Below are 54,130 nucleotides of genomic sequence, written 5' to 3' on the forward strand. Positions count from 1 at the left end.
GAGAAAGAGCGTGCGAACGAACGTGATTCGCGAGAGCGGGAGCAAGAACTAGAGGACGAATTAGAGATTGAGAGGGGCCGCTAAGATGGTGCTTGGAACCCTCCTCAATCTGACGGCGGTAGCCGCCATGTTAGCCTACGTAAGCAAAGTTAAAGGATTCTCCCCTGTCGGTCCCTACGATGCATGGCGGGTGATTACGGCCCCGCTACGCGACGTCAATAGAGCACTCACACCCCTAGCAGCCATCATCGGGTGGTTCGTGGCCCTTTGGTTGGCTGACGTAACCGGCGCGATATGGCTTACTGTCGCCCTGTTCTTCGGTATCGGTGGGGCATTGCTCTATGAGACGATTCGAGTTGGAATACCCACGGCTATCGGCGCGACTATCGGCCTTGTATCGGGTCTAACGAGCGACGTTAGGCCCGATCGGGATAACTTCTCACTCCCATTGACTATCTACGAATCGCAGGCTGACGACGTGAGCGAGTGGACAGACGGCGCTATGCACGTTCCACGTCGTTCGTTGCTGACTCTTGGAGCGAGTGGAGCCGGCAAGAGTGAGACACTAAAGCACTTCGTCGATCAGCTCCAGGCCGACCCGAGTGAGCCTGTGGTAGTGTTCGACATGAAGCGAGATTACCAAGCATTCCTCAAGGAACGCGGTGCGTCCATGATCCGCCTCTCATCCCAGGGTTCGAGCACAGAGATAGGGTCACCGATCGCGTGGAACATCTTCGCGGAAATGGAAACTGAGGCTGACGCCGACGAGATTGCAAGGTCACTGTTTCCAAAGGGACGCGACCAGAACAATTTCTTCGATACGGCAGGCCGCCAGCTATTTGCCGCGAACCTGAAGTACCTGAAACGTGAGCTCGACAATCCGACGAACGCCGACCTCGTGCGCTACTGGCAACGCGCCAGTCCTAAGAAAATGCACGAGAACCTTAGCAGAGACGGCCACGAGGACCTAACGGCAGCTGCGAGTGCGATTGACCCGGAGACGGCCAAACAGCCGGGGGAGTGTTCTCAAGCGCCCAGCAACAAGTTCAAGACCTCTTTGTGGGTGACTTCGCGAAGTCCGGCGACTTCTCGATTCGTGAGTACATGGCGAATCCGCAAGGCCGTATTCTCGTACTCGACTACCCGACGCGCCAGAGCGAGACGATCGCGCCCGTGTTCCGCTACCTGATAGATGAATCCATCAAACACGGGATGTCTGACCCGCGTCGGTCGGCGTACTACCTACTCGACGAGATAGAGCATATGGGCGTGTCTATCAGCCGACTCGGAGAGCTGATAAACGTCGGCCGGGGGAACAACTGTCAGGCGATACTCTCCCTACAGAGTGTCGCGCAGCTCCAGGACACGTACGGCCGCGAGAGAGCGAACGCGCTACTCTCGGGGATGGTTACGGTAATCGGCCTTCGGACGGCCGACGAACCGTCAGTGGACTTCCTACGGGAAACGGTCGGTACGGAGTTCAACGAGTACACCGGCCACGTTGAGCGGAAAGAAGCGCCGTTAGGTGGCGGTATGGTTGAGACGTCGCGAGAAATGAAAACTGAGGAAGAACACAAGTTCGCGAAGGGCGACCTTCGGAGCTTCGACGCGGGGGAGGCGGTAATTTGTCGACAGGGTAAAGGCTACGTCCATGGCCGGATTCGTATGCTTGAGGAGTAGCTCGGGATAACAGACAATGCCAACATCTATTATGATGTGGTTCGTAACATCAATATGTCCGGGGACGAGGCCACACTCATACTCAGTGAATCACTCGACTTCCCCGAGACAGGGCGGATCGTTCGGATGAATGTGTGGTCTGTCCCGGCGTCAGACGCCTATCCAGATGGCATCAAATACCGGTTGCACTACGGGACAGGTGAGGGAGAGACGATCCTCCGCTACGATAACTCACACGCCGATACGAAAGGCCACGAACGCCACACGGCCGATGGAGTGGATGGTACCTACGAATACCCAGGCGACTACAAAGCCGTCTTAGAACGGTTCAGAACAGAGGTCGAAAATCATGAACGCACCGACTAACCACAACAGCGCCCCAATGCACCGAACGCTGACCGTTCGTGTCGCCTCGCCGAGCAACGCCTTCGAGAAGGTTGGCGAGCGTTTCGAGGCGCTCGACCGAGGCGAAGATATTGATCCGCTTTACGAGATCACGTTTCAGCGAGAGGAGGATTTACAGCGGCTTCTCTCGGCAAATAACATTCAGATGCTCCGATCAATTGCCCGCGAGTCGCCTGAGAGCATTCGAGCACTTGCCCGTGGAGTTGGGCGTGATATCCGGCAGGTTCACGACAACCTCCAAGAACTCGAAAGTTACGGACTCGTCGAGATCGAGGACGAGGGGCGTTCACGGCGGCCCTCAGTTTGGTATGATGATATCGAGATCAAGGTACCTATCGCTCCGTGATCTGCGGACCCATTTTGGTGCTACTGTGGGGTTGCACGTACAGAAAACCCGATCCCGACTTTTGCACAATATCCGAGTGTCTTGATATGCAAAATCAGACTCTTAGTCTGTTGGTTTTGCGTGTAATCTTGGATGGTAAGATCCGTTGTACGGTCAAGTGCCCATTCAATAACTGGCGTCAATGCTCGATTCAATAGTTGGCTACGAGCGAGAAGAATAATCCCGATAACGCCACCGATAACGTAGATGAGAGTAAGAATGTTTTCGCCCTCGGCGTTGGTGAACGACAGAAGGAGCGACCCAAGCATACTCACAATCCCGATGCTTCCGAGTCGGATGAGCCAGATGACAATGGTTCGTCTGCTTGGGTCTGAGACCGTAAACTCTGCTTCTTCGGTCGTGTACCCCGCTCCCGAAAATGCTGATGCTGCCTGAAATGAGGCCACGTCCGGTGAGATACCAGTCATTCGGAGTGCAATCGCTCCGATCCGGGTCACGAGTAGTACGAGGGCAAAGATGATGAAAACGGACAGGATTTGATTTGTCGCTACCATGAGATGGTGTTCTACAGCGAACTGTAAAAATACGCAGTCCCCATTCAACGGGATCGCTATCTTAGCAGACTCTACTCACCGACCACCGTACTCTGAATTCGTGTTGATACCCTCTCATCACCCATGCTTTGTTGTACAACCAGCTGCCCATCTTCCAACCGGAAACTCAGTAAAATCAGTGACGCGGATCTCAATCGTCGGCAGTATATGCACCACCACGATGTTTGATCCGGGCGACGATCATGTCCGTGTTCGAATGGTCAAAGGTCGTTGACAGCCGAAAACCGCCAACTCTGACCTTCTTATAAGGACTGTTCTGCATCGGCTCTCCATACTCCGGCGGGTCTCGCCATGGCGACTCGCAAATCTCATCGAGCTTCTTGCGGATTTGCTGCTGGTCATCGCGTTCGAGCTTTTCGAAATCGTCGCGCGCCTGTGACGTGAATCGCCACGTCCACTCATCGCTCATTCGAGTCTACTCCTCTTCGGAGCTTTCGGTGGTATCGAGATCGAACTCGTCGATGATCTCCTCACGAGAATAAGTCTCGCCGTCCCGGATCTCGCGTTCGGCGCGGGCGAGTGCGGACAACTCGTCACGGTCGAACGTAGGGTTTTCGACTGAATCACGGAGCACGTGCCGAATGTACTCTGAACGGGAATTGAATCCCCGTCCTTGCCACACATCGTCGATCTGTTCAAGGAACGTCGGGGTGACACGGACGTTGATTTGCGGACGCTCATCACCATCACTGGGTTTAGTTGGCGATGCGTCTGACATACGTGTGTATTACAATGGCGATACAAATAGAGCTGTCGCTGCATGCAAGCCCCACGTCTGACTGACTGGTATGGTTTCAGCCGGTTTCAACAGAATGGGATAGTCGAAGTTGTCTTAACAGTCACAGCACCCCCTCCCCCTTTCACCGACCCGTTCTCACCGCTCAAAGAGATGACAGAGTACTCGCGCAGCGCGGACATCGCCCCAAAGTAGAGTGTGGTTGGATGTGCTCTATTGAAAATGCGGTACAGCAGCGGAGTCAAGAAAATTTTGCGTCGAGAATTCACGAATTTCTACTGGGAAGTGGCGTAATTCCTCTCCATTTTGACGATGAACCACGAACTCATCTCGAAACGAGTATATTCGTGACTAAGGAGTGTGGATATTACCGAACAGCAACCGTTGAAATCGGCAAATCGCCACGCTGTCTTCCATTTTCAATAGAACACTTAATAGGACTTTGCAAGGACAAGCCACACCATCATGCAGACGGCTGTTTAGTACTGATCGTTATGCAAGCACTCCGCTGGCACGACGAGGGCGACGTCCGGGTCGACGACGTCCCGAAGCCGGAGATCAAGGAGCCGACCGACGCGATCGTCGAGATCACGGCGACGGCGATCTGTGGCTCGGACCTCCATCTCTACAACGACTTCATGCCGGGCATGGAGGAGGGCGACATCCTCGGTCACGAGCCGATGGGCGAAGTCGTTGAGGTCGGCGAGGAGGTCGACGACCTCCGGGAGGGCGACCGCGTCGTCATCCCCTTCACGATCAGCTGTGGCGAGTGCTGGTTCTGCGAGAACGATCTGTACTCGCTGTGTGACGAGACGAACCCGAACGCCGAGATGGCCGCCGAGACGATGGGCCACTCGCCAGCCGGTCTGTTCGGCTTCTCGCACACCCTTGGCGGGTACGACGGCGGGCAGGCCGAGTACCTGCGGGTACCCCACGCCGACGTCGGCCCGATCAAGATCGAGTCGGACCTCTCGGACGAGGAGGTACTGTTCCTCTCCGATATCTACCCGACGGGGTATATGGCCGCCGAGAACGCCGAGATCGAGGAGAACGACACGGTCGCCGTCTGGGGCTGCGGCCCGGTCGGCCAGTTCGCCATCCAGAGCGCCTGGATGATGGGCGCCGACCGCGTGATCGCAATCGACCGGATCGAGGAACGCCTTGGGATGGCCGAGGGTCACGCCGACACCGAGGTGATCGACTACTCCGAGGACGACGTCTACGAGTGGCTGATGGACGAGACCGACGGCCGAGGGCCCGACCGGTGTATCGACGCCGTCGGCTCGGAGGCCCATCACACCTGCGTCGATCACGTCCCCGACGAGCCCGACCGTCCCTACGTGCTCCAGGAGGCGATCAAGTCCTGTCGCAAGGGCGGAACCCTCTCGATCCCAGGCGTCTACATCGACGGAGTGGACGACATGCCGATGGGCCCGCTGATGAACAAAGCTCTCACGGTCAACGCGGGCCAGACCCACGTTCAAGCCTACCTGAACCCGCTGCTCGAGACGATCGAGAACGGCGAAATCGATCCCGCGGAAATCATCACCCACCGGGGCTCGCTCGAGGACGGGCCCGAACTCTACGAAACGTTCAACGACAAGGAGGACGACTGCATTAAAGTCGTCCTAGAGCCGTAATCGGCGAACGACTCACCCCGTTAGATCCTGTACGAACGTCACCTGCTTCTCGATACACGCGGTAGCGGTAGGGACCGTGCTTCTCGCCGCCGCTCATGCAGTGACAACTGTCGTATCTCTTCTCGTCCGAATCGAGGGGAACACTAATGCGTCGCTGGTGCTGGAGGAGATTGGTCCCTCCAATGTATCCCTCAAGCGAGAGTCTGCTCGCTCGTAATTAGCCCCTGTACCCGGCAGCGGTGCCGGCGCTTCGGTATCAGGGACTGATCAATAGCGTATCAAACAGTATCGACAGTTGTTTCGGCTTCTAGCAATTCACATCTAAATATTGCAGTTAAGGATTAGTAATGAACATCAGTATGACTCTTGATCGACGGATTTCACGACACACCTCGTTCGCAAGGCCACTTCTCAAGAAGCGGCAGCCGCTAGTCGGACGCATGCGAGACAATCGAGTCCATAAGGACAAAACCAACCTGAGCAATACAGATCAATGGCGGTACGCATGTCGAGTGTGTGGAACACCGTACAGACGGAGCGTCGATACCTGCAACGATTGTGGAAGTGCTGCCATCGTTCCCACTACCCAACTGACCTCCAAGAACTGATCCGACAGATCCCGATCCAGCTTCACACGGCAGAGTTGATAAGCGCGATCGGAGACCCCGTGGAAGACGTCTCTTGGGCAACTACTGGCGGTTGCACGCCCACAGAATCCGATCCCCGATTTTGCACAATATCCGAGCGTCCCGATGTGCAAAAACGCACCCTCAACAGGCGAGATTGATCCAGTTGGAAGTAGATCACGCCGGTCGATCAGCACTTAGAGGAAGATAGTGCCGGGAAGTCGCCGTTGAGTAACCCGCGAGAAACGGCTGTCAGGGACAGATGTGCAAGAAACGGACTCCTGATCACCCTAGTTCCCTGCTTCGTTCCATCGTATTGAGGGATGAAGCAGCTGTTAGGTAGTTCTTCCTAACGAATCAGTAGTGACGTTGAAGAAGAGAAGAGAAGTTAGTCGCTAATGTTCACGCCGGACTGGATCTCATATTCGAGTTCGACCTGCGACATGGACAGCAAGGCCGCGAGTTCCGGTGTCATATCGGGGTGATCCATCGCCCGATCGAGATTCTTCATCATCTCCTCGGTAAACTGTGCGCTCGCATCGATCGCGCCCGACCGCGTAGATTCGTTCAGAAGATCGCCTACGCGGTCGTATAAGTCTGTACGCCACTCGTATTTGTCGGATGTGTTGATTCTCATGGATCTGTCTTTACCTAATGCTTATACGCAATAGGAAATAAAGACATCAATATGCTATTGAGCAATAGGGATTATGTAGGTGGGGCAGGTATCGTCTGATATGGAGCGAAAGCGCGACGATTCGGGGAAATTCGTCCCACAAGTTACCGATGAACGGGTCTTGGACGCACTCGGAGAGGGAACCTTATCGGCTCAGCAGGTAGCCGATAAACTCGGATGCTCGCGACAGGCGGCCGACCGACGGCTACGGAATCTCCTCGAGGACGGGACAGTCGAGAAACACACCTTCGGACCCAGAAGCGTCGCGTGGTCGCTCACCGACGAGCTTCAGGATGTCGTCTGTGAGGGCGAAAGCGATGACGAATAGCGGTGATGGCACTCTCCCGACAGCGAAAGATATCGTAACTGTCCACGATGAGATTGATGAGGAATATGATTTGAAGTACAAGGGTGCCCGCGTTGCATCACCGAGACTTGAACTCCGTCCACATACCCGCAAGGCGGCCGAATATGACGATGTGTACATACGAGCCGCCTTTTTGCTTCGGAAGGTGGTGACGGCCCATGTATTCGAAGATGGAAATAAGCGCACTGCATGGAACGTGGCAACATCGTATTTAGAGCAGGCCGGCGCGCAACGAGCTGATACAGACGTGGCGGAAGCTCGTGTCGTGCGTAGTATCCGGAAATATGAGGTGGAGGAAATCGCCAAGTGGTTGGAAACCGGCGCGATCGACAAATCACGATTGAACCCACCCCGGACGGATAATGAATAAGTAGGTGTGAACACTATGGAAGACAACATGAGCAAGACGCACAACCAGGAATCAAACGACAGCGAGAACGAATCATTCGTCGAGACAGCCCGTCGGATGCGGGATGAGGAACGTGATGTTCTCGACGCGCTTGAGGATTAGCTCCGTTTTTTGAGGTTGCGCCTACGGCCCGCGGAATGAGAAGCGCCTGATTCTCGAGCAGCGGGAGGAAAACACGGAACTCATGAACCACGCTCAGACGGAACACGCCTATCGTGAGGCAAGTTTTTACTGCTCCTTGGATGGCATACCTGTCAACCACCATTTAGCGCGTGTCATAATTCCTGCTTGAGCACGTTGCTTCTGAAGTGATTGCTCGTCTTCTACGACTTTGACTAGTTCATTGGATGCATCTATCTTCTCAGTGGTTGCAATCAGTTTAGATTGAAGCTCATCGATTCGTGCTTCAGCATGATTCAACTCTGATTCAAGCTGCTCCGTCTGTGATTCACACTGAATCGCTCGATCAAAAATACGTCTAATAGCCTCTGCATCACTAATATCGCTATCTGCCTTTGATTGTACTTCATTAATATACTCGATATGTTCTGCTCGGACTTGTGGAGTGATTCGCTTCATGATGCAGTATGAATCGTTAATGGATCATAGAGGTACGTCAGCCAACCGTCAGACATTCATTCGCTATCTGTCACTGACCTTTATAAGCAAGGTGTGTGAGGTCATACGCAAAGCTACGGAACACGAAAAAGGCCGGAAGGGGCCAGACCTAATACATCTCCCCTTTCTGGCTGGCATGGCATAACTGTTTGCCTGTCTCGTTAGCCCGTGGCTCATCAGATGGCCATGACAGCAATTCCCAATGCTGCAGAGAGACACGCGGTCGGTGCGACCTTCTTCAGCATGGATGCTGCACCGGAGGCGCAGCTGATAGAAGACGAGATTACGTTAGATACGCGAGGCTGTGCAGGTAGTTCGATCGAACGGCGCTGGGAGCCCCCTCTTGAGACGGGGTCCAGGCTCCCATCAGCGCCGAAACACGCACAATCGAAGGCTGGCACCTTCGATGCGAGGCCTTGGGCCTCTACCTGGGTATTGGACGTCCGGGTTCATGGGTCTTTCTCGTCGCGGTGCGGTGCCCGGCCCGTCCGGCCGTGATCGGACGACCGGAACGATGACGACTGACAGCATCACCAAACCAGACCACGACTCGGAGTTCGTACGCGCAACTGCCCTCTCGCGATTTGACCCGCGACAGAGCACGCTCACGGAGGCGATCTAATGGCTCAATGCGAGGGCGGCGGCCACGTCACAGCCCTATTCGTCCGAGTGTTCGGGGTATCGGGCGCGATCGCTGGCTGTTTCGAGTGTTCTGACCGCCAGACGGTTCGGAGTGGGTTCGATGAGTGAGTCACGTTTCCTGCTTGAGACGGCTGTGGACGAATTTGGTGGGAACCTGATTTACACCGGAAACGACCTCCTCCCGCACTTCGCACTCGACAAGGCGGTTAAGGACGCCGACGGATCGGCCCGCGCCCGGTTCGACAGGGGCGACGAAACGTGGGTAGCCACACTCTCCTATCAGGAATCGGGGCTTGCACCGCGCGATCACCCGGACTATCGCCTCCAGACGGTTCGCGAGCACCGGATTACCGTCAAACCAGTAGAGGACCAGGCCGGGAAACGTCGGGCGCGCTTCCATGTCGCGCCACGCTGGCCGGATATGCGAACGACAGACGGAGATTCAATCTCGACACCCGATATTGTAGGCGTGAACGTTCGCGCTCAGGGTGCCAAACTCGACTTTGGGGAGTATCCTGAACTCCTCCGAGGGGGGGCCGAAGCCCTAGACATCAATCCGGCGTACTTCACGGGCGAGCACTCCTACTCAAATATCTACGAGGCCGAAACGTACGTTCGGGTCAATCGGTCCAAGTCGGGCCGTGTGTTCGGGCGCGGGTCCGTCATGGAACGAATCTTTGAGTTGGCCGCCGAATCGGGCAAATACCGAAAACTCGTCGAGGACGATACGGGCGGAGACGGGTTCATGCACATGGCGGCGTTCCGGCCTGAGACGGCAGGTGCGCTCATCTCGGGCCACGAATACGGTAAGCGGATCAAACACTACCTGCTCAAGAATCCGCCTGAGGACCCGTCAGACCCGTTGTATCACCCAAAGGTGTGTATGCTGTTCAAGAAGTCGCTCAATACGTCTACGGTCCCGTGGTCGGACAAGGCGGGGCTTCGACGGGAGTTAGACGAGCAGCTGCTAAATCTCTTGAGTTGGGCTGGCCTGCCGACCCGTCCGAACGAATCGAGCGACACCTACGTTCCCGATGGATACTTTGAGGACACGGACACGATTCGGCCGACGATCTCCCTGATAGACGACCCGACACCGGACATCAAGCGAGAGCAAGGGACGGCCGTAATCAAGGCGCTTGCTGGCCTTGGGACAGGAAACCCGGACCTCAACAACTCGGACGCCGAAGCCTTGCAGGTCATGGCCGACGGGGGACAGGTCCAAGACGTCACCTCACTGGCCGAGGCGATCGGCCGTTCGCGCCGGACGGTCTACCGGATCGTCGACCGTCTCTCGGACCTCTTAACGCTCGAGAACGGGGCCGTCGCCTTCGGGTCGGACTATCTGGCCTCGCAGGCCCGCCACGGGCTCAGACACGCCCGTGAGGCCTTCGAGAACGACGGCAAGGGTTCGGGCGAATCGAGCGCATGGTCGGCGTGGTGCGCCGAATACGGGCCTGAGGTTTCTGACCGGTTTCCTGACGCCGACATTACCCGGGTCAAACTCGAGTTTGGTGAGATACCCGACGAGGCCGACATGGAGGAGATGCTGAAAGAAGGGCTAACGGCGTGGATCCGTTCAGGCCGTGATAAAGTCGAGTACGTAGCAGGCCGTGCCTTCTGGCGTCAGAACGGAGAGGGGCTATCCACATCGGACACGCCCGGCAGTCGGGCCGGTGGTATGCCAGATACTGTCCCGTCCCGGTCAACGACGACCGGATCAGATCTCAAATCCGTCAGATAGCGCGGCGTTCCTGAGTGGCAACACTATCCACCGTCCCGTTTTCGGCTTGATTTTCGTCGTCTGAGGCTCCGTTTCGGGTGGAATTTTTCGCGCGTTTCTGCGAAGGTGGCGGTGGTATTTTGATTGAGTGCCCTTAGGCACGCCTCCTAAGAGAATATTGACACCCCCTGTCGAAACCGGACTAACCCCACACTGTGAGGCGGTGCGGTTCATCCTGCTGCGGTGGGGGGGAAGCGGGGCTGGTATCTTATCTCGCACTTCTCCAAACGGAGTAGAAGCATTTCCGATTAGCCGTCATGCGTCTGAGGGCCATCCGCCGATTACCGTTCTTTCTCTGAAGGAGACAGCTTTATGGCGCACGTGGACGTACATGTATGTGTATGGCTACAAAGACACTCACGATCACCGAGGACGCCTATGAGCGCCTGAAAGCGCACAAGCGCGGTGACGAGAGCTTCAGCGATGTAGTAAACCGGCTCTCGAAGTCACGAGACAACCCGAAAAAGGCGCGAGGGCTTTGGGATGACATCGACGCAGGGCAGGACCACAAAGAGAAACACCAGCAACTTGGCGAGGAGATTGACGACCACTACGATGAGATGTTTGGACAATAGCGTCCTAAGCGACTATCTTCGCTCGGACAACCCCCGCCACGAACAGGCGGCCACAGTAATCGAGTCCTATGATGGAGCGTGGTATCTCCCGATGCCAGTGTTGTGGGAGGCTCTGCGATACGGAGCACAGGCCTCCCGAAAACCCGGTGTTACCAAAACTGAGGCAGCGCTAAATTGGGCCGATCCCCTTCCGGTAACGGCAGGTGCGGTCACTGAGGCAGCCATGATCGAGGCTGAACTCCTCGACCAGGGCACGCCGATCAATGCAGTGGACATGCTAATAGCAGGGATTGTCCGTGAAGCAGGCGCGACGATCGTTACCCGCGATAGTGACTTCAACCGTATTGAGGGCCTCCAAGTCACCAATATTGACGAGTAGGCTCTATCGCTGGCTACTCGTCGCCGTCGTCGCTCTCCTCGCTCTCGTCGTCCTCCGATCCAACGGTGATTTTGTGTAGTACTCGTTTTCGTACACCTCGACACAGTTCCGTTGTCTGGCGTCTCGATCGTTCCCGAGTACGCCGAGTTCTTTCAGTCGGCGAGTGACTGTTTACCTTATCCTGCCAGCCCCGACGGCCCCAAAGGGGCCGTGAGGCTCCCGCGGTGGAGGAGGGGAGAAACAAACTAATAGGCAAGTTCAAGTGCTCACCATAAGCAATAGCTCTCAATGTCCGCAAGCGACGACTACGAATACAAGATGATCCAGCCGTCGACTGGTCTATTAGGAATTAAGACAGAAAACACGGAAAAGAAAGTCAACAGACTTGCTAAAGACGGCTGGGAACTTGACGAGGTAATCGAGAACTGGTTTTGGGGAGATAATCTCATCTTCAAACGCCCTCGGTCAAGTGGGAACGCAAACGTAGACTAGCCGTTCGAACCACATGGTGATAAAACCGATTTTGGATATGGGCCAGCAATCGGCTATTGCTACGCTGTTGCTATTTGGGTTCGGTGTCGTATTTCTATTGATTGGCGGGTTTGTCGGTTTTCAACTGGATACGGTCACTGCTGGCTACGGGCGTCAGCGTGTGGCTTTCATGTGTATCTTTCTATGGCATTTGGTCTAGCATTTTCTACGTAGCCTGCGTCAGATAATGACCACCCCCGTCAGTAGTCACTTGCTTACTGACAGAGGGCTCTGACAGAGTTGATTGCAGCAGCGAGGCCTAGAGCACCAGTCACGGCACCCAAACAGATATATCAGCGGTCGTCGTTCAGAGCGCATGAATCCCATCGTATGGGCGAAATCCAAAGGTCCCGCGTATGTCGGATTAGAGATCACAGCAACGATTTGCATTGTTCTCTTAATCTCGTTTACTGTGGTGAAAATCAACAACCCCTCTTACCAACCTACTATTGATTCATCGCTTATTGCCGTTGCCGCGATCTTCTTCGCAATTGTCGGTATGCAATTCGACAAATCCAACCGCGATAGTAGTAGTAGTCTGTAGCCACCTGGTTGCTGACCCGGGGTGTCGCTCCGGTGTAATTAGCATGCTACTGAGCGTGTCATAGAATCGGTCACGTGACCTTTGAAATCCGTAGTGAACGGTAGATATAGACCGTTCACACCCATTAACTGGGTTTATCCCGCTAGAAATCCAAAGACATCATATGTCTGACGAAGAGGACGATCAAATAGATTCGAATAAGATGGGTCTAGGGATTGCGTTCGGACCTCTAATGGGAGTCGTTCTTGGGCTTGTACTGAATGATATCGGGATAGGTATTGCGATTGGGATGAGTCTCGGTACCATTTTCGGTGTAGTGTGGGGCCTAACGTAGTTTACTGCCACGTGCGAACGTGAACAGCTGACCCTGTACTTACAGGTATATGTGCCGGCTGATTCAAGCAGAACAAGTTGAAACCAACGCTCTGAGTGTCTTTCTATGACACGCTCTGCTACTCTCAATAGACCGCTCTTGTTGACAGGGGTATTCTGAATTAAACGGCGTGGGGCTACTAACAGTCTGTCAGTAAGCAAGTGGCTACTTGTATGGAGAGATAGAGATAAGCCACTGGCACGATCAGCAATAACATGGTTTCAAAGCCTACACAACAGACACTAGGCACTGCTTGGATGATAGTCATCCTCGGCATTTCGACATTCCTGATAATACTCGCCTCCAGCGGCGACGGAGCCGTTTGGGGAATGCTTGGAGTGATTGTCGGAACCGCCTGTGCGCTGCTCGGATTATACATTGGGCACACTGAGAGTGGCGATCCAGCCTGTGCGTGTCGAAGTTAGGGAACAACCGCGCCGCCCTGTAACGAAGGGAGTGACTGCTGACAGGGAGTGAGCTATACAGATTCCGTATTCGCGGTGTCGAATTGCTCGCGTTTGCTGTAGAGATACACCGCAACGAACGCGGGTACGACGACTCCCAAAAGTGTTACCGGTTCAGGTGTCTGTACCACCGCGATAAGGCTACTGATCGCTGCACCAGTATAGAGGACGAACCCCCACGTCCATGCCCAAGATCGCCCGATCCACAACCCGGCAGCGACGACGAGCAAGCCGACACCCACAACGAATACGAAGGCAACGACGAGGAGGGATGCAGTAGTCCCATCTGTGAGACTGGGGTTCGTAGCGATTTCAAGAGCGGCGATGGCTAGCACGAATGCGGCGACTCCGAAGATGGCCGCGAGGATTTTGACTCCTATCGAAGGTTTTCTAGAAGACCCGACCGTGTCTGCCCATCGACTTATCATACCCATACCGAATCTAGTGTTCGGTCGTCACATAGTTATTTCGCGGAGTGCTGGAGGAGCGGGAACCCGACCGTCAAATGAGCCATGCACTTCGGCGTTCACCCCCGTATCCCGCCAGCGCGCCGCGGTTTGGCGCGCGTCGGCAGGGGCCGGGTATGGGTCCGGTCCCGGCCGGGTCGGCATGACTTATGATAGAGGCAAGGAAGGATTCGGCCACGTTGACCCACCAAGGCGACGATAGACCGCGGTTAAGCACCCATGTTTAAGTGTCTAGCCGTATATAAAATATATGGAAGCGGCGATGACCACCGACCTGCGCACTCGGTGCGAGCATCGGCGCGATTCGTCGTCAAGTCATAGCTGGGGGGTTCGACACCCCTCTGCGGGTTTCAAATACACAATCATAATCAGACAATCATAATCATGAGTAGCAACACAAGCGAGCGGTTGGCACAGACGGTCGATTTGGTCGGCAAGGACCTCGAGGACCTGACGGTTGCGGAGTTTGCAAAGGCGCTTGAAGCGGCCGGATTCGTCCGAGCGGGCGAGGGCGAGGGAGACGAATCGGTGGAGGCAGCGGCACGCCGGGTCGTCATGCAGGACACCGACGCCGCTCAGGACACACTCGCGAAGTACGGGACTGGCGTGGACGACAACGGCCTCAAAACCACCGGGGAAATGACGGCCGAATCCCGTCGCCGACAGGCCGAGATCGCGGCGACCGAGGCCGAGTCACGGTCTGGCGACCCGCTCGAAGCGTTCGGGACTGGTGTCGATAACAACGGCCTCGAGGAGTTGACGGCCAACGAGATTCCGGCCGAACTCGACGCCGACACCGCGAGCGACGCCCATCCGTATCAGCATGGCCCGGCCGACGCCTCCGAGGACGACCCCAACCCCCTCGTTGAGGAGTACGGCACGGGCGTCCAGGGGGACCACTCGCGGGCTGACGAGGAACGGACCAAACTCGCCAAAGCAATTGCTCGCGAACTGAGCAAGCGGGAGTGAGTTCATGCGCTCACCTCGAGATCTCACGTCTCGCGTCTCGGACCTGGAGGGGGGCACCGGCCCCGAAAACCTCCCGGCGGCGGGGATAATCGTCCTCCTCTCGACGGCGAAGGCGGGCGGCTCACTCCTCTGGGAGGACAAAGAGCGGGGCATCATCCTCGTGGATGGCGAGCCTCACAAGGTCACGGACAACGCAGTCGAGAAGTTGGATCTAGACCCGTCGATAAGCCGCGGATAATCTCACCACTCATGCACGCTATAACCACCGACATTGCCGAGACCGGGCGGGAAGTACGCCAACCCATGGGGGGTTCGGTATGAGCGCGGATTCGCCGCCGACACCAGAGACCGACGGGCCGGACATCCCGGACCGCGCGGAAGTGATTTCCCTCCTCGAGGACGGCATATCAGAGGCCCACCGGAAGGTGACTGCCGGGCGGGTTCGCGACGCCGAGAACGAAAAGGTCCGTCAGGGGTGGATTCGCCAGCTGGCATACGCATGCGGACAGTATCGTCAGTTGAAAAAGGACCAGGACCTCGAGGAACTGGCCGAGCGGGTTGAGCAACTGGAGGAGCGCCAATGACTCGACAGGGGCTCGCGAATCGGATTGAGTCACTGGAGGCCGAGCGTCCGGGTGACGGGACAGTAATCGAACTCCGGGATACGGTGGTCGCGACGCCGTGGGAACCGACGGAAGGCGAGGCCCCGGAACCGGGGGTTACTGAGGAGCGGATCGAACTATGACTCGGCGTTCGCTCGAGGACCGAGTTGACTCGCTCGAATCGGGCCGGTCGGGTGGCTCGCTCGGCATTGAGTTCAACCACGTCTTAGTCATGTCTCGCGAGCGTGCCGAGCGCGAAGGCCGGGAGATACTCGGTGTGGCCGATACGCCCGGCGACGCCGAACATGTCAGGGTCGAGCCATGACCCGCCGTTCTCTCGCGAATCGGGTCGGGGACCTGGAGGACGACCAACCGAGCGAGGGTTTCCAGAAGTTCGTGATCGGTGGGGACGCCGACGAAGCGGATCGGAAGAGCGGCTTTTACGAGTGGAACGCCGAACGGGGCGTCTATGTCAACGAGCAGGGCGTTGAGATCGCTCCGGGCAAGGAACCGGGCAGTGATCTTGAGTACAAGATTGAGTATTCCGGGACGGGGGACGAATGACCCCCGACCTCAGTGAGAGTGATCGGGCGCTGGTCCGGGGAATCGTGTACGAACTCGACGGGCTCGACGGTGATGAGGACCGCCTGTCACTTGTCCACGCCCTGCTGCTCGCGAACGACCTCGAGCCCAACGAGGACGTGGTCTACGTCCGCGGCGAGGACGGCGCTCTGCGACTCGACACCCTCCGTGACGACGCCGACGCTGAGGCGGCCCTCCAGCACGCTCGTGAGATGGTCGCCTACGCTGGCGAGATCCAGGACGACGAGCTGGAGATGGCCCTCAACGGCTCGATTCGCCGGCGGGCGGACCTTCCCCTCTCGGTTCGGCTTCGCGACCGTCTAGTCGGCGCGTGGGATCGATTGACTGGAGGCCTGTCCCGATGACCCACGACTTCGCGACCCGTGGCGAGGGCGTCGCGACGCCCGCTGCTGTGACTGTCAGCAGCATTAACACCAGTCTTCTCTCCGTTCAAGATCGCCCCACTGACCGCGGTGAGAGTCCGCGGAAGGGGCGTCTTCGCGATCTGGATCGGCAGCTGACCAATTGCAATTGCGATTACAATTACGATTACGATCAACCATGAATTCGAACCGCGAACTCGACCAGGAACAAGTTGATTTGCTTTATGACCACCGGCGGATGAAAGACCGCGGCGAGGATCCAGTCCTCGTTAGCGAGCAGTCGGTTGACGCGATTCGCGAGGTTCTCGGGACTTCGCTCGGCCAGCGCGGCGTCGCCGACCCCGACAGTCTCGATCTCGACGCCCTCGCGGGGCAATTTATCGCGATGGACAGAGACGAGGCAAACGAGACCGTGACGGCCCTCTCCCAGCAGCCCGAGACGGGTGGGGCCAGTCCGGAGTTGCTCGAGGACAACGACGAGGGGAGTGTTGAGGACCTCACGGCCGAGGAGCGCAACACCGCCCGCGAGAAGCTTGAAAGCGCGCAGAGGATGGAGACTCGCGCCCCCCAATATGCCGAGGCCCAGCGCCAGGAGGCAGCGGACATCCTCAACACCTCCCACGAGGACATCGACCTCGAGGCGCTCTAGCGCCCCGAATGAGCGCGGATACTCCCGGCCTCTCGGAGCTACTCGTCGACAAAGTGGTTCCGTGTCCTGAGTGCGGTCGCCCCTTCATCCAAGAAAATGCGATGAAGGTCCACCGCTCGAGCACGCACTGAGTCGTTCCCGATGACCCCTGACGGGCGAGGGACTGTGTTCGTCGAGGTAGGACTCCGTCAGGCCCGGCCCGTGGGCCTGGATCAATCACGGGCATCGCTTCCATCGTTGCTAACTCATTAGCCGCCTCTCGGGGGCCACCCTCCCGGCAGGCGGTCCACTCGTGTTAGGCGGTATGACTACTGTCCCGTAGCGGCGCGAGAATCCCCGTCTCGGAGCGGCCGAAGGCCGCGAGAATACGGCGTTTCTTGGAGCGCCGCTAGGGTTCCGGTTACAGCTGGCCTATCATCATGACTGATATGCCAGACATATCAGGACGCCTGCCGACCCTAGTAGGTTGGGTGGAGGGGGTAAGTTTCGACCTTACTGTAAGCTTGCACTCAGACGCCGACGGCTGTAGGGAGAATTGAGGGGGGAAGTTTTCTATCAGCGATATGGTATGCGGGCGGACTTAGACAGGGCCGGGTATGCCATCGTCTGAGGCCGACGGGGCCGAAACTTACTAGGTACTGTACCACATTGGTATCTACTGTGGTAGAATTGGTATGAAACCGACAGATGAGAGGTGAATTGAGAAGAAACCAATGCGAATTTTAGCTTGCCTACCGCTCCGCTCACCAGCAAAACCACCACTTAGCCAGCCCGCATACCCACCCCTCAAAGAACTAACCAACACATGAGCAGAGACACAGTCATCAGCGTCTACGTATCAGAATCAGAGAAGAATCACCTCAAGAGCGAGGCCAACGATGCAGGAGAAACACTCTCCAGCTATGTCTACAAGCTCATGCAGGCCGAGCGCCAACGCCAGAATCTGGATCAATCGGCTACAGAGCTATCCGCCGAGGAACGCATCGAGGCCTTGATCGCTGAAGGGACAGATGCCCTCGAGGAAATCGCCGAAGACATACGAGACATGAACGCTCGTGCCGGGACCTACTCAGTCGCGAACTTCGAGCTGCTGAAACAGAACTACCCGGATGCTCGTCGACGTGAGGTACTTCAGACGGGTGCTCGCCGGCTTCGCTACCCGCTTGAGGAACATACTGATCTCTCGAGTGAGGAGTCGAACAGTGCCGACTCAGACGCTGAAACCGACGATAAAGACGATGATGGACCGACGGAAGTCGATGACCTCCTATGACGACGTTTCTCCAGACGGAGTATCGTGATTCTGGCGCAGGGAAACTCATGGCATACATCGGCAGAGAGGGAGATACACCGGTTCACGACAGAGCCGGCCGCCTCATATCCAACAAGCAGAAAGAGCGATTCGTCGAAAAGAGCGAACGTCACCAATTCGAGAGACACATGATAATCAGCCCAGAGAACGGAAATGACCTCTCAAACGATGAGATCGGCAAAGAGACGCGCCGAACAATGGAACAGTTCACGAAAAACCGACCCACGGTGACCTACGCGTATAGTGTTCATCGGGATACTGAACACCCGCACGCTCACGTTGCCATGACGGGTGAGAAGACGGACCTCTACATGGATCGTGGTGACGTCGAGAATGTCCGAGAGACGGCCAATGAGCGGATGGTCGAACGAGAGAGGTACAAACACCGCCGACAGGAGAAAGAGCGTGCGAACGAACGTGATTCGCGAGAGCGGGAGCAAGAACTAGAGGACGAATTAGAGATTGAGAGGGGCCGCTAAGATGGTGCTTGGAACCCTCCTCAATCTGACGGCGGTAGCCGCCATGTTAGCCTACGTAAGCAAAGTTAAAGGATTCTCCCCTGTCGGTCCCTACGATGCATGGCGGGTGATTACGGCCCCGCTACGCGACGTCAATAGAGCACTCACACCCCTAGCAGCCATCATCGGGTGGTTCGTGGCCCTTTGGTTGGCTGACGTAACCGGCGCGATATGGCTTACTGTCGCCCTGTTCTTCGGTATCGGTGGGGCATTGCTCTATGAGACGATTCGAGTTGGAATACCCACGGCTATCGGCGCGACTATCGGCCTTGTATCGGGTCTAACGAGCGACGTTAGGCCCGATCGGGATAACTTCTCACTCCCATTGACTATCTACGAATCGCAGGCTGACGACGTGAGCGAGTGGACAGACGGCGCTATGCACGTTCCACGTCGTTCGTTGCTGACTCTTGGAGCGAGTGGAGCCGGCAAGAGTGAGACACTAAAGCACTTCGTCGATCAGCTCCAGGCCGACCCGAGTGAGCCTGTGGTAGTGTTCGACATGAAGCGAGATTACCAAGCATTCCTCAAGGAACGCGGTGCGTCCATGATCCGCCTCTCATCCCAGGGTTCGAGCACAGAGATAGGGTCACCGATCGCGTGGAACATCTTCGCGGAAATGGAAACTGAGGCTGACGCCGACGAGATTGCAAGGTCACTGTTTCCAAAGGGACGCGACCAGAACAATTTCTTCGATACGGCAGGCCGCCAGCTATTTGCCGCGAACCTGAAGTACCTGAAACGTGAGCTCGACAATCCGACGAACGCCGACCTCGTGCGCTACTGGCAACGCGCCAGTCCTAAGAAAATGCACGAGAACCTTAGCAGAGACGGCCACGAGGACCTAACGGCAGCTGCGAGTGCGATTGACCCGGAGACGGCCAAACAGCCGGGGGAGTGTTCTCAAGCGCCCAGCAACAAGTTCAAGACCTCTTTGTGGGTGACTTCGCGAAGTCCGGCGACTTCTCGATTCGTGAGTACATGGCGAATCCGCAAGGCCGTATTCTCGTACTCGACTACCCGACGCGCCAGAGCGAGACGATCGCGCCCGTGTTCCGCTACCTGATAGATGAATCCATCAAACACGGGATGTCTGACCCGCGTCGGTCGGCGTACTACCTACTCGACGAGATAGAGCATATGGGCGTGTCTATCAGCCGACTCGGAGAGCTGATAAACGTCGGCCGGGGGAACAACTGTCAGGCGATACTCTCCCTACAGAGTGTCGCGCAGCTCCAGGACACGTACGGCCGCGAGAGAGCGAACGCGCTACTCTCGGGGATGGTTACGGTAATCGGCCTTCGGACGGCCGACGAACCGTCAGTGGACTTCCTACGGGAAACGGTCGGTACGGAGTTCAACGAGTACACCGGCCACGTTGAGCGGAAAGAAGCGCCGTTAGGTGGCGGTATGGTTGAGACGTCGCGAGAAATGAAAACTGAGGAAGAACACAAGTTCGCGAAGGGCGACCTTCGGAGCTTCGACGCGGGGGAGGCGGTAATTTGTCGACAGGGTAAAGGCTACGTCCATGGCCGGATTCGTATGCTTGAGGAGTAGCTCGGGATAACAGACAATGCCAACATCTATTATGATGTGGTTCGTAACATCAATATGTCCGGGGACGAGGCCACACTCATACTCAGTGAATCACTCGACTTCCCCGAGACAGGGCGGATCGTTCGGATGAATGTGTGGTCTGTCCCGGCGTCAGACGCCTATCCAGATGGCATCAAATACCGGTTGCACTACGGGACAGGTGAGGGAGAGACGATCCTCCGCTACGATAACTCACACGCCGATACGAAAGGCCACGAACGCCACACGGCCGATGGAGTGGATGGTACCTACGAATACCCAGGCGACTACAAAGCCGTCTTAGAACGGTTCAGAACAGAGGTCGAAAATCATGAACGCACCGACTAACCACAACAGCGCCCCAATGCACCGAACGCTGACCGTTCGTGTCGCCTCGCCGAGCAACGCCTTCGAGAAGGTTGGCGAGCGTTTCGAGGCGCTCGACCGAGGCGAAGATATTGATCCGCTTTACGAGATCACGTTTCAGCGAGAGGAGGATTTACAGCGGCTTCTCTCGGCAAATAACATTCAGATGCTCCGATCAATTGCCCGCGAGTCGCCTGAGAGCATTCGAGCACTTGCCCGTGGAGTTGGGCGTGATATCCGGCAGGTTCACGACAACCTCCAAGAACTCGAAAGTTACGGACTCGTCGAGATCGAGGACGAGGGGCGTTCACGGCGGCCCTCAGTTTGGTATGATGATATCGAGATCAAGGTACCTATCGCTCCGTGATCTGCGGACCCATTTTGGTGCTACTGTGGGGTTGCACGTACAGAAAACCCGATCCCGACTTTTGCACAATATCCGAGTGTCTTGATATGCAAAATCAGACTCTTAGTCTGTTGGTTTTGCGTGTAATCTTGGATGGTAAGATCCGTTGTACGGTCAAGTGCCCATTCAATAACTGGCGTCAATGCTCGATTCAATAGTTGGCTACGAGCGAGAAGAATAATCCCGATAACGCCACCGATAACGTAGATGAGAGTAAGAATGTTTTCGCCCTCGGCGTTGGTGAACGACAGAAGGAGCGACCCAAGCATACTCACAATCCCGATGCTTCCGAGTCGGATGAGCCAGATGACAATGGTTCGTCTGCTTGGGTCTGAGACCGTAAACTCTGCTTCTTCGGTCGTGTACCCCGCTCCCGAAAATGCTGATGCTGCCTGAAATGAGGCCACGTCCGGTGAGATACCAGTCATTCGGAGTGCAATCGCTCCGATCCGGGTCACGAGTAGTACGAGGGCAAAGATGATGAAAACGGACAGGATTTGATTTGTCGCTACCATGAGATGGTGTTCTACAGCGAACTGTAAAAATACGCAGTCCCCATTCAACGGGATCGCTATCTTAGCAGACTCTACTCACCGACCACCGTACTCTGAATTCGTGTTGATACCCTCTCATCACCCATGCTTTGTTGTACAACCAGCTGCCCATCTTCCAACCGGAAACTCAGTAAAATCAGTGACGCGGATCTCAATCGTCGGCAGTATATGCACCACCACGATGTTTGATCCGGGCGACGATCATGTCCGTGTTCGAATGGTCAAAGGTCGTTGACAGCCGAAAACCGCCAACTCTGACCTTCTTATAAGGACTGTTCTGCATCGGCTCTCCATACTCCGGCGGGTCTCGCCATGGCGACTCGCAAATCTCATCGAGCTTCTTGCGGATTTGCTGCTGGTCATCGCGTTCGAGCTTTTCGAAATCGTCGCGCGCCTGTGACGTGAATCGCCACGTCCACTCATCGCTCATTCGAGTCTACTCCTCTTCGGAGCTTTCGGTGGTATCGAGATCGAACTCGTCGATGATCTCCTCACGAGAATAAGTCTCGCCGTCCCGGATCTCGCGTTCGGCGCGGGCGAGTGCGGACAACTCGTCACGGTCGAACGTAGGGTTTTCGACTGAATCACGGAGCACGTGCCGAATGTACTCTGAACGGGAATTGAATCCCCGTCCTTGCCACACATCGTCGATCTGTTCAAGGAACGTCGGGGTGACACGGACGTTGATTTGCGGACGCTCATCACCATCACTGGGTTTAGTTGGCGATGCGTCTGACATACGTGTGTATTACAATGGCGATACAAATAGAGCTGTCGCTGCATGCAAGCCCCACGTCTGACTGACTGGTATGGTTTCAGCCGGTTTCAACAGAATGGGATAGTCGAAGTTGTCTTAACAGTCACAGCACCCCCTCCCCCTTTCACCGACCCGTTCTCACCGCTCAAAGAGATGACAGAGTACTCGCGCAGCGCGGACATCGCCCCAAAGTAGAGTGTGGTTGGATGTGCTCTATTGAAAATGCGGTACAGCAGCGGAGTCAAGAAAATTTTGCGTCGAGAATTCACGAATTTCTACTGGGAAGTGGCGTAATTCCTCTCCATTTTGACGATGAACCACGAACTCATCTCGAAACGAGTATATTCGTGACTAAGGAGTGTGGATATTACCGAACAGCAACCGTTGAAATCGGCAAATCGCCACGCTGTCTTCCATTTTCAATAGAACACTTAATAGGACTTTGCAAGGACAAGCCACACCATCATGCAGACGGCTGTTTAGTACTGATCGTTATGCAAGCACTCCGCTGGCACGACGAGGGCGACGTCCGGGTCGACGACGTCCCGAAGCCGGAGATCAAGGAGCCGACCGACGCGATCGTCGAGATCACGGCGACGGCGATCTGTGGCTCGGACCTCCATCTCTACAACGACTTCATGCCGGGCATGGAGGAGGGCGACATCCTCGGTCACGAGCCGATGGGCGAAGTCGTTGAGGTCGGCGAGGAGGTCGACGACCTCCGGGAGGGCGACCGCGTCGTCATCCCCTTCACGATCAGCTGTGGCGAGTGCTGGTTCTGCGAGAACGATCTGTACTCGCTGTGTGACGAGACGAACCCGAACGCCGAGATGGCCGCCGAGACGATGGGCCACTCGCCAGCCGGTCTGTTCGGCTTCTCGCACACCCTTGGCGGGTACGACGGCGGGCAGGCCGAGTACCTGCGGGTACCCCACGCCGACGTCGGCCCGATCAAGATCGAGTCGGACCTCTCGGACGAGGAGGTACTGTTCCTCTCCGATATCTACCCGACGGGGTATATGGCCGCCGAGAACGCCGAGATCGAGGAGAACGACACGGTCGCCGTCTGGGGCTGCGGCCCGGTCGGCCAGTTCGCCATCCAGAGCGCCTGGATGATGGGCGCCGACCGCGTGATCGCAATCGACCGGATCGAGGAACGCCTTGGGATGGCCGAGGGTCACGCCGACACCGAGGTGATCGACTACTCCGAGGACGACGTCTACGAGTGGCTGATGGACGAGACCGACGGCCGAGGGCCCGACCGGTGTATCGACGCCGTCGGCTCGGAGGCCCATCACACCTGCGTCGATCACGTCCCCGACGAGCCCGACCGTCCCTACGTGCTCCAGGAGGCGATCAAGTCCTGTCGCAAGGGCGGAACCCTCTCGATCCCAGGCGTCTACATCGACGGAGTGGACGACATGCCGATGGGCCCGCTGATGAACAAAGCTCTCACGGTCAACGCGGGCCAGACCCACGTTCAAGCCTACCTGAACCCGCTGCTCGAGACGATCGAGAACGGCGAAATCGATCCCGCGGAAATCATCACCCACCGGGGCTCGCTCGAGGACGGGCCCGAACTCTACGAAACGTTCAACGACAAGGAGGACGACTGCATTAAAGTCGTCCTAGAGCCGTAATCGGCGAACGACTCACCCCGTTAGATCCTGTACGAACGTCACCTGCTTCTCGATACACGCGGTAGCGGTAGGGACCGTGCTTCTCGCCGCCGCTCATGCAGTGACAACTGTCGTATCTCTTCTCGTCCGAATCGAGGGGAACACTAATGCGTCGCTGGTGCTGGAGGAGATTGGTCCCTCCAATGTATCCCTCAAGCGAGAGTCTGCTCGCTCGTAATTAGCCCCTGTACCCGGCAGCGGTGCCGGCGCTTCGGTATCAGGGACTGATCAATAGCGTATCAAACAGTATCGACAGTTGTTTCGGCTTCTAGCAATTCACATCTAAATATTGCAGTTAAGGATTAGTAATGAACATCAGTATGACTCTTGATCGACGGATTTCACGACACACCTCGTTCGCAAGGCCACTTCTCAAGAAGCGGCAGCCGCTAGTCGGACGCATGCGAGACAATCGAGTCCATAAGGACAAAACCAACCTGAGCAATACAGATCAATGGCGGTACGCATGTCGAGTGTGTGGAACACCGTACAGACGGAGCGTCGATACCTGCAACGATTGTGGAAGTGCTGCCATCGTTCCCACTACCCAACTGACCTCCAAGAACTGATCCGACAGATCCCGATCCAGCTTCACACGGCAGAGTTGATAAGCGCGATCGGAGACCCCGTGGAAGACGTCTCTTGGGCAACTACTGGCGGTTGCACGCCCACAGAATCCGATCCCCGATTTTGCACAATATCCGAGCGTCCCGATGTGCAAAAACGCACCCTCAACAGGCGAGATTGATCCAGTTGGAAGTAGATCACGCCGGTCGATCAGCACTTAGAGGAAGATAGTGCCGGGAAGTCGCCGTTGAGTAACCCGCGAGAAACGGCTGTCAGGGACAGATGTGCAAGAAACGGACTCCTGATCACCCTAGTTCCCTGCTTCGTTCCATCGTATTGAGGGATGAAGCAGCTGTTAGGTAGTTCTTGCGTATGTAACGGCTGTTCCTTGTGGAGAGATGAACAATCCATTTATGTAATTCCGCAATGAGTTCGCAGATATGCCCCGCGACCCCTTGCTCAGTACTGAGTCGAAGATAACGCTGATATTTATGTTTCTTGGCCTCACAGCGTGGTATTTAGCAACAGAGTACGCTAATAGCGATCTGTTAGAACTTGTGGCACTATTTGGTGTTGGTATTATACTTCCAACGTTGCTGAACGAGCTACGGCGGCACTCACGGTCAGAGTAACAGACCCACGGTCTGTATGTAACGGCCCTCCAGATACGAACTCTATACTGAATTCTAAGGCTAAAATAAATACATTTCAAAAATCTGCCCGGATTCGTCTGGATTGTTGGTTTTATTGTCTGAATTCATACTGCTTCTCCCTCTGTTCCGCTCCGCAGCCTTGGTAGAATAGAACACTATTATATACTCGCGTCAGGAGCAATAAAACTAAACAGCACTCTTTTCGATGCGGGGACGGGGTAGTTTCTACTAATTGGTGGTCTCCGTTTCTTGGATTGAACGAGTTCTTTCAGTAGCTGTGTTATCGTCATCGGTCCCTTCACCTGGTTCATCAAGAAGCTGCTCAAGCCGAGTTTCGAATATCTCTTCACTTATATCTCCGTTTACATACTGTTTTCGGAGCCTCTGGATAGAGTTGCTTTCTTTATCACCGGTGGTATCGGTCTTTTGCTTGTTGTTCAATAGTGGCCTTACGAGAAGTACGATAGGTATAAACATCAAAAGAAGCATGCTGAGCCCAGCAATGACGCCTGCGGTAACACTTCCGAGTTCAACACCGGCAGCAACGACCGCAAAAAACAAGCGAAGGATCGTTGATACTACGGTCATTACGACGAGCATGCCAAGGAGTATGCTAAGGAGAACAGCCCATCTGGGGAGACTCTGAATCCAGTTTGGTACCCATTTACTAATCTCCATGCTATGAGTTGATTGTATAGAATAATGAACCTTTTCTCGATCCCTGATTACGCTGTTCCAAGTACCCATCCAAACGAACGCGCTTATGATCTCAGCCAGGAATCCCGAACAAGTTCCAGTAGTACAGCAGCCAGCAGCTGACCGCCGTTGACATGGTAAGAGTACAGTACGTGATCAGAGTCCGAGGACGCCATGAGCCGGCACGCCACGTTACTATTGCTGACCCCACCGAAACAGCCGTTATCAAGGTGGCCAGTGGAGGAAGAACCAGCAGCAGCCGGTACCACAGTGGTGGATTCGAGAACAGCGTCGGATCAACGGCCAAACCCACACCTAAGCCAATAACGAACACAACGCTGAGTCCGGCAGCAGTGCCGATCATTCGGCACGCGGCCTCGGGCGAAGCAAGCCATGCCAGCAGTCGGTTGCTCATGGATCGTTCGCCGGCTTTCGCTAGTGAATCGTCGGTCGATATTATGTCCGCTGAATTAGCCGCCGTATCGCTCTCACCTTCCGTCCGAGAGAACGCTGCGTTGGTAGTACTGTCGGCGCTCATTCCGCCTGCGGGCTTGCTATCGCCCTTGGGCGCTGTCGCATCGACTGAGTTACTGCTGCAGAACTGGCGTACCCTGGCGGCAAGTGGTGGACCGACAGTACCAGCAAGGATCCCTAGAATCGAGCCGGCGCCTAGTGCGCCGTGGAGCGCCAGCGACTCGGACCATGAACGGCGCTCAAACGCTTGATATCCCAGGTACAGTTGGGAAATATCTTCGGAGAATGCGAGTGTTTCGTGGCCATCAACCTTGTCGAATACCAGCGGATCGCGTTCAATCCAGCGCGTTGATCCGCCCCCAGCCTTAGTGATCAACTGATCGCCCTCAACAGCGACATTGATCTCGCCAGCCTGCAGTGTCGTGAACAGCTTTGAGTGGGAGGTTTCCGCGATTCGAAGGCCGCGGTACGTCCCAGTAAGCTCATCAGCATGGTCAGGTCGACCGCTGGGCTTGCGCTCCGGTGGCTCGTTCAGCCCGACACTCTCGTTGAGGAACGCATTGATAAGTTCGCCTGCTGCCTCCGCACCAGTATCAGTATTATATGAAACGAATAGACCGAGATCGGCGTCGGGTACCAAAACAAGGTGACTATAGAACGATCCAGGAATCGCGCCATTATGCCAGAGCGTCTGGACGTTCCCATAGGCCGTTTCTATCCAGCCAAAACCGACGCCGTCAACCGCAGGGTGGTGTGTGAACCACTGCTCTCGCATTCGCGTCACGACATCGAGCGAAAGACCACGCTCGCCGGTTTCTGCATTCGCTAAGTGTGCACGCATAAACCGACTCATGTCTACCGCACTGGCGGTCATCGAGCCAGCCGGCCAGAGCTCTAAAGCGAGCCCCGGTGCCACCGTCGGCGACCCAGCAAGAGCCGTGTACCCCTGTATCGCTGAGGGATCAGCCGGCTGTGCGATCGATGCAGTATCCATCTCCAGGGGTTCGAAGATATGCTCACGGATGTACACACCGAGCTTTTGACCAGTCACCTCGGCAATGACTTGTCCTGCCAGCGCTGACCCGTAGTTTGAGTACGAGAATGTCTCACCGGGAGGACGAACCTGGGCTGGCTGCTCCGCCTTGAGCACGCCGGGTAGCGAACGCCGCTTATCCGGACTACTCACCCATAGTCCTTGGTTTCGTTCCTCGAATCCGGCAGTATGAGTTGCCAGATTAGCCATCGTGATCGGCTCGTTACCTGGAACTGAGACTGAGTCCAGATATGCCTGGATATCCTCTTGTGGATCGATTTTACCGGCTTCAATTAGCTGCATGGCAGCGGTCCAGACTACTGGTTTAGTGATTGAGCCAATCCGGAACGGCATCGTAGCACCCACGGATTCGCCGCCGTTTGCCTCAGTCTGGCCATACCCCTTTGTCAGCACGGTCTCACCACTGTGGACGACGGTGACTGTCGCGCCCACAATGTCGCCGTTATTGACCGCATTGGCCATCTGATCATCGATCAGAGTCTCAACATTAGTGAGTGAAACACTCTGTTCGATGGCGGTATTGGTTGGCTGATTACGAACCGGTGATATCTTACTCCCATCTTGGGCTGTCCTGGTTGCGCTCGTTGATGCAGTCCCAGCCACAAGCGCACCGGTGCCCGCAAGAACGGCTCTGCGAGTCGGTTCGCTTCCACTGAGTTGCTGTCCGAGGGAGGTCGAGGGCTTGGAATTGCTATCGAAGGGTGGTGTATTGTTATTCATTGAACGCTGGGTTGAAAATATCTTCAATTATGCAATCGTAGTGGCGAGCGAGCGTGAATGCTAACTCTAGCGATGGGTCGTAGCGTTGACGTTCAATCGAGTTGATTGTCTGGCGTGTGACGCCAATGGCAGCGGCCAAGTCAGCCTGGCTCTCGCCAGTTTGGCCGCGGCGCTCACGGAGATCGTTTTTCATAGACTCGCGGCGAACCGGTCGTACAGCTGGAAGCCCCCATATACGAGGTAGAATAGTATAATGAACGCGCTGATCGGCACGAGCCACAACGGGAACTCAAGCAATCCTAGTGCATCGAGCACAACAATTGTCGGATACACGAGAGCTGCGAGCCAGCCAAACAACGTAACGGTTCGGCTAGCTGCATGGCGGTGGATCTCATCGTCGCGTTCATCCCACAATGGTCGGTCACTTGTAAGTGCAAGCGTGATAGCCACGCCAAAGCCAAGCACGAGCGCAGCGACTCCCCATATTGGATAGCCGAGGGCTTGTAAGCCAAAGTAGAGTATTAGCCCAAGGGTAATTGAACTACCGTAAACAGTACGTCTGGAACCGAGGATCGTGAACGAGTCGGAATTTCTATTGGATGTCATTGTGAATGATTTCTGACTTCACACATATTGTCGGAGGATGGTGTAGATCACGCCGAAGACAATATAGACTGTGACCAGTACCCACATTGCTCCATGAAACGCGTTTGGAAGGGTGAGAACTCCGCCGTGCTCAAGGATGAGGCCGCTGGGAGCACCGAGAACGAGCACGAATGCGAAGATGCTAAGCGTCCAATCGCTTGCCTTCCGCTCAATGGCGATGTCACGCTCGTCGTATAGTAGCACTGGGCTGAGCTGCCAGACGCTGAGCATGCCGAAGAAGCCAACCCAATAGAGCAGCACTCCGGCAACGAATTGATTGAAGTAGACTCCGATGAGCAGACCGAGAATACCGGCCACGAGCAACCCGTACATGAGGTGTTGATACTGTTGTCTCTGCGAAAGCCGTTGCATCATAGGTGATTCGTGTTCAGTCATGATTGTTGCCAGTTTGTGTAAAGCTCGCTTTCCGTAAAGGAAGCTTTCCAGTAAAACAACCTTTACATTACTACTTATATTTTTCGGCCGTCGGGATGCCAGCATCTGCTATATATTGTATCACACATATAAATATTGAATTATTGTTATATACCTTGATTGACTGTTGGTACGCTTATCGGTGTCGATGGGTTAGTCGGTTGCTCTCTGTCTAAGAGTCGGTGTGTGGACCGAATGAATAAGAAAATACGAATTGGGTCCTAGGGACGACCTCAAAGCATCTCCCAAGAGCCAGCTACCATGATCCTCGCCATCGGTATCCTGAAAGGAGTAGAATCTCCTATTGTCAGTGAAGCGCCCGTCGGTCTTGGGTTTAGTCCGGGAGACGACTCACCGTCACCCTTCAGGAATTTGGTAGATACCGATCGCCCAGTTTGGCCCATCCATCCCCCGAGCACCGCCATCGACAGCGGCACGCCATCCGCCACCCTCGCCGCGATACCACGGGTCATAATGGTGCATCCGTAGGGAGTTCCAAGCTGGATCTTCGTTTTCTTCTTCGGCAGTCCCCTCCAGCAGCGGTGAGGTTGGATCTTGCTCCTGCTCGAAGGTTTCGGGACTGAGGTCAGTGATATGGTAGGCTGAGAGTGACTCTCCGTAAAACTCCACAGTCGCCTGGTAGAACATCATGATCCCCTCGTCGGTCACGATCGGCCGACCGCCGGGTCGTGAAGCATCGGGTCGTCCCTCGATCACCGGGTTGGCATCGTGGGCCGTCCAGTCGCCGTCGAGGGCATCGCTGTAGTACGCATAGGCATCCTCGTTCGCGTCACCGGCAATCGACCACCAGCGGTCCTCCCACCGGAAGAATACGTGGTCAGTCACGCCGTGGCCGAACTCAGCGGGATCGTATGCGGGTCCGACATCTACCCATTCCCTTGGGAACTCTTCGGCCCGGTAGAGGGGGACAATAGCGTCCTCGCGACCTTCCTCGGTCGTCATGTAGTACTCACCGTCCCATTTGAACACGTACGGGAAAGACAGATGCCAGTCGCGCTCAAGGACGACCTCCTCGTACTCCCAGGAAACGCCACCATCCGGGCTACTCGCATGGGAAATCACTCCGCCGACGCCGGCCTCGACGGCCTCAAGGAACATGTGCCACTCACCATCCTCGACGAACAGGAACGGGTCCGCGACGAAGAGTGGCTCGTCAAGATCCGTCACGTTCTCGGCAGTCAACACCGGATTGTTGACCGCCGGATCGGGCTTCGGAGTCAGCGGCCCGACGCCGGTTTCCGGATAGGGGTACGTGGGGATCGTCTCATCCCACGCCGGTGGCGCCTCGGGCTCGCCTCCGCTCCTCTCGCTTCCTCCCGTCGACCCGATCTCGGTCCCCTCAGCCGGGAGGCCAGGTAACCCCTCGTCGCTCTCCTCTGTTTGGTCGGTACAGCCCGCCAGCCCGGTCAGCACAACGCCGAGACTCCCCAGTACCTCCCGCCGTCGATTCATGATTGTCTGATCTTCCTATCGTACACGTCTTCCATTGCATAAATCACGATAATTATCCCACACATTTGTTTAAGAAATAAAATCAGTGATGACCGGTTGCCGTTTCAGACTCATCGGCGTAGATCGATATCGCCTCACGAAGTGTCAGAACTTCGATCTCGCGTTCTTCAATCCACTCAAGCATTTGGCCGATCGACTCTTCAGTCACCTTCTTTTTGACCGTGTGTGCCCCAACCACGCCAAGAAGTGCCTCCTCAGCAATCTCATCTAGATCTTGTTTGACTGCCGTCTCCGTCGTGAATTCAATGAAGTAATCTCGTTTGGTCTCATATGGATCGTACTCTGTGGGGTCATTAATGCGAGATCCATGTCGAGCGTTCGCCACACCATCGTAATACTCTGGGACGAACAAGTCCGAATACCCTGAATATGCATCATACGGTGCCAACAGTGTTGACACGTCATAGCCCATCTCTTCGAGCGTGTCCTTTGAGTCGCCAAGCGCCTCATGCATTGTCTCAGCCGGATGGCGAATTTCTGTGTCCTCTGCGGAGAATGACTCACCAACTGGTTCGGTCAGTGCAATGCGGCGCTCACCGGGTGCTCCGCCAAGTCCAGCGACTTCTCGAGTGACTTTCGTCTCTCCATCACTGATTTCGACTGTACTCCCTTCGTGGTGACCCTGTCGGTACCCTTTCGCCGAAACCTCTGTATCCGTGGGATGGATGTCCGTGACGAGTGAAAATGCTGCAAGTGGACGATGTTCTTTCGTGTGACTAGCGATCTCCCAGCCCGCATCGACTAACTCGTCTAATTCCTCAGTGCCCATGTAATCAGTGCGCCCAACCCACTCGCTCACAATACCAGTAGTCGCAGGCACGTCAAACTCTTCATGAGCTGGGAGTGCCTGCGTATAGTCAGTCATTGGTCCATCATCGTAGACAAAAACAATGGCTCCGTTTTCAGGCTTGGCTGGTTCCGAGTCTTCTTCCTCTTGTTCTTCAGTTTCGTCTTCTAATTCCTCACTTTCCTCGTTGGGTCCGTCAGGTGGCTCTTGGTCAGTACGTTGTGGGTTGCTGTTCGGTTGCGTCGTTTCGTTACTGTCCTGTATCCCGAACAGCTGTTTTATTGTAGAAATTATCCATGAAAGTATCCCCCATCCGAAGACGCTGCGTAGCACTTCTCGCCGTGTCTCTCCCCGTTCTCCCATAATATGCCATTTGACACACGACAGATATATATTGCGAAAATGTTAGAAAGAGCACAATAACAATTAGAATCTAAATACGAATTGGGATTTTATAACGAGAATTATCTTAAGTAGAATGGAGAGAAATCTATAATCAGATTAGAGATCAGAAACAACGACTGATAGTATGCCGAGAGAGAAACGCACAATTGAACGAGACTGCATGGAGTGCGGCGAGGTAATCGAAATCACAACCTACGAGGACGACACGTACAAGGGAAATCACTACTTCGGCGAGTTTACAATTCCGGACGAAGACAGCGAGGAGGAATACGAGAAGACAGGCGAATGGAAAGGACATGACGTGGTGAAATGGACTGGTGGCGAGGAATCATATGAGTATTGGAGTGCGACGACTGCTATTGTTCTCCTGACCAATAGTCTTATAGTATTGGCCAGTGTACCAATGGATGAGGATGGCCTCACTGACGGACGACGACCTTGATGGCATGAGCGAGGGGAGGAAGTTCCCCGACGGGACTGTCGTCCGTGTGTTCTGTATGCGGACAGACCGTGGCGCGTACCCGTCTGGGTGGGCGTATAAGCTCCACTACGGTGCAACGGAACCGGACCCGCCCCGTACGCTTGACGATGGAACGATTCGTCGGTACGACAACTCACACGAGGACACCAAAGGGCACGAACTGCACGTCGCACCGGACCCCGACCCAGACATCATCACGTTCCCCGGGATGGTCGAACTTTGGGAACGGTTCTGGCGCGAGATCCCGAAATCCGAGTTAGAGGTCAAGTGAGGCCCTCACACCACGGTGATACCCATGAACGATACCACACTGCCGCTGCACCCGATGGAACGCGAACAGCTTCGAGCCGAATCAACTCTCGTCGTGACCGTGAAGTCGTCCGGTGAGTTCCACGACAACGTCACCGACGGGATCGAGACGCTCGAACGGGGCGACGCGGTGAATTCCACGCCAACGCTCTCGTTTAGTAGCTACGACGATCTTATGGGGACACTGACGCCGCGCGTCCTCGATCTCATTGAAGCCATCCGCCGGGAAAAGCCAGCCAGCATCAACGAAACCGCACGGGTCGTTAACCGGGACGTGAAGAACGTCCACGAGGAACTCAGCCGACTCGCCCAGCTGGGCATCATCTTCTTCGAGGAAGACGGCCAGAGTAAGCGCCCGGTCGTTTGGTTCGACGAACTCATCATCAATCTCCCGTTCGATCCAGAGACTGGCGACACGGCCACTGCCGCGCCATAAACACGGCGCTTTTCAAACCCGGCTGAAATTGACGAAGTTACGCCTTAGAAAGTCGAGATTACTGCCCGATATTGCGTACTTCTCGGAGGAATGAAAACGGGTCATCGAGCCGTAGATAGTCGAAATATGGCATCTCGTAACAGGATTGTGCGATTTCCCATCCCGTCCCTACGAGTGATGGTGTTTCAACTAATGGAGAGTCTTCACGCACAATACTCAGAACATGCTCAGCCTCGCCATATAGGTAGTGACTCCCAGTACCAACCGTATAGCCAGGCTCAACCAGATCCGAACGACCACCAGCTTGGAGCCAGTACCAGTACGGGAAGTCCGCATTGGCATGAACGGCACACGCTAATGATTGCCACATTCGTGGATTGATCTCTGCGACTTTGAACTCGCCAGTCTCTGCATCCTCCATGAATTCAATACAAGCGATACCGTGCCAGTCAAGTTCGTCGAGCAATCGTCGCCCGACTTCTTCGAGTTCCGGTATATCGACCGTTTCACGGTAGACACCCCCGCTTCCAGTATAAGAATCATCTCGGATCTGTCGATGTTGGAACGTCGCTACCGCCTCACCGGGGTCGAAGTTCCGAAGGTCGCCCTTCGCGAACTGATACTCCTCTTTCTCCTCGCTCTCGCTTGGTGTACGGTCGTCGCCGGACGATCGCGTGTACTGCTCGAAAGAGGTCCCGATTGCCTCACGGAGGAAGTCCACACTTTCCTCGTCGGCCGTTCGAAGTTCGCGATCGAGTAGGCGCCGGCCCGTGCGTTCATGTCCTTTGTGTCCTGGGCGATCTCGGTCAGGTCCTCTTTTGCCTCGGCGATCAGGGCCTCGATGCGTTCCTCGGCGGAGAGGTCGGTGGCGGCCTTCTCGACACCGCGGCGTTTTCGTTCGGCTTGGGCGAGTTTGTAGACGTAACTGGAGAGCGTTTCGCCCTCGTCGTTGGCCTCGCTTTTGAGGTGATTCTTCTCTGATTCTGATACGTAGACGCTGATGACTGTGTCTCTGCTTATGTGTTGGTTAGTTCTTTGCGGGGTGGGTATGCGGGCTGGCTGCGTCGATGTTTTCCCGGTGAGTAGAGCGGTAGGAAGCTAAAATCCGCATTAGCTTGCCCTCGATGGCGTCGCCCTCTCGGGATTCCGCACTAATGTTGCCACATTAGATATCAATGTGTTCTATTAACTAGAAAGTTCCGGGCCTGTCGACCTCAGGCAGTGGGCATACTTGGCCAGTCTAAGAACGAGGGCATACCAATCGTGTCTTCACATCTGATACTTTTGATTCGTCTCACCTTGTGCAACACGTCTCCTCCTCACAAAGGCGATTGTTGCACAAGGAAGGATATCAGGGACCGATTTGACTGACTTGGTTTCACGTCAAACTTCGGCAATCATACTGATACATAGAACGTGCATACTGAACACGGTATTCTGGTCGGAGCTACCTGCAAAGAAGAACACTGATACCCTCTGTAGACCTTTTCCTGGATCATCCAGACGTGATGAGCCCTATTGAAACGAAAATAACGATCATAATAAGCGCGCTCCCCCCAAGCACTTGACCGATTCGCAGGTATCTTTGAGGATTCTGATATATTCTTCCAGTGATAACACCAAAAGAGGTGATAAGAATACCTAGGCAAACTGCAGTCACTAAACTAATCCACAGGACGATCTGTATATCTTGGAGATTAGGATCTAAGAACCAATGAATATACAAGGTGTGAATGGCCCAGACTGCGGCAAATATTCCTGCTGCTACTTCCCATTTCGAGCGAGGATTGAACCAAGTCATACTGAGAACTATTTTTACAAGCCAATATATATTTCGTACAAAACGCTATTGTGCCTCCTTCAAGGGTTCGGGAACCGGAGAACCAACAAGAATCTCCTAATCAAAACACTACAACCTCCGAGCGTCCTCGTCACTACTGGTAACAACTAATACACACTACTCCTCAGTATCATCCTCATTCTCTTCATCCGCAGACTGTATGTAGGGATTGGTGCCGTCTTCAGTTCCCGGTCAGAATAGATGAAACAGCTGTTACGTAGAGGTGCTTAGTTATCATCATCTGTCGGAACGGGATACAAAATACCGTACCAGAATCGGTAACAGAGTCGTCCAATGCTTCCGCCCAGAGAGAAACTTCGCCATTCATCTTCTGAGCGAGGAAACAAGCGTCTGGCAACGAGAATCCAAATTCCGATACCGACAATCCGCTGCCATCGGTTCGTTCGAAGTGCACCGATATCGTTGTCGTATATCCAATTATAGCCAATTTGTATTGCTGTTCCGAAAACCAGCCACTCCGGTACGATTCTGTTCAAGCCATCTGCTGGCTTCTCGCACAACTTGCGGAAGCGATAAGAAACCGAGAGCAGTTCCAAGAGAAATTTCACACGGGCTTGCGTTCGTCGGTTGAACATGATTTTCTGTTCCGATGGAGCAATGATAGCTCTATACCCTGTATCTATCGGTCCTCCAGATACGAACTAACCTCTGATACATGCCACAGCTGACTCCCGGAACCCTCACTCACGAGCAAGAAACGCCGTATTCTCTCTTCTCGTCGGTCGGCTTCGAGATGGGAGAACCTCGGTCCGAAACTATTTATCGAATATATACTAACAGGAGGAAGTACACAGGGAAGAACATCTCGACTGCATTCATAGAATCGATCCACATACATGAAAGTCAACACTATGAACCAATCCACGATTGAGATGATCGTGCTTGCTGTGATGGGTGTCCTCTTTCTCGTAGTCAGTGGCTTTCTTCTTACTCAGACTCCCGCTATTTCGTCTAGTGGTGGAAGAAACCGACTGTTCATTGCAGGAGTCATCGGAGCTGTGATTGGTAGTGTGTTTCTCTATGAGAGTATTACTTGATGGTGGTCCTGCTCTACTAATCCTCAAGCCATAATCGATGGATGGAGACTCTCCTCTGAAATGCACCACAGCTCACAATCAGAATTCTCACTCGAAATAATATACAGACATCTTATATTAGTAACCTATTCTGAAGTACAATACTATTCGGCTGGTTATATCCCCAACTAGAGCACCAACTAGCAGAATCAATACTATTGAGAAAGCTGCGCTATAGAACCAATCTAATATTTGGAATATTATTATGAACCCAAAGATGAAAGACAGCCGAAATGAAAATTTGTTCCACGCCTGTGACACCCACTCACTGCGGCGAAAAAGAAACACAGTACCACTCCCGATGGCTACACCTACAATAATCAATAGTCCATTCTCGATAATAGCTAGTGGAGAACTAACAAGGCCTGTGGCGAACGACGCTATAAGAAGAGCAAGAAATACTCCATTGGTAATAACTCCGTAGAGCAGACCCTTTTGTGAGGTGGGATCGGAATAATCCAAAAAATCATTGCCCATGATGTTATTCGATTATACTCGAGTAAGTTATTTTCTATTTTCTGCAACAGAATATATATGGCCAACCGATTCTGTAGACTTGAGTTACAATCAACGGGCGTAGACTATCCCCTGAAACGTGTCTCAGCTCACAACCGAAACCCTCGCTCGCTCGGGACAGTAGTGATACCGCACGCACGGGATGGCCGCCTACCAAGGGGATACGAGAGACTAGCAACGGGAAGGTCCGGTATTCCGTTCCGATCGGGTCAGAAGCGAATGCGATTCCAGCCACCATGCCAAGGGTGACCGCAAACAACAACAGTAAGCCGTTCGGCCCGCTGCCACCGATAGCGACCGCCGGAAACCCGAACATACCGACGAAGAACAATACGTAGCCACTCATCAACAGTCCACGCGGCACGCGCCGTTCTAGGAGCCATCGTTCCCGGGCGACGGTGTACACGGCACGCGGAATGCGGTCACCGACGAATCGCTCGACTACTTTTTCCATAACGAGAGAGTGTGAGTCGTTCGATCCCGCCGATCCGACCGAACTGGCTGGCTCGGTCTCCCAGATTCGGCGTGCGACGACGGTTGACCCGGCTACGAGGACGGGGACCGTGGGTACGAGGAGTCCGAGCGCACCGACTGCGTGACCGACCGACCGACCCGAAGGCGAACTCCACGCTACCGACGAGCGCCAGATCGACGAACCATGCGAGCGGCAATACGCTGAATACCGCAAGCAATGGGGCGAGCGATATTGACAGTTCTTGAAGGATCATCGCACCAACGAAGAGCGGAATCCAGCCGAATACGACGAGAAGATCTCTGTAGAAGCGAACTCGTGTGAGTCTCAGTGCGACAAGGCGGGCGGCGAGTCTGCTTGTGGTCCCCAGTGCAACGGCGAGCACAACTAGACCCGCAACCGCCACGAGAACCGTGACGGCAACCGTCGGTGACCGGAGTCCGATCGCAATTGCAACCGCGACGCCGAGCGTCGGCAGGATGAGCGTGGTGATTAGTCGAGCGTAGACAAACCCCAGAAGCCCTAGGGCGGCCGTCCTCGCGGAGACAGTCGTCAACAGCAGATCCGGGCTCAGCCGCTCGAATCGAACGTGTGTGTACTGCGAACGCCGCCACGTCATCCAGACGAATACGACGCTCACGAGAAGGCTCAATAGCTCGTATGGAAGAGGTTGTCCCGCGGCGAGGTCACGCCCTAGTGAGTGAGCGAGCCATCCGAGAACGAGGGTGATTGCGGCGAACACGACGAGCAGGACGGGACTTCCTGTCAGAGTTTTTCCAAATTCCCGTCGATGGCGCGTCCATTCGGTCCGTGCGACCTTTGTTCCCTGCCAAAGCGACGGACCCGGATCCACGATGATATCTAGTAACCATCAATCTTCGTATAAAAACTCTCCTTGAGGAGGTGCTATGGCCAGAGGTCGAATCGGCACTCAAAAACGAAACACGGACCGCGGTCGTTTCCGTTGACTCGATCGAACAGCACGGCCCCCATCTCTCGTTGAACATGGGCATACTTGATCGGGCTGAGAACGTAGGAATACCGAACGTGTCTTCGTATCTAATATTTTTAATCCATCCCACCTTGTGCAGCATAACCTCTTTCCTACAAAGGCAGCTGTTGCACAAGGGAGGATAACAGAGATTGGTCTGACTGACTTAGTTTCACATCAAACTTCGACGACCTTACTGATAGGGAGTTCGTGTGAACCTAACGTTTGTATAGAGAAATTTCTGCCTAAAGAGATAATTCGAGAGTCACTAGATTTTTCACACCCACTCAAGAATTTAGAAATATGAATAGGAATCTTCCGCTCGCTGTTTTTTGTGGTCTGTTGATAGGTTTCGGTATATACTGGTTTCTCTCCCCTGACTGGTTCGTTGCGTCGGGGACAGCGGCAGTTTACGCTGGAGCGGCGTACTTCTATTTCAAATTTGATATTTCTCTCCTTGATAGTGCTGTGCAGTTTGACGACCGAATAGACAGATTGGGCTACGCTATTGGTCTATTCGGTCTGTGTGTGAGTCCGATGGCGTTCGCACAGTACTACGGGCAGCAAGGGACTACGACGATTCCATTCGTAATCTTGTTTATGGGTGTAATTGCATTTCTACTGTTGATTTCGAAGGCCCAGCAACAAACCAAACATATCCACTGAGACACACTACTAAGTACGGTCAACAGGCGTCTGAAAACTTCGTAGTATTTCACCTATATGCAGCGCTAGGCAACTCTACCAGTTCATTTGTAGAGGATCTCAACAAAGCCAGAAATTGTACTTCACAGTGAATTCAGTGCCGGGCTTACGCACTAAGCTCCTCTCTCTCAATAGTTCAGACGATACCTAATAGCTAGAAACCAAGCAACACTGAGAGTCCTATGCTGAGGTAGAATCGAGCCACCGACTAGCTGTTCGTTTGACGAGTAAATTAGAAGCAAGTGAACTCACGAAGTACCACACCATCCACATCTGCATCGGCCCGACTAACCGCGCACTCCAGACAATCTGATCGATTACCGGAATCAGTGGCGCAGCTGTGACAATGGCACCAGCGGGGTTCATTACGAACCAGGAGAGCCAGAGAAACACTGGGACTGTGACAAACATCGTCCACACTAATGGCCGAAACGTATTCTTCATAATTCCAAGTTGGTCACGCATCAGGTCTTGCTGATGATTGGTGAGGCGCTCAACAGCAGCATCATCTCCACGCTGTCTTGCCGCACTAAGGCTGTCTTGGGCCTGCTGCAACCGTTCTTTTTGCGCGTCTATTTGCTCTTGATCGAGAAGCCGACGACGGACTCCCGTTGAGACCAGTGCAACCAGTGTTGCAAGAACAATAACTAACAGTGGAAATGGCAGCAGACCGGCAAGTGGACCGAGGACGAGATCCATCGGCCCGACAATCGCCGATTTGATAGCCGGAATCTGATAGCCGGCCACGAGCGTCAGTGAGCCAATACCAGCAACCTTGTCGACTGGGCGCCACGCCGATTCGTCAGTCTCTGCGCTGGTCTGACCGCTGTCGGTAGGGGGCTCAATATTCGCTCCTTCGAGAGCCTCCCGAACGGCTGGCGGATCATCAATGACGAAGACGCTATCGGCAGGGACGAGAGCGCCGGTTTTGAGTAGACGCCCCCATGTTTCCGCTTCGATTACGTCGTTCACTGCAGCGTACGTCACGGTTCCATCGCCATTTTCCGCATATGTAAGGACTCTTGCTAGCGCTTGCCGACTGGCTTCATCTTCGATGAGTGAGTGAAGGGTGGTATCATCCATAACCAATAGTAGTCAATGTAGGGTTAAAAATCCATGTCTGATTTCAGGAATATTGAACGATTCTAGGGCAAAGCGAAGCGGGTACGCTGTCTTCAAGGTCTCGTCCCCACCTAGTTAGAAGTGGTTAGACCGAATGAGGGAAGGGAAATGAGGTGTGTACGATAGTACCTCAAATTCAGTCACTTTCCTACTGGCACAAGCGGCTACGAAGTCCGTTCTAGATAGGGCATTCGTAAACCGTAGAGAATACACAGGAGTCCAGTAATCCGACTGATCTCTCCCAACATCCCATATACGAATGGACCGACAAGCGGAATAAGGTACGGACCTGCGACCAGTAATATCGGCGTCCAGAAAACCAAGAAGAATCCGACTGCAATGAACAGCATTGGTCGCTTTCGGCTTTGCCAGTAGCCACGCAGTGCCAGGTACCCCACTGCAAGTCCGAGGATCGTCGATGTGATTGTGAGTACGAATGCAATCTGGGATTGGAGGCTCGGGCTTAGCTGGAGGAATATCATCGGTTACGTACCTCATCAATAAACTGTGTGAAGCGGGCGGCCATCTGCTCGCGGAGGGAGAGGTCGAGCTCAAATCCCTCAGAAGTCAACTTAATAACAACACTGTCGAGCGTCGCAGTGTATACCTTGTAGTGATGGCCGCCATCGTCTAAATTGACTTCTTCGGCGATCATGTCGTATTCGTTCAAGTCCTCCAGTCGCCGATAGATGGTCTGTGGTGAGACGTCACAAGCGTCGCTCAGTTCGTTTGCAGACATCGGTTCAGTGGTCGTTTCGATGAGAATCTGCTGGGTCGTTTCATCTGCCAGCAGCGCACCAATTTCACGGACGTTCTCATCCACCTGTTTCATACTGTCTTCTCCAGCAGTCAGGATAAGCGAGGTTCCACAGTTCCACGTCTTGGAGTCGTGCAAGTTCTGTTTATAGTACGGGATAGTAGTTGTTGTGTATGATCCCAAAACGCGATACATCAAGTATCGGTACTCTCGTTGGAATTATGATGGTAGCTGTCGCCATTGTTGGTTCCATTTTCTTCGACTGGGAGTGGGGTGCGTTCCCGAGTCAGCCAGTTCCGTTGGTAATCGGAGTATTCGCAGCCATTGTCGCAATCGCTGTTACAGTTCGCACTGTACGCAGCTAAACAGTCACGAAGTCCCGTGCTATCTCTCCATTTATTACTATTATCGATCTTCGTGGGACGAGAATCAAACTGCAGTGGCAGTGCTCGTGATCTACGCGATCTCAGGCGCGATCAACGTTGGTTATGAGAACGTGCTGATTGTCGAACTTTCGATCCATTAGCACCTCGTCGTCATGGACGAACTTCTGGGCTGAATCCAAGAGGTCCTTGACGACTTCTGTGCGTGTCTCACCCTTCCTCACTGGCTGTGCATCCAAGACAATCAGGGCAGCATTACCCACCAGCTGGACTGTCGCCCACTGGCAGGCGTATTCGTCAGTCTTCCCTTTCGTCCTGCTGATCCCGCCTTCGTGGCTAGTTCAGTCGCTCGTGAACGGATCAGCTTCGGTGGTGTCAATGGTGGCAATTCCCGTTCGAAAGAACCCTTCCGTGTCTGCTAGCTCATCTAATAAGCGGCCAACGGCTTGCCGATACATCTCTCTTAAAGATAGCCCTCTAACTGCGGCAGCAGCAATATTATACTATATAGTGAGTGTCAAAATATGAAAGATATTTCGGACCATGTTCCTGCGACTGTAAGGGGACTACTGCCAGCAATTCTTTCCGCACTCATGTTTATAGTGGGGAGAAACTTGCTAAGACAATTCTTCGGGGATATAAATAACCTTTCTGGACCCTTATTTATCTTTTATATTTTCATGATGGGAATGATATTTCTCGGTATGCTTCTCGTAGGAATCTATACCGCAGCGCGACTGGAACGGTCGAAGTTCTCTGAGTTCAGACCCAGTGTTGATCGAGAGTGGCGGCGAACGTTCGTCGCTGGTGTCGTAATCTCTCTGTTGGCTATTTCGATCTCATGGGGGTGGGGTGTGTTCCGAGGGATTCGCTCGCTCAATCTCGCGTCAGTGGGAGTTCGTTCCCCGGAGGGAACGATAGTCACCGCCGTGGTTATACTCGCTGCCACCGGCATGTTTTTTGCCAATATGACTCTGGAAGAAGTCGTCTACCGACGGATCATGCTTGACAATTTCATTAAGGGGTTGGCAGCACGCGGACTCTCGAGAAAGGCCGCCGCCAGCCTTGCAATGGTCGGTAGTCTGGTGGCGTTCGGGCTGTTGCACACCGTATATCGTGGAGGTGGTATCGTCGCGATCGACGCCGCACTGACGGGAACGATGTTCGCGTTCGCGTATCTCCTCACTGGGAAGCTAGCACTCCCAATGGGCATTCACTTCGGTCGTCACATTACGACGATATTAGGAGGTGAATCCTACGGTGTCGTCGACTTGATCGCAGTTGGTAATGTCACAAAAAACACGTTGACCGCGAACCTGGAAGTCGAATTCGTCCAGATTGGGCTGGTCTGTCTACTCGTCTCCATATGGGTGTACCGACAGCGCGGGTCTATCCAAATTCCAGCAATCATCTACCAACCCCCCATACGACACTCTCAGAGCGACTAATAGACTGAGTATTAGTTCTACAACTTATGAGCAATACGTTACTGGTGATGATCTTCTTCTCAGGACAGGTGGTGGCTGGAATTCCCCAGCTTGACATAGCGAGTCATGCCAGTGCCTGCTTACACGTATATTCGGTTGATGAACTTGGGTAGGTTAGCCACCGCTAGATCAAGTTTGGCGACAATTTCATGCATCTCGTGAAGTGCGTCCAGCAGCCGCCGATACATGTGATCTAAGTACTCACAGAGGCCGTGAATTGCCACGTTCACCCAGTCCGCGCAGCCGTTTTCTCCTTTTTGGAACGCTAGATCTTGGTCATCGACGACGGCTTTTGAGCAAGCGATCTAACCCGATCAGTGAAGCGGACGAGTTTGCTGGACACAAACCGTCTTGCGGTCTCACTTCCTAGTATGTTAGACATTTAGCCACTCTTATTAACATCTAACCACGGCCGATCGTACAGAAGAAAGTCAGGGCCGCCGAACAGCTAACGAGTCGGTTGTCACGGTCAGCGGCCGGTGAACGCCTTGAACAGGCCGTAAATGCCACCGAAGATGAATGCGACGCCGAGGGCTGCGAACCAGAGCGGACTTGACGACTCTTCGTTCTCGAGGAAGGCGTCATCGGGCGAGTTGGGGTTAACGTATGCAGTGACTGTTTCGCCCTGTTCGTACTCTTTCATCGCCGACTGTGCCCCCGACTTCGTGTCGTAGTTCTTACTGGCTGACGCTGGATAGAGATTACTACTGCTGTACCGCTCGCCCTCGTAACTGTACTTGAAGCTGACTTCTGGGTTGAACTGCGTGGTGCCGCTCGTCATAATCGAATCGACGTTCGTCCCCGTGACGGTAGCGTCTACCTCGACCGAGTTCTCGATTGCTGCCGACTGTTGAGTATAGTCGTACGCTCCGTATCCGGCGACCGCCAATCCGAGCATGAGGGCCAGCATGCCGCCGGGGAGCATACCGAGTTCTTTGTCGCCGATTTTGATGTAGAAGCTATCGCTCATAGCCGCAGATGCTCGCTGAGATTGGGTAATTGGAACGCGTTCGAAATGTGTGAAATACGGCTGACAATGGTGTCGTTGGGGAAGCCTGTGACCACATCGTTTACGAGATGAATGGTAGTCAAGCGTATTTGTCGTTGCATTGTCGACAGGGTATCAGTTCCCGGTGTAGCCCAGTAGGTACGCTGCCTCACCTATAGTGGAATTTAAATGCCAAAGCCGTGGTTGTTTAACTCCACACATTCCTCATTCCTGTATGCGATATCTCACAGCGTTAGTCAAACCAACTGAAGGAAAGGCATTCCACCCACTCGGGAAAGAACTGACAGACGACCCATCTATCAAGCGAAAGGCCATTCATCATATCGAGCTGCTCGATGATGATACTGTGCTCCTATTTGCCGAGGCGAGCGGCAGTAAGGAGCGATACGAACAAATCATGGAGGAGTCCCCGCATGTCATCGGGTATCTCACCGCTGGAGAAGACCGGTGGATGGCTGTGAGTCAATTTGAGCCGACAGAAGAGGTTCGCAAATCCCTCGAATTGCAACGGGAATCGCTGCTGGTAATCGAGACACCGATTCATTTCACGTCCGAAAATAATCTTAAAGCCACATACATCGGAACCGACGAGACATTCAGAAAGATGTACGAATATGCTGAGGAGATGGACCATCCTACATTTGAAATCCTCAAAGTGGGCGATTATGAGGCTAGTGAATCATCTATTGCCAGAGTAATTACAGATAGACAAGAAGAAGTGCTTGAGGTAGCAGTTGATCTGGGATATTATTGTGAACCTCGCCAAGCGTCGCTTGAAGACATTGGCGAGGTCATTGGAATTTCTCCGGGAACGGTCGGTGAACACCTTCGAAAAGCAGAAAAACGCGTGTTCACCGAACTCGTCGATTGACTCCCGCCACGGACACCGACCGTGCCGACGGAAAATGCCGAATACACCACGAGTTGACGCTCAAGAATTTAAAAGGAACCACATCGATGCGGCAGTCCTCATATCCAGCGCTGCCGCGTAACTCCACTCACGGGAAACACGATGTCAGTTACGACACCACCCGAAACCGGAGATACGGTCATAACCACCGATCAATCGTTGCTCACCGATTACGATGTTGAATCCACCTATCGCGACATCAACGACGTGCAATTACACGTTGTCGCTGCCGGCGAGCCCGATGCGCCACTGGTCGTCCTCCTACACGGGCATCCCGATTTCTGGTACGGCTGGCGCGATCAGATCCGTTCGCTCGCTGAAGCTGGCTTCCGTGTAGTCGTGCCAGATCAGCGGGGCTGTAACCTGAGCGAAGCACCCGATGGGATCGATGCCTATCGACAATCAGAGCTTTCGGCCGACATTTGCGAATTAATCCACAGTGAGAGCCGGGAATCGGCGCATGTCGTTGGGCACGACTTCGGTGGGTTCGTCGCTTGGAACCTCGCACTCCGTCACCCCTCCATGGTCGATCGACTCGGGATATTCAACGTCCCACACCCGACAGTGTATCGAGATACGTTACGGTCCAGTCCCCAGCAGATCGCACGGAGTTGGTACGTCTGGTTTTATCAAGTACCGAAGCTCCCCGAATGGATGCTGACTCGGAACGATATGGCCAATATGGTTGATTCCCTCGAAATAACGTCCCACCCTGGAACGTTCGACGAAGAAACGATTGCCTGCTATAAGGCTGCCTGGCGTCACACCGGAATTACACCAAGAATTAACTGGTATCGTGGGTTTCGGCGTTCGGACAGTCAACCACGCGATACAGTGACCCAGCCAACGCTGATTTGTTGGGGAGGTGACGATATAGCGCTTCTTCCCTCGATGGCGCAAAAAAGCGTCGACTACTGTGAAGACGGTAAACTACAGATGTTCCCTGACGCGTCGCATTGGGTACATCTTGAGCGTGACGAAGTTAGTGAAGTGCTACGCTGTCATCTCTCGTAAACGACAGACCCGAATCAACCGATGGCCAACCGAGAAGATGAAGTGAAAATTCGCTGCCAATCTTCGACATGAGCATCAACCGTTTTGTTGACGAGATAACTTAGGTGCGATAGATTAAATCACTCCGGGAAACCGTATTTATATTCCATCATCAGTGAGGCAGAGTGCCTACTAGATTCCGCTGAGCACTGACGTCTGGAACGGATGCAACAACGACAACGTTCGACTGCCGACCGACTCATAGATAAGGCGGCCACAGCCCTCCCCAGCGAGGCCATCATCGACCGTGAATCACACGAGAACGCCCCTGCAGTCGTAATCCGGGCCGATCAAGTCCGTAGGGTCCTCTCAACGTTTCGTTCGGAGGCGGGGCTTGACCACTGCTCATGTGTGACCGCTCAAGAGTACGAAGACCGCTTCGAGACGGTGTATCACCTCACCAGCTACGACAACCGAACGTGTGAGCTATCAGTTATCGTCCCAACGACGAAGGACAACCCAGTCAGCGAGTCGGCTGTGCCAGTCTACCGAACGGCTGAATGGCACGAACGAGAGGCCTATGATCTGCTAGGCATTGAGTACGAGGACCATCCGGATCTTCGGCGTATCCTCTTACCGGAGACTTGGCAGGGCCACCCGCTCCGGATGGCCTACGACCAGAACCAGCCACAGATCGTAACGCTGCGCGAACACGCTAATCCGATACAAGAAGACCATCGTGAGGCCGAGACAGACACAATGTTTCTCAATATCGGGCCCCACCATCCATCGACCCATGGGGTATTGCACCTGAAGACCACGCTGGACGGTGAGCAAGTGATAGATGTTGAGCCGGACATCGGCTATATTCACCGATGTGAAGAACAGATGTGTCAGCAAGGCACGTATCGCCACCAGATCATGCCATATCCCGATCGCTGGGACTGGGGTGGAGCGGGCCTGCTCAACGAGTGGGCTTACGCCCGTGTCATTGAAGATCTGGCCGACATCACTGTTCCCGAGTATGCCCAGGTTATCCGCACGTTGAGTGCCGAGCTCTCGCGCATCCTTTCGCACTTATTAGCTACTGCTACATACGCGCTGGATGTCAGCGGTGAGTTCACCGCTACTTTCATGTACTGTTTTCGGGATCGGGAACTCGTTCAAGACATCCTCACGGACCTGACTGGCCAGCGTATGATGTTTAACTACTTCCGAGTCGGCGGCGTCGCTTGGGATATCCCCGAGCCCTATGAAGAATTTTTTGAGGACGTGCAGACCTTTATCAACGACTTGCCGCGGAAACTTGACGAGTATCACGACCTGCTGACGAGCAACGAGGTGTTCCAGATCAGAACCGTCGGAACCGGCGAATTACCGCCGAAGATCGCCAAGGCGTACGGCGCAACTGGACCGGTTGTCCGCGGGTCGGGGATCGACTACGACCTCCGGCAAGACGACCCCTACGGCTACTACGACCGGCTTAACTGGGATGTCATCACTGAGGATGGCTGTGATAACTTCTCTCGCGTTCTTGTCCGACTGAGGGAGATTGAGGAATCGGCAGCCATTATTGATCAATGTGTTGACCTCCTTGCGGACTGGCCGAAAGGAGAGCGCACGTGTCAAGCCAACGTACAGCGGACGCTGAAGCCGTCCGGCGAGTGCTATAGAGCTGTTGAAGGCGCCAAGGGTGAACTCGGCATCTATATCCGGGCTGATGGCACTGAGACTCCTGCACGGTTTAAGATCCGCGGACCGTCATTTTCGAATCTTTCAGCGCTTCCGGCAATAGCAAACGGTGAGTTTGTTGCGGATCTTGTTGCGACCCTTGGAAGTCTCGATGCAATTATGGGAGAAGTAGACCGGTGATGATATTGTCTCGATTATCTGTCTGGTGAACTTCTTGGAGCTGCTGACCCCAACGGTTGCAATCGTCCCGTCCCAAGAGGACGGCATCCCGTTTCTCGAGGAGAACACTGCCTGGGAGTTCGTCCGAATCGGGCAGAATCCGGAGTCTGCTGGACTGTATATCACCGGTGATAGTGGGGCCGTCGTGTATGTTGGGCATATCAAAGAAATCATGCCGGCCAGCGACGCGGCGTTGTCACGCCTGCTTGAATTATATACTGGTGATCAGGCCACGTTCGATCAGAACACGCGTGTCGTTGTCTTTGAGCCAGAATCATTGTATGAGCTGTCTGATCCGATTCCGCTGGCAACGCGTGTTCCGTACGGGTTGCGGTATACGGACCTCGAGTCGTTCCGGACAGCCGAGACCACGGACGAGATTCTGTGAGCCGGGCGTTCTTTCGTGTAGCGAGTTGTCTGTTCAGGGTCATACGACGATTTGGAATGGTTGGAACCTCTCAAACACTGATGGTCTCCAGAAGTCGTGTCGAATACAGAGCCCGCCTCTCGCAGAACGGCTCCTCAAGAACATAGTTGGTGTAGCAATAGTTTGATTTAGCGATAATATGAACTACACTTGTGACTCAGAACACCCTTACTCGGCATTTTGACGAACTCCAGTCTCAACTAGAGCGACTTCCAGAGACAGATGAACCGCCTCCGACGACGCTCCAACTCCTTGGGCAGAGTCGACAAGAAGGTGATTGGCAGCGTTTCCTTGCCTATTTCCTCTCGCCGAAGGAACCCCACGGGCTTGACTACGCCGCGGTAGAGCAGTTCCTACAGGGGCTGAGTGACCGAGACGATATCAACTTCGAATTCTCGCGATTCGACCTCGAAGACATCAATGTGGCGACCGAAGTCCCGATTCCAAATGGTCGGCTCGACGTTCTAATCTGGTGTGAAGAAGAGTGGTTCGTCCTCTGTGAGTTGAAGATCGACTCCGCAGAGGGTGACGGACAAACACCGAAATACACCACTACCGAGACGTTCCAGAACATTGACTTAGATCCTGCTGACGTCCCGGAAGATCGTCGGCACTACCTCTATGTCACACCTGACCGATCACTACCTACGTCGCCTGTCTTTGTCGCTATTGGGTGGTCGTGGATCGCCGCACAACTCCGGGCCGTTCAAAAATCGGATTACGGCAGCTATCCAGCGCGTACAACCGGGCAACTAGACGACTTTATTGATACGATCGAAACTGAACTCACGATGACTGATCACGAACGGAATGAGACTGAAAAGGCTAGCCTGTACGTCGACTACTACGACGAAATTGACGAAGTCCAGGGTGCATTCCAGAACGGGTGGAATGACCTCATCAATACCTGGGGGCGCCGACTCGCTACCACTCTTGATGCTGCTCAACTCGTCGAGGGCCCTGAAGGTGTCCCACCGGTACCCGATGAGGACGTACTGCTTCAGCTTCCAGACGGAGAGGGTCGTCGCCGTTACTGGCTGTGTCGCCAAGCGAACGGCAAGTGGTCATGGCTGTTCCCAACCGAGTGGTGGACCCACTTAGACCGTGGTGAACCAGTCTACCGAAACGAAAAGCCCAACGCACGTATCGGATTCCTTCACCGCCCGGAGTTCGACCGAGAGACCGTGCTTGGCGATCACGAGTTGACGTTCTACCTCCGAAATGCACCCTCCGGCAATGACAAATTCTATCCGCGATTCGCGGAACGATTCAATTCGGATGATAGGATCGCTGCTGCCCTCCCAGAGAGATCTGAGCGGCGCAGTCGAAAATCGAACGTCGTCGAGGGTACCTACGAGATCGATATTGACGAACATGACAGCCTGTTCTCTGGCTATATTGCTGCATTAGCCACTGCTGTCGACGACCACATCGTGTCGAATCCTTCCTTGATTGGACGGATCGATGAACTCTATGAGGAAACTCTTGCAGAGGTTCTTGCAAGTGACTCTGCGTGAGTAGTTCATAGCCGAACCAAACCACTGTTTTAGGCGTGTGGGTTGAGCTAAGGAGATCTGCTGCATTCGGTCTCTCTGTGCAGCACGCTATTCTTATCACAGTCTGTAAATTTCAATAGAGTACTGACTGGACCTCTGTGGTTGTTCATAAGAGGCCCTCTTTTGACGTGGTCAGCCTTGTGCAACGAAACCTCCTTGAATGCGAGATGTTGCACAAGGTAGACTCTCTTTGAGGAGTGACTACCCTCTGTTAGTCCTAATCAACGGATACGCTCCTCACCAGCGGCCGACAGCGTACGTCTTTCGATACGGCTGGTAATACGGCTTTTCGACAGTCCGGAGATCGAACTCACCGGAGCGTGATTTCTCGGTTTCGATGCCACTGGCAGAACACTCTGTGGTCGTTTCTCGTGGATCAACGGCGACGAAATGCGTTTTTGCGTTCGCACTTGTATTTGGGCATCCGGAGGAACATTCCCATGACGCTGATGTCCGGTTGCGACTGTTCGACAGAAGTTTCATCAGCTCTTTTGCGTTGAGGGCTTCGACCACCACGATTTACTATGTGTGTTCGAGAATTAGTGGTATGGATCCTAATCTGGATCGATTTTCCTCTCGCCGTTCAACCGTCTACGGAAAGCGCGGTGTTGTTTCGACGAGCCAACCCCTCGCAGCAGAAGCAGGAATCGCAATCATGCGTGACGGTGGCAATGCCTTTGACGCAGCGGTCGCGACCGCTGCAGCACTCAACGTTGTCGAACCAACCTCGACTGGATTAGGTGGCGACGTGTTCGCACTCTACCGAACTGCCGATGGTGATGTCGGTGCGATGCGTGCCTGTGGCGGCGCTCCTGCTGGCGCGACGATCGAGGCCGTTCGCGAGGCAGTCGCCGACGATGATTCCTCGGAGGTTGCGGATCCTGCGAGCGTCGAGATGCCTGAAACGGGTGCGCACGCGGTGACTGTCCCTGGGACTGCCCGTGGTTGGGAGGCCACTGCGGATCGCTTCGGGACTTTCGATCTCGGTCGATTGCTCCAGCCCGCAATCCGGTACGCAACGGACGGGTATCCAGTCTCGGAGGTTGTCTCGGCTCAATGGCAACACGGAGAGGACCTGTTCAAGACTGACCACGCTCGCGAGGCGTTCCTCTTCGATGGTTCCGCCCCGGAAACCGGTCAGCACGTTACGCTCCCGAAACTCGGCGCATCACTGGAGTTGATCGCTGAGGAGGGTGCCGACGTCGTTTATGACGGCGAAATAGCTGAGGCAATTGCGACAGAAGTTCAAAAAGAAGGTGGCTTCTTGACCGTCGACGATCTCGCCGCCTTTGAAGTCGAGTGGCCAGAACCCGTCTCAACGACGTACAACGATGCGGAGGTATTCGAACTCCCGCCGAATAATCAGGGGCTGATCGCCTTAGAAGCGCTCAACATTGCCGAGGAGCTTGGTGCAGGCGAGTACGATCGAAACTCCCCGGAGCGAATCCATGCCCTCGTCGAGGCAATGAAACTCGCATTCCATGACGGACATCACTATATCACGGATCCCGAGTACGCCGACCATCCCCCGCTCGGGTCGAAAGACTGGGCCAGACGTCGCGCTCAGTCCGTCGGTGAGACCACAAACAATGACGTTTCGGTTGGAGTCCCGAATGCCAACGCAGAGGACGCTGATACAGTCCTGCTGACCGTTGCTGACGACGAAGGCAACGTGGTTTCATACATCAACTCGCGGTTCGCCGGCTTCGGGTCGGGGGTCGTCGCCGGCGAGACGGGGATCGCACTACAGAACCGTGGGTCGTCGTTTTCGCTTGATAAGAACCATCCCAATAGCCTCGAACCAGGCAAGCGTCCGTTTCACACGCTTATTCCCGGTCTCGTCCAGTTTGGAGAAGACGACTGGGCCGGTTTTGGTGTGATGGGTGGGTACATGCAGCCACAAGGCCACGTCCAGCTGATCAGCAATATTGTCGATTATGGCATGCCCCTACAACGTGCCTTAGACGAGCCCCGGTGGCGCTACCGAGAGGACGGCCAACTTGCAGTTGAGCCGCATTTCGACACCAGCGTGGTTGCGAAGCTCGTACGGAAAGAGCACGACATCTGTATCCTTTCATCCGGTATGTTCGGCGGCGCCCAGATCGCCCGTAACGAGCAAGGCGTCCTTTCGGGTGCGACCGAGCCGCGCAAGGATGGGAACGCTCAGGGCTACTGATAGCCCGTCCCTGAAGGCATAAGGATTTGCGACTGATTCAACGAAAGACCCGAACAGCTATTAGCGTTTCACCTCACGAGAAACTGTGACACTAGTCGACACAGAACGTTTCGAAAAGACCTACGAGAAGTATTCCGAGATCGGACGAACAGACCGAGATGGTCTCCATCGTCTCACTCTTAGTGAGACTGATGCAGCGGTACGCGATCTATTTGTTGCTGATCTTGAGGACCTTGGACTCGATATTCGAATTGACGAAATTGGGAATATATTCGGCCGCCGAGATGGGACCAAACCTAATGCCGCACCAGTTCTTATCGGATCACATCTAGATTCACAGCCTTACGGGGGGCGCTATGATGGACAGCTTGGCGTTCTTGCTGCACTAGAAACGCTTCGCCTGTTTGAAGATAGAGATATCGACACATCACGACCGGTAGAAATAGTTAATTGGACTAATGAAGAAGGAAGTCGATTCAAACCTGCTCTAATGGGGAGTGGAGTCTTCACTGATAAGTTTGAAACCGAGGAGATTCTCTCTAATACAGATCGAGACGGTATCTCGGTTGAGGCAGCACTGCAGAATATCGGATACGATGGAGAGAGCCCAGCCAAACCGATGGAGGACATTCATGCATATCTTGAGGTGCATATTGAGCAGGGGCCGGTATTAGAGCAAAATGAAACAAATGTCGGAATTGTCGATGGCGTATTTGGAATGTCATGGCTTGAAGCAACGATCTACGGTGAGGCGGACCATGCAGGACCGTCGCCTATTCATAGCCGGAATGATGCGTTAGTTGCGGCAGCCGATGCCGTTACTGCCATTCGGCGATTATCTAATCGCTTTTCAGACGACGTGGTTACAACGGTTGGTGAGTTTTCAGTTTCCCCAGACTCAATCAACGTTGTTCCAGATGAGGTCACCTTCTCAATTGACTTACGGAGCTACGATGATGATACTGTTGCCCGTGGTGTCGAACATATCGAAAAAGAGCTGGAAACCGTCTGTGAACGTGAAGGGACAGAATTTGAGTTGGAGGAACTCTGGCGAATTCCGCACACGGAGTTTTCGCCTACTGTGTGCGATATTGTTACTGAGGCAGCAACGGAATCGGACTGCAGTTATCAGCGGATAATTGGTGGCGCTGGCCACGATGCAAATTATCTAAATGATATTACTGACGCGGCCTTACTATTTGTACCGAGTGTAGACGGTAAAACTCATAACGAAGCGGAATTCACCGAATGGGAGGATATACTTGCAGGTGTTGATGTGTTTGCCCGAGCGACTAACCAACTGGCGGATCAAAACTAGGTTAAAGAGTAAGAGAAAGGTGTCCCTTACGCGGCTTGGACGTTAGTCCAAATTTCGTCGTATCGCTGTTCAACTTCGTCATCAAGCGGTCCATTCCAGTAAAGATTGTCAACATTAATGTCATTCCATTGAATAGCTTCAACAAGCCCATCGTCAATTCGATCGTCATCTGAAAGAAGAGATTCAATGTCCTCGTGGGGGACTTTATAATTCATGATATTAACGAATTCTCGGAATGAGTCCTCACTAATCACGTAATTTAGGAAGTTGAGTGTTGCCCGTGGATGTGGCGCATCAGCCGGAATTACGATTGAATCTGTTCCGAAGAGCGATCCGGCCTCAGGAACAGTCCATGAGACATGATCTGCATCATGCGAAAAATTAGCAATATTTATCCGTCCACTAGTATGTGTCCCAAGAATAACTTCTTCATTGATAAATGACTGCATATGGCTTTCGTGCTCCGAGGCGTAGGTCACGACCAAGTCTTTCTGGTTAATGAGGACTTCTTCAATTTCATCAAAGTCATCCGGATCATTTGGATCTTGGCCAGTATAGAGGGCCCCGAGTTTTCCAGCAGCCGATGCGTAGTGGACCATCAACGCCATCTGGTCAGCAAACTCTTCATCCCAAAGGATGTCCCATGAATCCGGCTCACTATCGAAATATTCGTTGTTGTATACAAGTGCAGGGAACACGTTGATCGAATGGGGCACAGCATATACACCACCGTTCTCACCGCTCAAATTCTCAACAATCGGATCGGTGAAGTTACTATCTAAATGCTCCCAGTTTGGTAACCGGTCAACAGGGATTTCGGCGAGGAATCCTGATTCAGATGCTCGGCCAGCCCATTCGCCGGTTGTCCCAATATGGTCGATATTGTGATTTCCAGACTGGAGTTGGGCGAACCATTGGCTAGGTTGGGAATATCCTTCCACCGTTGGATTGACATCAAACTCCTCGCCAAATGATTCAGAAGCCCACTCAGCCCATTGAACATACCAGTTCCAGACATTGAGTTCTTCCTCGTATTCA

General features: G+C 54.2%; 65 protein-coding genes and 3 pseudogenes (2 of these 68 only partly in view). 42 read left to right on the plus strand and 26 right to left on the minus strand.

The window, feature by feature from the left end; all coding sequences use genetic code 11:
• The 5 genes in view from HACJB3_RS17195 to HACJB3_RS17215 are tightly spaced (at most 54 nt apart) and all read left to right on the plus strand, a layout consistent with a single transcriptional unit that may run on beyond the window.
• Positions 1-84: the 3' portion of a relaxase/mobilization nuclease domain-containing protein gene (locus tag HACJB3_RS17195; RefSeq protein ID WP_013199651.1), read on the plus strand. It extends 438 nt beyond the left edge of the window; only the last 84 of its 522 coding nucleotides appear in the window; its start codon lies beyond the left edge, outside the window; its stop codon occupies positions 82-84.
• Position 85: 1 nt separating this feature from the next.
• Entirely contained in the window at positions 86-1,189 is a 1,104-nt protein-coding gene (locus HACJB3_RS21145; RefSeq protein ID WP_013199652.1) for a type IV secretion system DNA-binding domain-containing protein, read from the plus strand.
• A complete protein-coding gene (locus HACJB3_RS21150; protein ID WP_081461376.1) occupies positions 1,105-1,680 on the plus strand; it encodes a TraM recognition domain-containing protein in 576 nt (191 codons plus the stop codon). Before HACJB3_RS21145 ends, HACJB3_RS21150 begins: the two co-directional genes overlap by 85 nt.
• Positions 1,681-1,734: 54 nt before the next feature.
• Positions 1,735-2,046 carry a toxin-antitoxin system TumE family protein gene (locus HACJB3_RS17210; RefSeq protein WP_013199653.1) on the plus strand — a complete coding sequence of 104 codons (312 nt, stop codon included), beginning with the start codon at positions 1,735-1,737 and terminating at the stop codon, positions 2,044-2,046.
• The gene (locus HACJB3_RS17215; protein ID WP_238532920.1) at positions 2,030-2,431 is read left to right on the plus strand and encodes an HVO_A0114 family putative DNA-binding protein; all 402 of its coding nucleotides are present in this window, start codon (positions 2,030-2,032) and stop codon (positions 2,429-2,431) included. Before HACJB3_RS17210 ends, HACJB3_RS17215 begins: the two co-directional genes overlap by 17 nt.
• 20 nt (positions 2,432-2,451) lie before the next feature.
• Here the strand turns inward: HACJB3_RS17215 and HACJB3_RS17220 are convergent, their stop codons facing one another.
• The 3 genes from HACJB3_RS17220 to HACJB3_RS19830 form a co-directional block, all read right to left on the minus strand.
• A complete protein-coding gene (locus HACJB3_RS17220) occupies positions 2,452-2,985 on the minus strand; it encodes a hypothetical protein (protein WP_008415435.1) in 534 nt (177 codons plus the stop codon).
• 190 nt (positions 2,986-3,175) lie between these two features.
• Positions 3,176-3,454, minus strand: coding sequence for a type II toxin-antitoxin system RelE family toxin (locus HACJB3_RS17225; protein WP_008415434.1), 279 nt, complete (start codon positions 3,452-3,454; stop codon positions 3,176-3,178).
• A gap of 6 nt (positions 3,455-3,460) precedes the next feature.
• Positions 3,461-3,763: a ribbon-helix-helix domain-containing protein gene (locus HACJB3_RS19830; RefSeq protein ID WP_049934735.1), complete on the minus strand. Its 303-nt coding sequence runs from the start codon at positions 3,761-3,763 to the stop codon at positions 3,461-3,463.
• 512 nt (positions 3,764-4,275) lie between these two features.
• Here HACJB3_RS19830 and HACJB3_RS17235 point away from each other — a divergent pair.
• Entirely contained in the window at positions 4,276-5,421 is a 1,146-nt protein-coding gene (locus HACJB3_RS17235) for a zinc-dependent alcohol dehydrogenase (RefSeq protein ID WP_013199655.1), read from the plus strand.
• A 1,014-nt stretch (positions 5,422-6,435) separates the two neighbouring features.
• Here the strand turns inward: HACJB3_RS17235 and HACJB3_RS17240 are convergent.
• Positions 6,436-6,684 (minus strand): DUF7692 domain-containing protein, encoded by a 249-nt coding sequence (locus HACJB3_RS17240; protein ID WP_008415481.1) that lies wholly within the window; start codon positions 6,682-6,684, stop codon positions 6,436-6,438.
• Between the two features lie 100 nt (positions 6,685-6,784).
• Here HACJB3_RS17240 and HACJB3_RS17245 point away from each other — a divergent pair, with 100 nt between their 5' ends.
• Genes HACJB3_RS17245 through HACJB3_RS21155 form a run of 3 tightly spaced genes read left to right on the plus strand, consistent with a single transcriptional unit; the run spans position 6,785 to position 7,601 of the window.
• A complete protein-coding gene (locus tag HACJB3_RS17245) occupies positions 6,785-7,051 on the plus strand; it encodes a winged helix-turn-helix domain-containing protein (protein ID WP_008415473.1) in 267 nt (88 codons plus the stop codon).
• Positions 7,041-7,460 (plus strand): Fic family protein, encoded by a 420-nt coding sequence (locus tag HACJB3_RS17250; RefSeq protein WP_013199642.1) that lies wholly within the window; start codon positions 7,041-7,043, stop codon positions 7,458-7,460. Before HACJB3_RS17245 ends, HACJB3_RS17250 begins: the two co-directional genes overlap by 11 nt.
• Before the next feature lie 15 nt (positions 7,461-7,475).
• On the plus strand, positions 7,476-7,601 hold the full coding sequence (locus HACJB3_RS21155) for a hypothetical protein (protein WP_008415469.1): 126 nt from the start codon (positions 7,476-7,478) through the stop codon (positions 7,599-7,601).
• A 126-nt stretch (positions 7,602-7,727) separates the two neighbouring features.
• Here HACJB3_RS21155 and HACJB3_RS20885 read toward each other — a convergent pair whose 3' ends face one another.
• Positions 7,728-8,078: a hypothetical protein gene (locus HACJB3_RS20885; RefSeq protein ID WP_206537098.1), complete on the minus strand. Its 351-nt coding sequence runs from the start codon at positions 8,076-8,078 to the stop codon at positions 7,728-7,730.
• A gap of 660 nt (positions 8,079-8,738) precedes the next feature.
• On the opposite strand from HACJB3_RS20885, the gene HACJB3_RS21160 reads away from it, so the two are divergent.
• From HACJB3_RS21160 to HACJB3_RS20405, 6 genes are all read left to right on the plus strand, one after another.
• Positions 8,739-8,867, plus strand: a complete 129-nt coding sequence (locus HACJB3_RS21160) for a DUF7563 family protein (RefSeq protein WP_274378069.1) — start codon at positions 8,739-8,741, stop codon at positions 8,865-8,867.
• Positions 8,860-10,503 carry a DUF7845 domain-containing protein gene (locus tag HACJB3_RS17255; RefSeq protein WP_013199643.1) on the plus strand — a complete coding sequence of 548 codons (1,644 nt, stop codon included), beginning with the start codon at positions 8,860-8,862 and terminating at the stop codon, positions 10,501-10,503. The genes HACJB3_RS21160 and HACJB3_RS17255 overlap by 8 nt, the downstream gene beginning before the upstream one ends.
• 380 nt (positions 10,504-10,883) lie before the next feature.
• On the plus strand, positions 10,884-11,117 hold the full coding sequence (locus HACJB3_RS17260; RefSeq protein WP_008415464.1) for an antitoxin VapB family protein: 234 nt from the start codon (positions 10,884-10,886) through the stop codon (positions 11,115-11,117).
• Positions 11,107-11,496 (plus strand): PIN domain-containing protein, encoded by a 390-nt coding sequence (locus HACJB3_RS17265; RefSeq protein WP_008415462.1) that lies wholly within the window; start codon positions 11,107-11,109, stop codon positions 11,494-11,496. The genes HACJB3_RS17260 and HACJB3_RS17265 overlap by 11 nt, the downstream gene beginning before the upstream one ends.
• Before the next feature lie 288 nt (positions 11,497-11,784).
• Complete coding sequence (locus HACJB3_RS19265) at positions 11,785-11,988, plus strand: DUF4177 domain-containing protein (RefSeq protein WP_008415455.1); 204 nt, start codon at positions 11,785-11,787, stop codon at positions 11,986-11,988.
• Between the two features lie 746 nt (positions 11,989-12,734).
• Complete coding sequence (locus HACJB3_RS20405) at positions 12,735-12,905, plus strand: hypothetical protein (protein WP_008415452.1); 171 nt, start codon at positions 12,735-12,737, stop codon at positions 12,903-12,905.
• Positions 12,906-13,422: 517 nt separating this feature from the next.
• Here the strand turns inward: HACJB3_RS20405 and HACJB3_RS17275 are convergent.
• Positions 13,423-13,842, minus strand: a complete 420-nt coding sequence (locus HACJB3_RS17275; protein ID WP_013199647.1) for a hypothetical protein — start codon at positions 13,840-13,842, stop codon at positions 13,423-13,425.
• Positions 13,843-14,259: 417 nt separating this feature from the next.
• On the opposite strand from HACJB3_RS17275, the gene HACJB3_RS17280 reads away from it, so the two are divergent.
• The 14 genes from HACJB3_RS17280 (at position 14,260) to HACJB3_RS17345 (ending at position 21,198) form a co-directional block, all read left to right on the plus strand.
• Positions 14,260-14,844 carry a hypothetical protein gene (locus tag HACJB3_RS17280; RefSeq protein WP_008415449.1) on the plus strand — a complete coding sequence of 195 codons (585 nt, stop codon included), beginning with the start codon at positions 14,260-14,262 and terminating at the stop codon, positions 14,842-14,844.
• Between the two features lie 4 nt (positions 14,845-14,848).
• Entirely contained in the window at positions 14,849-15,082 is a 234-nt protein-coding gene (locus HACJB3_RS17285) for a hypothetical protein (protein ID WP_013199648.1), read from the plus strand.
• A gap of 79 nt (positions 15,083-15,161) precedes the next feature.
• Complete coding sequence (locus HACJB3_RS17290; protein WP_008415447.1) at positions 15,162-15,428, plus strand: hypothetical protein; 267 nt, start codon at positions 15,162-15,164, stop codon at positions 15,426-15,428.
• On the plus strand, positions 15,425-15,589 hold the full coding sequence (locus tag HACJB3_RS20410) for a hypothetical protein (protein ID WP_008415446.1): 165 nt from the start codon (positions 15,425-15,427) through the stop codon (positions 15,587-15,589). The genes HACJB3_RS17290 and HACJB3_RS20410 overlap by 4 nt, the downstream gene beginning before the upstream one ends.
• Positions 15,586-15,771 (plus strand): hypothetical protein, encoded by a 186-nt coding sequence (locus HACJB3_RS17295; RefSeq protein ID WP_013199649.1) that lies wholly within the window; start codon positions 15,586-15,588, stop codon positions 15,769-15,771. Before HACJB3_RS20410 ends, HACJB3_RS17295 begins: the two co-directional genes overlap by 4 nt.
• Positions 15,768-16,010, plus strand: a complete 243-nt coding sequence (locus HACJB3_RS17300) for a hypothetical protein (RefSeq protein WP_008415445.1) — start codon at positions 15,768-15,770, stop codon at positions 16,008-16,010. Before HACJB3_RS17295 ends, HACJB3_RS17300 begins: the two co-directional genes overlap by 4 nt.
• Positions 16,007-16,393 carry a hypothetical protein gene (locus tag HACJB3_RS17305; RefSeq protein WP_008415444.1) on the plus strand — a complete coding sequence of 129 codons (387 nt, stop codon included), beginning with the start codon at positions 16,007-16,009 and terminating at the stop codon, positions 16,391-16,393. The genes HACJB3_RS17300 and HACJB3_RS17305 overlap by 4 nt, the downstream gene beginning before the upstream one ends.
• A 196-nt stretch (positions 16,394-16,589) precedes the next feature.
• Positions 16,590-17,060, plus strand: coding sequence for a hypothetical protein (locus HACJB3_RS17315; RefSeq protein ID WP_013199650.1), 471 nt, complete (start codon positions 16,590-16,592; stop codon positions 17,058-17,060).
• Positions 17,061-17,865: 805 nt separating this feature from the next.
• Complete coding sequence (locus HACJB3_RS17320; protein WP_008415441.1) at positions 17,866-18,333, plus strand: hypothetical protein; 468 nt, start codon at positions 17,866-17,868, stop codon at positions 18,331-18,333.
• Positions 18,330-18,851 carry a relaxase/mobilization nuclease domain-containing protein gene (locus HACJB3_RS17325; RefSeq protein ID WP_013199651.1) on the plus strand — a complete coding sequence of 174 codons (522 nt, stop codon included), beginning with the start codon at positions 18,330-18,332 and terminating at the stop codon, positions 18,849-18,851. The genes HACJB3_RS17320 and HACJB3_RS17325 overlap by 4 nt, the downstream gene beginning before the upstream one ends.
• A gap of 1 nt (position 18,852) precedes the next feature.
• Positions 18,853-19,956: a type IV secretion system DNA-binding domain-containing protein gene (locus HACJB3_RS21165; protein ID WP_013199652.1), complete on the plus strand. Its 1,104-nt coding sequence runs from the start codon at positions 18,853-18,855 to the stop codon at positions 19,954-19,956.
• Entirely contained in the window at positions 19,872-20,447 is a 576-nt protein-coding gene (locus HACJB3_RS21170) for a TraM recognition domain-containing protein (protein ID WP_081461376.1), read from the plus strand. Before HACJB3_RS21165 ends, HACJB3_RS21170 begins: the two co-directional genes overlap by 85 nt.
• A 54-nt stretch (positions 20,448-20,501) precedes the next feature.
• Positions 20,502-20,813 carry a toxin-antitoxin system TumE family protein gene (locus HACJB3_RS17340; RefSeq protein WP_013199653.1) on the plus strand — a complete coding sequence of 104 codons (312 nt, stop codon included), beginning with the start codon at positions 20,502-20,504 and terminating at the stop codon, positions 20,811-20,813.
• Positions 20,797-21,198, plus strand: a complete 402-nt coding sequence (locus HACJB3_RS17345) for an HVO_A0114 family putative DNA-binding protein (RefSeq protein ID WP_238532920.1) — start codon at positions 20,797-20,799, stop codon at positions 21,196-21,198. Before HACJB3_RS17340 ends, HACJB3_RS17345 begins: the two co-directional genes overlap by 17 nt.
• A 20-nt stretch (positions 21,199-21,218) precedes the next feature.
• On the opposite strand, the gene HACJB3_RS17350 is transcribed toward HACJB3_RS17345, so the two are convergent.
• From HACJB3_RS17350 to HACJB3_RS19835, 3 genes are all read right to left on the minus strand, one after another.
• Positions 21,219-21,752, minus strand: a complete 534-nt coding sequence (locus tag HACJB3_RS17350; RefSeq protein ID WP_008415435.1) for a hypothetical protein — start codon at positions 21,750-21,752, stop codon at positions 21,219-21,221.
• Positions 21,753-21,942: 190 nt separating this feature from the next.
• Positions 21,943-22,221, minus strand: coding sequence for a type II toxin-antitoxin system RelE family toxin (locus HACJB3_RS17355; RefSeq protein WP_008415434.1), 279 nt, complete (start codon positions 22,219-22,221; stop codon positions 21,943-21,945).
• A 6-nt stretch (positions 22,222-22,227) separates the two neighbouring features.
• Positions 22,228-22,530 carry a ribbon-helix-helix domain-containing protein gene (locus HACJB3_RS19835; protein ID WP_049934735.1) on the minus strand — a complete coding sequence of 101 codons (303 nt, stop codon included), beginning with the start codon at positions 22,528-22,530 and terminating at the stop codon, positions 22,228-22,230.
• 512 nt (positions 22,531-23,042) lie between these two features.
• Between HACJB3_RS19835 and HACJB3_RS17365 the strand changes: the two genes are divergently transcribed.
• Entirely contained in the window at positions 23,043-24,188 is a 1,146-nt protein-coding gene (locus HACJB3_RS17365) for a zinc-dependent alcohol dehydrogenase (protein WP_013199655.1), read from the plus strand.
• A gap of 1,487 nt (positions 24,189-25,675) precedes the next feature.
• Here the strand turns inward: HACJB3_RS17365 and HACJB3_RS17370 are convergent.
• The 7 genes from HACJB3_RS17370 to HACJB3_RS17400 all read right to left on the minus strand — a co-directional run bounded on the left by HACJB3_RS17370 (position 25,676) and on the right by HACJB3_RS17400 (position 32,154).
• Complete coding sequence (locus HACJB3_RS17370; RefSeq protein WP_008415424.1) at positions 25,676-26,125, minus strand: SHOCT domain-containing protein; 450 nt, start codon at positions 26,123-26,125, stop codon at positions 25,676-25,678.
• A 91-nt stretch (positions 26,126-26,216) separates the two neighbouring features.
• Positions 26,217-28,133: a serine hydrolase domain-containing protein gene (locus HACJB3_RS17375; protein WP_008415422.1), complete on the minus strand. Its 1,917-nt coding sequence runs from the start codon at positions 28,131-28,133 to the stop codon at positions 26,217-26,219.
• 250 nt (positions 28,134-28,383) lie between these two features.
• Positions 28,384-28,584 (minus strand): helix-turn-helix transcriptional regulator, encoded by a 201-nt coding sequence (locus tag HACJB3_RS17380; RefSeq protein WP_008415420.1) that lies wholly within the window; start codon positions 28,582-28,584, stop codon positions 28,384-28,386.
• Positions 28,581-28,997: a DUF2178 domain-containing protein gene (locus tag HACJB3_RS17385; RefSeq protein ID WP_148258280.1), complete on the minus strand. Its 417-nt coding sequence runs from the start codon at positions 28,995-28,997 to the stop codon at positions 28,581-28,583. Before HACJB3_RS17385 ends, HACJB3_RS17380 begins: the two co-directional genes overlap by 4 nt.
• Positions 28,998-29,015: 18 nt before the next feature.
• A complete protein-coding gene (locus HACJB3_RS17390; RefSeq protein ID WP_241430840.1) occupies positions 29,016-29,369 on the minus strand; it encodes a DUF2178 domain-containing protein in 354 nt (117 codons plus the stop codon).
• A gap of 459 nt (positions 29,370-29,828) precedes the next feature.
• Positions 29,829-30,944, minus strand: coding sequence for a glucosamine inositolphosphorylceramide transferase family protein (locus tag HACJB3_RS17395; protein ID WP_008415417.1), 1,116 nt, complete (start codon positions 30,942-30,944; stop codon positions 29,829-29,831).
• Between the two features lie 82 nt (positions 30,945-31,026).
• Positions 31,027-32,154 carry a polysaccharide deacetylase family protein gene (locus HACJB3_RS17400; protein WP_049934740.1) on the minus strand — a complete coding sequence of 376 codons (1,128 nt, stop codon included), beginning with the start codon at positions 32,152-32,154 and terminating at the stop codon, positions 31,027-31,029.
• Between the two features lie 202 nt (positions 32,155-32,356).
• On the opposite strand from HACJB3_RS17400, the gene HACJB3_RS17405 reads away from it, so the two are divergent.
• The 3 genes from HACJB3_RS17405 to HACJB3_RS17415 are packed head-to-tail and all read left to right on the plus strand — an operon-like array spanning position 32,357 to position 33,422.
• On the plus strand, positions 32,357-32,638 hold the full coding sequence (locus HACJB3_RS17405) for a hypothetical protein (RefSeq protein ID WP_008415414.1): 282 nt from the start codon (positions 32,357-32,359) through the stop codon (positions 32,636-32,638).
• On the plus strand, positions 32,610-32,948 hold the full coding sequence (locus HACJB3_RS17410; RefSeq protein WP_174264873.1) for a toxin-antitoxin system TumE family protein: 339 nt from the start codon (positions 32,610-32,612) through the stop codon (positions 32,946-32,948). The genes HACJB3_RS17405 and HACJB3_RS17410 overlap by 29 nt, the downstream gene beginning before the upstream one ends.
• Before the next feature lie 24 nt (positions 32,949-32,972).
• A complete protein-coding gene (locus tag HACJB3_RS17415; RefSeq protein ID WP_174264874.1) occupies positions 32,973-33,422 on the plus strand; it encodes an HVO_A0114 family putative DNA-binding protein in 450 nt (149 codons plus the stop codon).
• 58 nt (positions 33,423-33,480) lie between these two features.
• Here the strand turns inward: HACJB3_RS17415 and HACJB3_RS20505 are convergent, their stop codons facing one another.
• The 3 genes from HACJB3_RS20505 to HACJB3_RS17430 all read right to left on the minus strand — a co-directional run bounded on the left by HACJB3_RS20505 (position 33,481) and on the right by HACJB3_RS17430 (position 37,987).
• Positions 33,481-34,143: a hypothetical protein gene (locus HACJB3_RS20505; RefSeq protein WP_174264875.1), complete on the minus strand. Its 663-nt coding sequence runs from the start codon at positions 34,141-34,143 to the stop codon at positions 33,481-33,483.
• A 774-nt stretch (positions 34,144-34,917) separates the two neighbouring features.
• Positions 34,918-35,223, minus strand: a complete 306-nt coding sequence (locus tag HACJB3_RS19280) for a hypothetical protein (RefSeq protein WP_081461377.1) — start codon at positions 35,221-35,223, stop codon at positions 34,918-34,920.
• Between the two features lie 2,074 nt (positions 35,224-37,297).
• Positions 37,298-37,987, minus strand: coding sequence for a hypothetical protein (locus HACJB3_RS17430; RefSeq protein ID WP_238532921.1), 690 nt, complete (start codon positions 37,985-37,987; stop codon positions 37,298-37,300).
• A 230-nt stretch (positions 37,988-38,217) separates the two neighbouring features.
• Between HACJB3_RS17430 and HACJB3_RS20895 the strand changes: the two are divergent.
• Positions 38,218-38,376, plus strand: a pseudogene (locus tag HACJB3_RS20895) (creatininase family protein); the annotation flags it as partial.
• A gap of 847 nt (positions 38,377-39,223) precedes the next feature.
• On the opposite strand, the gene HACJB3_RS17440 reads toward HACJB3_RS20895, so the two are convergent.
• The 4 genes and pseudogenes from HACJB3_RS17440 to HACJB3_RS20900 form a co-directional block, all read right to left on the minus strand.
• On the minus strand, positions 39,224-40,126 hold the full coding sequence (locus HACJB3_RS17440; protein ID WP_013199658.1) for a DUF106 domain-containing protein: 903 nt from the start codon (positions 40,124-40,126) through the stop codon (positions 39,224-39,226).
• A 203-nt stretch (positions 40,127-40,329) separates the two neighbouring features.
• Positions 40,330-40,647 (minus strand): DUF7521 family protein, encoded by a 318-nt coding sequence (locus HACJB3_RS21360; protein WP_008415398.1) that lies wholly within the window; start codon positions 40,645-40,647, stop codon positions 40,330-40,332.
• Positions 40,644-40,997 (minus strand): ArsR/SmtB family transcription factor, encoded by a 354-nt coding sequence (locus HACJB3_RS17450; protein WP_238532922.1) that lies wholly within the window; start codon positions 40,995-40,997, stop codon positions 40,644-40,646. The genes HACJB3_RS21360 and HACJB3_RS17450 overlap by 4 nt, the downstream gene beginning before the upstream one ends.
• A 415-nt stretch (positions 40,998-41,412) precedes the next feature.
• Positions 41,413-41,787 (minus strand): annotated as a pseudogene (locus HACJB3_RS20900) (transposase); the annotation flags it as partial.
• A 222-nt stretch (positions 41,788-42,009) separates the two neighbouring features.
• Between HACJB3_RS20900 and HACJB3_RS17460 the strand changes: the two are divergent.
• On the plus strand, positions 42,010-42,753 hold the full coding sequence (locus tag HACJB3_RS17460) for a CPBP family intramembrane glutamic endopeptidase (RefSeq protein WP_238532923.1): 744 nt from the start codon (positions 42,010-42,012) through the stop codon (positions 42,751-42,753).
• Between the two features lie 140 nt (positions 42,754-42,893).
• Here HACJB3_RS17460 and HACJB3_RS19295 read toward each other — a convergent pair.
• Positions 42,894-43,174: pseudogene (locus HACJB3_RS19295) on the minus strand (hypothetical protein); the annotation flags it as partial.
• Between the two features lie 87 nt (positions 43,175-43,261).
• Complete coding sequence (locus HACJB3_RS17470) at positions 43,262-43,762, minus strand: DUF3592 domain-containing protein (RefSeq protein WP_008415393.1); 501 nt, start codon at positions 43,760-43,762, stop codon at positions 43,262-43,264.
• 253 nt (positions 43,763-44,015) lie between these two features.
• Between HACJB3_RS17470 and HACJB3_RS17475 the strand changes: the two genes are divergently transcribed.
• The 7 genes from HACJB3_RS17475 to HACJB3_RS17505 all read left to right on the plus strand — a co-directional run bounded on the left by HACJB3_RS17475 (position 44,016) and on the right by HACJB3_RS17505 (position 53,092).
• Entirely contained in the window at positions 44,016-44,672 is a 657-nt protein-coding gene (locus tag HACJB3_RS17475; protein ID WP_008415388.1) for a helix-turn-helix domain-containing protein, read from the plus strand.
• A 141-nt stretch (positions 44,673-44,813) separates the two neighbouring features.
• Positions 44,814-45,725, plus strand: a complete 912-nt coding sequence (locus HACJB3_RS17480) for an alpha/beta fold hydrolase (RefSeq protein ID WP_008415387.1) — start codon at positions 44,814-44,816, stop codon at positions 45,723-45,725.
• A gap of 204 nt (positions 45,726-45,929) precedes the next feature.
• On the plus strand, positions 45,930-47,576 hold the full coding sequence (locus HACJB3_RS17485; protein ID WP_008415385.1) for an NADH-quinone oxidoreductase subunit D: 1,647 nt from the start codon (positions 45,930-45,932) through the stop codon (positions 47,574-47,576).
• 25 nt (positions 47,577-47,601) lie between these two features.
• The gene (locus HACJB3_RS17490; protein ID WP_008415382.1) at positions 47,602-48,003 is read left to right on the plus strand and encodes a hypothetical protein; all 402 of its coding nucleotides are present in this window, start codon (positions 47,602-47,604) and stop codon (positions 48,001-48,003) included.
• A gap of 191 nt (positions 48,004-48,194) precedes the next feature.
• Entirely contained in the window at positions 48,195-49,559 is a 1,365-nt protein-coding gene (locus HACJB3_RS17495) for a PD-(D/E)XK nuclease family protein (RefSeq protein ID WP_008415380.1), read from the plus strand.
• Positions 49,560-50,145: 586 nt separating this feature from the next.
• A complete protein-coding gene (ggt, locus tag HACJB3_RS17500; protein ID WP_049934745.1) occupies positions 50,146-51,774 on the plus strand; it encodes a gamma-glutamyltransferase in 1,629 nt (542 codons plus the stop codon).
• Positions 51,775-51,859: 85 nt separating this feature from the next.
• Positions 51,860-53,092 (plus strand): Zn-dependent hydrolase, encoded by a 1,233-nt coding sequence (locus tag HACJB3_RS17505; protein WP_049934746.1) that lies wholly within the window; start codon positions 51,860-51,862, stop codon positions 53,090-53,092.
• Positions 53,093-53,118: 26 nt separating this feature from the next.
• On the opposite strand, the gene HACJB3_RS17510 is transcribed toward HACJB3_RS17505, so the two are convergent.
• Positions 53,119-54,130, minus strand: the 3' portion of a protein-coding gene (locus tag HACJB3_RS17510; protein WP_148258282.1) for an ABC transporter substrate-binding protein. 170 nt of this gene lie beyond the right edge of the window; only the last 1,012 of its 1,182 coding nucleotides appear in the window; the start codon falls outside the window, past its right edge; it ends in the stop codon at positions 53,119-53,121.

The organism is Halalkalicoccus jeotgali B3 (assembly GCF_000196895.1).
Classification (GTDB): domain Archaea; phylum Halobacteriota; class Halobacteria; order Halobacteriales; family Halalkalicoccaceae; genus Halalkalicoccus; species Halalkalicoccus jeotgali.

Excerpts from the sequence above, each read along its gene's own strand:
- HACJB3_RS21145 (WP_013199652.1), top strand. The coding sequence starts at position 86 with ATGGTGCTTGGAACCCTCCTCAATCTGACGGCGGTAGCCGCCATGTTA.
- HACJB3_RS21150 (WP_081461376.1), top strand. The coding sequence starts at position 1,105 with ATGGCGAATCCGCAAGGCCGTATTCTCGTACTCGACTACCCGACGCGC.
- HACJB3_RS17210 (WP_013199653.1), top strand. The coding sequence starts at position 1,735 with ATGTCCGGGGACGAGGCCACACTCATACTCAGTGAATCACTCGACTTC.
- HACJB3_RS17215 (WP_238532920.1), top strand. The coding sequence starts at position 2,030 with ATGAACGCACCGACTAACCACAACAGCGCCCCAATGCACCGAACGCTG.
- HACJB3_RS17220 (WP_008415435.1), bottom strand. The coding sequence starts at position 2,985 with ATGGTAGCGACAAATCAAATCCTGTCCGTTTTCATCATCTTTGCCCTC.
- HACJB3_RS17225 (WP_008415434.1), bottom strand. The coding sequence starts at position 3,454 with ATGAGCGATGAGTGGACGTGGCGATTCACGTCACAGGCGCGCGACGAT.
- HACJB3_RS19830 (WP_049934735.1), bottom strand. The coding sequence starts at position 3,763 with ATGTCAGACGCATCGCCAACTAAACCCAGTGATGGTGATGAGCGTCCG.
- HACJB3_RS17235 (WP_013199655.1), top strand. The coding sequence starts at position 4,276 with ATGCAAGCACTCCGCTGGCACGACGAGGGCGACGTCCGGGTCGACGAC.
- HACJB3_RS17240 (WP_008415481.1), bottom strand. The coding sequence starts at position 6,684 with ATGAGAATCAACACATCCGACAAATACGAGTGGCGTACAGACTTATAC.
- HACJB3_RS17245 (WP_008415473.1), top strand. The coding sequence starts at position 6,785 with ATGGAGCGAAAGCGCGACGATTCGGGGAAATTCGTCCCACAAGTTACC.
- HACJB3_RS17250 (WP_013199642.1), top strand. The coding sequence starts at position 7,041 with ATGACGAATAGCGGTGATGGCACTCTCCCGACAGCGAAAGATATCGTA.
- HACJB3_RS21155 (WP_008415469.1), top strand. The coding sequence starts at position 7,476 with ATGGAAGACAACATGAGCAAGACGCACAACCAGGAATCAAACGACAGC.
- HACJB3_RS20885 (WP_206537098.1), bottom strand. The coding sequence starts at position 8,078 with ATGAAGCGAATCACTCCACAAGTCCGAGCAGAACATATCGAGTATATT.
- HACJB3_RS21160 (WP_274378069.1), top strand. The coding sequence starts at position 8,739 with ATGGCTCAATGCGAGGGCGGCGGCCACGTCACAGCCCTATTCGTCCGA.
- HACJB3_RS17255 (WP_013199643.1), top strand. The coding sequence starts at position 8,860 with ATGAGTGAGTCACGTTTCCTGCTTGAGACGGCTGTGGACGAATTTGGT.
- HACJB3_RS17260 (WP_008415464.1), top strand. The coding sequence starts at position 10,884 with ATGGCTACAAAGACACTCACGATCACCGAGGACGCCTATGAGCGCCTG.
- HACJB3_RS19265 (WP_008415455.1), top strand. The coding sequence starts at position 11,785 with ATGTCCGCAAGCGACGACTACGAATACAAGATGATCCAGCCGTCGACT.
- HACJB3_RS20405 (WP_008415452.1), top strand. The coding sequence starts at position 12,735 with ATGTCTGACGAAGAGGACGATCAAATAGATTCGAATAAGATGGGTCTA.
- HACJB3_RS17275 (WP_013199647.1), bottom strand. The coding sequence starts at position 13,842 with ATGGGTATGATAAGTCGATGGGCAGACACGGTCGGGTCTTCTAGAAAA.
- HACJB3_RS17280 (WP_008415449.1), top strand. The coding sequence starts at position 14,260 with ATGAGTAGCAACACAAGCGAGCGGTTGGCACAGACGGTCGATTTGGTC.
- HACJB3_RS17285 (WP_013199648.1), top strand. The coding sequence starts at position 14,849 with ATGCGCTCACCTCGAGATCTCACGTCTCGCGTCTCGGACCTGGAGGGG.
- HACJB3_RS17290 (WP_008415447.1), top strand. The coding sequence starts at position 15,162 with ATGAGCGCGGATTCGCCGCCGACACCAGAGACCGACGGGCCGGACATC.
- HACJB3_RS20410 (WP_008415446.1), top strand. The coding sequence starts at position 15,425 with ATGACTCGACAGGGGCTCGCGAATCGGATTGAGTCACTGGAGGCCGAG.
- HACJB3_RS17295 (WP_013199649.1), top strand. The coding sequence starts at position 15,586 with ATGACTCGGCGTTCGCTCGAGGACCGAGTTGACTCGCTCGAATCGGGC.
- HACJB3_RS17300 (WP_008415445.1), top strand. The coding sequence starts at position 15,768 with ATGACCCGCCGTTCTCTCGCGAATCGGGTCGGGGACCTGGAGGACGAC.
- HACJB3_RS17305 (WP_008415444.1), top strand. The coding sequence starts at position 16,007 with ATGACCCCCGACCTCAGTGAGAGTGATCGGGCGCTGGTCCGGGGAATC.
- HACJB3_RS17315 (WP_013199650.1), top strand. The coding sequence starts at position 16,590 with ATGAATTCGAACCGCGAACTCGACCAGGAACAAGTTGATTTGCTTTAT.
- HACJB3_RS17320 (WP_008415441.1), top strand. The coding sequence starts at position 17,866 with ATGAGCAGAGACACAGTCATCAGCGTCTACGTATCAGAATCAGAGAAG.
- HACJB3_RS17325 (WP_013199651.1), top strand. The coding sequence starts at position 18,330 with ATGACGACGTTTCTCCAGACGGAGTATCGTGATTCTGGCGCAGGGAAA.
- HACJB3_RS21165 (WP_013199652.1), top strand. The coding sequence starts at position 18,853 with ATGGTGCTTGGAACCCTCCTCAATCTGACGGCGGTAGCCGCCATGTTA.
- HACJB3_RS21170 (WP_081461376.1), top strand. The coding sequence starts at position 19,872 with ATGGCGAATCCGCAAGGCCGTATTCTCGTACTCGACTACCCGACGCGC.
- HACJB3_RS17340 (WP_013199653.1), top strand. The coding sequence starts at position 20,502 with ATGTCCGGGGACGAGGCCACACTCATACTCAGTGAATCACTCGACTTC.
- HACJB3_RS17345 (WP_238532920.1), top strand. The coding sequence starts at position 20,797 with ATGAACGCACCGACTAACCACAACAGCGCCCCAATGCACCGAACGCTG.
- HACJB3_RS17350 (WP_008415435.1), bottom strand. The coding sequence starts at position 21,752 with ATGGTAGCGACAAATCAAATCCTGTCCGTTTTCATCATCTTTGCCCTC.
- HACJB3_RS17355 (WP_008415434.1), bottom strand. The coding sequence starts at position 22,221 with ATGAGCGATGAGTGGACGTGGCGATTCACGTCACAGGCGCGCGACGAT.
- HACJB3_RS19835 (WP_049934735.1), bottom strand. The coding sequence starts at position 22,530 with ATGTCAGACGCATCGCCAACTAAACCCAGTGATGGTGATGAGCGTCCG.
- HACJB3_RS17365 (WP_013199655.1), top strand. The coding sequence starts at position 23,043 with ATGCAAGCACTCCGCTGGCACGACGAGGGCGACGTCCGGGTCGACGAC.
- HACJB3_RS17370 (WP_008415424.1), bottom strand. The coding sequence starts at position 26,125 with ATGGAGATTAGTAAATGGGTACCAAACTGGATTCAGAGTCTCCCCAGA.
- HACJB3_RS17375 (WP_008415422.1), bottom strand. The coding sequence starts at position 28,133 with ATGGCCAATGCGGTCAATAACGGCGACATTGTGGGCGCGACAGTCACC.
- HACJB3_RS17380 (WP_008415420.1), bottom strand. The coding sequence starts at position 28,584 with ATGAAAAACGATCTCCGTGAGCGCCGCGGCCAAACTGGCGAGAGCCAG.
- HACJB3_RS17385 (WP_148258280.1), bottom strand. The coding sequence starts at position 28,997 with ATGACATCCAATAGAAATTCCGACTCGTTCACGATCCTCGGTTCCAGA.
- HACJB3_RS17390 (WP_241430840.1), bottom strand. The coding sequence starts at position 29,369 with ATGTACGGGTTGCTCGTGGCCGGTATTCTCGGTCTGCTCATCGGAGTC.
- HACJB3_RS17395 (WP_008415417.1), bottom strand. The coding sequence starts at position 30,944 with ATGAATCGACGGCGGGAGGTACTGGGGAGTCTCGGCGTTGTGCTGACC.
- HACJB3_RS17400 (WP_049934740.1), bottom strand. The coding sequence starts at position 32,154 with ATGGGAGAACGGGGAGAGACACGGCGAGAAGTGCTACGCAGCGTCTTC.
- HACJB3_RS17405 (WP_008415414.1), top strand. The coding sequence starts at position 32,357 with ATGGAGTGCGGCGAGGTAATCGAAATCACAACCTACGAGGACGACACG.
- HACJB3_RS17410 (WP_174264873.1), top strand. The coding sequence starts at position 32,610 with ATGGCCTCACTGACGGACGACGACCTTGATGGCATGAGCGAGGGGAGG.
- HACJB3_RS17415 (WP_174264874.1), top strand. The coding sequence starts at position 32,973 with ATGAACGATACCACACTGCCGCTGCACCCGATGGAACGCGAACAGCTT.
- HACJB3_RS19280 (WP_081461377.1), bottom strand. The coding sequence starts at position 35,223 with ATGACTTGGTTCAATCCTCGCTCGAAATGGGAAGTAGCAGCAGGAATA.
- HACJB3_RS17440 (WP_013199658.1), bottom strand. The coding sequence starts at position 40,126 with ATGGATGATACCACCCTTCACTCACTCATCGAAGATGAAGCCAGTCGG.
- HACJB3_RS21360 (WP_008415398.1), bottom strand. The coding sequence starts at position 40,647 with ATGATATTCCTCCAGCTAAGCCCGAGCCTCCAATCCCAGATTGCATTC.
- HACJB3_RS17450 (WP_238532922.1), bottom strand. The coding sequence starts at position 40,997 with ATGAAACAGGTGGATGAGAACGTCCGTGAAATTGGTGCGCTGCTGGCA.
- HACJB3_RS17460 (WP_238532923.1), top strand. The coding sequence starts at position 42,010 with ATGCTTCTCGTAGGAATCTATACCGCAGCGCGACTGGAACGGTCGAAG.
- HACJB3_RS17470 (WP_008415393.1), bottom strand. The coding sequence starts at position 43,762 with ATGAGCGATAGCTTCTACATCAAAATCGGCGACAAAGAACTCGGTATG.
- HACJB3_RS17475 (WP_008415388.1), top strand. The coding sequence starts at position 44,016 with ATGCGATATCTCACAGCGTTAGTCAAACCAACTGAAGGAAAGGCATTC.
- HACJB3_RS17480 (WP_008415387.1), top strand. The coding sequence starts at position 44,814 with ATGTCAGTTACGACACCACCCGAAACCGGAGATACGGTCATAACCACC.
- HACJB3_RS17485 (WP_008415385.1), top strand. The coding sequence starts at position 45,930 with ATGCAACAACGACAACGTTCGACTGCCGACCGACTCATAGATAAGGCG.
- ggt (WP_049934745.1), top strand. The coding sequence starts at position 50,146 with ATGGATCCTAATCTGGATCGATTTTCCTCTCGCCGTTCAACCGTCTAC.